Origin of the sequence: Heyndrickxia sporothermodurans (assembly GCF_003055045.1) — a bacterium.
Taxonomy (GTDB): domain Bacteria; phylum Bacillota; class Bacilli; order Bacillales; family Bacillaceae_C; genus Heyndrickxia; species Heyndrickxia sporothermodurans.
In genome coordinates, this window is the sequence record NZ_NAZB01000008.1 from 230,686 (window position 1) to 288,356 (window position 57,671).

59 protein-coding genes and 1 other RNA gene (2 of these 60 only partly in view) are annotated in these 57,671 nt (G+C 35.4%); 55 read left to right on the top strand and 5 right to left on the bottom strand.

All coding sequences use genetic code 11. The annotated features are described in order from the left end of the window. The 33 genes from aspS to B5V89_RS03040 all read left to right on the top strand — a co-directional run. On the top strand, nt 1-1,290 hold the 3' portion of the coding sequence (gene aspS, locus B5V89_RS02875; protein ID WP_107920071.1) for an aspartate--tRNA ligase. It extends 483 nt beyond the left edge of the window; the window shows 1,290 of its 1,773 coding nt (coding positions 484-1,773); its start codon lies off the left edge, out of view; it ends in the stop codon at nt 1,288-1,290. A 92-nt stretch (nt 1,291-1,382) separates the two neighbouring features. Further along, a non-coding RNA gene (gene ssrS / locus B5V89_RS02880) (6S RNA) lies at nt 1,383-1,568 on the top strand. 135 nt (nt 1,569-1,703) lie between these two features. Beyond that, complete coding sequence (locus B5V89_RS02885; protein WP_108070409.1) at nt 1,704-2,468, top strand: tRNA threonylcarbamoyladenosine dehydratase; 765 nt, start codon at nt 1,704-1,706, stop codon at nt 2,466-2,468. Nucleotides 2,469-2,700: 232 nt separating this feature from the next. Next, on the top strand, nt 2,701-3,609 hold the full coding sequence (locus B5V89_RS02890; RefSeq protein ID WP_066227299.1) for an ABC transporter ATP-binding protein: 909 nt from the start codon (nt 2,701-2,703) through the stop codon (nt 3,607-3,609). After that, entirely contained in the window at nt 3,602-4,558 is a 957-nt protein-coding gene (locus B5V89_RS02895) for an ABC transporter permease (protein ID WP_108070411.1), read from the top strand. The genes B5V89_RS02890 and B5V89_RS02895 overlap by 8 nt, the downstream gene beginning before the upstream one ends. A gap of 126 nt (nt 4,559-4,684) precedes the next feature. After that, nucleotides 4,685-5,977 (top strand): replication-associated recombination protein A, encoded by a 1,293-nt coding sequence (locus tag B5V89_RS02900; protein WP_107958301.1) that lies wholly within the window; start codon nt 4,685-4,687, stop codon nt 5,975-5,977. 100 nt (nt 5,978-6,077) lie between these two features. Beyond that, nucleotides 6,078-6,740, top strand: coding sequence for a YczE/YyaS/YitT family protein (locus B5V89_RS02905; protein WP_213087490.1), 663 nt, complete (start codon nt 6,078-6,080; stop codon nt 6,738-6,740). Then, complete coding sequence (cymR, locus tag B5V89_RS02910) at nt 6,737-7,156, top strand: cysteine metabolism transcriptional regulator CymR (protein ID WP_066227309.1); 420 nt, start codon at nt 6,737-6,739, stop codon at nt 7,154-7,156. The genes B5V89_RS02905 and cymR overlap by 4 nt, the downstream gene beginning before the upstream one ends. A gap of 43 nt (nt 7,157-7,199) precedes the next feature. Beyond that, nucleotides 7,200-8,357, top strand: coding sequence for a cysteine desulfurase family protein (locus B5V89_RS02915; RefSeq protein ID WP_108070413.1), 1,158 nt, complete (start codon nt 7,200-7,202; stop codon nt 8,355-8,357). An 8-nt stretch (nt 8,358-8,365) separates the two neighbouring features. Further along, nucleotides 8,366-9,481, top strand: coding sequence for a tRNA 2-thiouridine(34) synthase MnmA (gene mnmA, locus B5V89_RS02920; RefSeq protein ID WP_066227314.1), 1,116 nt, complete (start codon nt 8,366-8,368; stop codon nt 9,479-9,481). A 116-nt stretch (nt 9,482-9,597) separates the two neighbouring features. After that, on the top strand, nt 9,598-10,266 hold the full coding sequence (locus tag B5V89_RS02925) for a tetratricopeptide repeat protein (RefSeq protein ID WP_066227318.1): 669 nt from the start codon (nt 9,598-9,600) through the stop codon (nt 10,264-10,266). Between the two features lie 24 nt (nt 10,267-10,290). Then, a complete protein-coding gene (gene recD2, locus B5V89_RS02930) occupies nt 10,291-12,675 on the top strand; it encodes an SF1B family DNA helicase RecD2 (RefSeq protein ID WP_066227321.1) in 2,385 nt (794 codons plus the stop codon). Nucleotides 12,676-12,717: 42 nt separating this feature from the next. After that, complete coding sequence (locus B5V89_RS02935) at nt 12,718-13,236, top strand: PRC-barrel domain-containing protein (RefSeq protein WP_066227325.1); 519 nt, start codon at nt 12,718-12,720, stop codon at nt 13,234-13,236. Then, entirely contained in the window at nt 13,208-13,396 is a 189-nt protein-coding gene (locus B5V89_RS02940) for a hypothetical protein (RefSeq protein WP_066227329.1), read from the top strand. Before B5V89_RS02935 ends, B5V89_RS02940 begins: the two co-directional genes overlap by 29 nt. A gap of 19 nt (nt 13,397-13,415) precedes the next feature. After that, nucleotides 13,416-13,550, top strand: coding sequence for a YrzQ family protein (locus B5V89_RS02945; protein WP_107920069.1), 135 nt, complete (start codon nt 13,416-13,418; stop codon nt 13,548-13,550). A gap of 83 nt (nt 13,551-13,633) precedes the next feature. Beyond that, nucleotides 13,634-14,710 carry an AI-2E family transporter gene (locus B5V89_RS02950; protein ID WP_181294204.1) on the top strand — a complete coding sequence of 359 codons (1,077 nt, stop codon included), beginning with the start codon at nt 13,634-13,636 and terminating at the stop codon, nt 14,708-14,710. 559 nt (nt 14,711-15,269) lie between these two features. Beyond that, on the top strand, nt 15,270-17,903 hold the full coding sequence (gene alaS, locus B5V89_RS02960) for an alanine--tRNA ligase (RefSeq protein WP_108070417.1): 2,634 nt from the start codon (nt 15,270-15,272) through the stop codon (nt 17,901-17,903). Between the two features lie 266 nt (nt 17,904-18,169). Beyond that, nucleotides 18,170-18,439 carry an IreB family regulatory phosphoprotein gene (locus B5V89_RS02965; protein ID WP_066227338.1) on the top strand — a complete coding sequence of 90 codons (270 nt, stop codon included), beginning with the start codon at nt 18,170-18,172 and terminating at the stop codon, nt 18,437-18,439. A gap of 1 nt (nt 18,440) precedes the next feature. After that, entirely contained in the window at nt 18,441-18,857 is a 417-nt protein-coding gene (ruvX, locus tag B5V89_RS02970; protein ID WP_181294200.1) for a Holliday junction resolvase RuvX, read from the top strand. A 12-nt stretch (nt 18,858-18,869) separates the two neighbouring features. After that, nucleotides 18,870-19,157, top strand: coding sequence for a DUF1292 domain-containing protein (locus B5V89_RS02975; RefSeq protein ID WP_066227342.1), 288 nt, complete (start codon nt 18,870-18,872; stop codon nt 19,155-19,157). A 177-nt stretch (nt 19,158-19,334) separates the two neighbouring features. Continuing rightward, complete coding sequence (gene mltG, locus B5V89_RS02980; RefSeq protein WP_108070419.1) at nt 19,335-20,489, top strand: endolytic transglycosylase MltG; 1,155 nt, start codon at nt 19,335-19,337, stop codon at nt 20,487-20,489. Between the two features lie 150 nt (nt 20,490-20,639). Next, nucleotides 20,640-21,278 (top strand): O-methyltransferase, encoded by a 639-nt coding sequence (locus B5V89_RS02985; protein WP_066227346.1) that lies wholly within the window; start codon nt 20,640-20,642, stop codon nt 21,276-21,278. Nucleotides 21,279-21,334: 56 nt separating this feature from the next. Further along, complete coding sequence (gene udk / locus B5V89_RS02990; RefSeq protein WP_108070421.1) at nt 21,335-21,970, top strand: uridine kinase; 636 nt, start codon at nt 21,335-21,337, stop codon at nt 21,968-21,970. Nucleotides 21,971-22,082: 112 nt separating this feature from the next. After that, on the top strand, nt 22,083-22,559 hold the full coding sequence (gene greA, locus B5V89_RS02995) for a transcription elongation factor GreA (RefSeq protein ID WP_066227351.1): 477 nt from the start codon (nt 22,083-22,085) through the stop codon (nt 22,557-22,559). 125 nt (nt 22,560-22,684) lie between these two features. Further along, entirely contained in the window at nt 22,685-24,448 is a 1,764-nt protein-coding gene (locus B5V89_RS03000; protein ID WP_066227354.1) for a peptidoglycan D,D-transpeptidase FtsI family protein, read from the top strand. 138 nt (nt 24,449-24,586) lie between these two features. Next, on the top strand, nt 24,587-25,264 hold the full coding sequence (locus B5V89_RS03005; RefSeq protein WP_066227357.1) for a YrrS family protein: 678 nt from the start codon (nt 24,587-24,589) through the stop codon (nt 25,262-25,264). Between the two features lie 113 nt (nt 25,265-25,377). After that, nucleotides 25,378-26,073, top strand: a complete 696-nt coding sequence (mtnN, locus tag B5V89_RS03010; RefSeq protein WP_108070423.1) for a 5'-methylthioadenosine/S-adenosylhomocysteine nucleosidase — start codon at nt 25,378-25,380, stop codon at nt 26,071-26,073. A gap of 97 nt (nt 26,074-26,170) precedes the next feature. Beyond that, entirely contained in the window at nt 26,171-26,413 is a 243-nt protein-coding gene (locus B5V89_RS03015) for a YrhC family protein (RefSeq protein WP_066227366.1), read from the top strand. 324 nt (nt 26,414-26,737) lie between these two features. Continuing rightward, nucleotides 26,738-27,382 carry a beta-barrel domain-containing protein gene (locus tag B5V89_RS03020; protein WP_066227369.1) on the top strand — a complete coding sequence of 215 codons (645 nt, stop codon included), beginning with the start codon at nt 26,738-26,740 and terminating at the stop codon, nt 27,380-27,382. An 8-nt stretch (nt 27,383-27,390) separates the two neighbouring features. After that, a complete protein-coding gene (locus B5V89_RS03025; protein WP_108070425.1) occupies nt 27,391-29,301 on the top strand; it encodes a DHA2 family efflux MFS transporter permease subunit in 1,911 nt (636 codons plus the stop codon). 367 nt (nt 29,302-29,668) lie between these two features. Beyond that, nucleotides 29,669-29,812 (top strand): YrzI family small protein, encoded by a 144-nt coding sequence (locus tag B5V89_RS03030; protein WP_108070427.1) that lies wholly within the window; start codon nt 29,669-29,671, stop codon nt 29,810-29,812. Nucleotides 29,813-30,128: 316 nt separating this feature from the next. Next, nucleotides 30,129-30,851 carry an RNA polymerase sporulation sigma factor SigK gene (gene sigK / locus B5V89_RS03035; protein WP_108070429.1) on the top strand — a complete coding sequence of 241 codons (723 nt, stop codon included), beginning with the start codon at nt 30,129-30,131 and terminating at the stop codon, nt 30,849-30,851. Between the two features lie 357 nt (nt 30,852-31,208). Continuing rightward, complete coding sequence (locus tag B5V89_RS03040) at nt 31,209-33,005, top strand: M3 family oligoendopeptidase (RefSeq protein WP_108070431.1); 1,797 nt, start codon at nt 31,209-31,211, stop codon at nt 33,003-33,005. A 41-nt stretch (nt 33,006-33,046) separates the two neighbouring features. Here B5V89_RS03040 and pssA read toward each other — a convergent pair whose 3' ends face one another. After that, nucleotides 33,047-33,586 carry a CDP-diacylglycerol--serine O-phosphatidyltransferase gene (pssA, locus tag B5V89_RS03045; RefSeq protein ID WP_066227381.1) on the bottom strand — a complete coding sequence of 180 codons (540 nt, stop codon included), beginning with the start codon at nt 33,584-33,586 and terminating at the stop codon, nt 33,047-33,049. Between the two features lie 125 nt (nt 33,587-33,711). Between pssA and B5V89_RS03050 the strand changes: the two genes are divergently transcribed. Continuing rightward, nucleotides 33,712-34,494: a phosphatidylserine decarboxylase gene (locus B5V89_RS03050; RefSeq protein WP_108070433.1), complete on the top strand. Its 783-nt coding sequence runs from the start codon at nt 33,712-33,714 to the stop codon at nt 34,492-34,494. Nucleotides 34,495-34,548: 54 nt separating this feature from the next. Here the strand turns inward: B5V89_RS03050 and sda are convergent, their stop codons facing one another. Next, a complete protein-coding gene (gene sda / locus B5V89_RS03055; protein ID WP_066227387.1) occupies nt 34,549-34,689 on the bottom strand; it encodes a sporulation histidine kinase inhibitor Sda in 141 nt (46 codons plus the stop codon). 377 nt (nt 34,690-35,066) lie between these two features. On the opposite strand from sda, the gene B5V89_RS03060 reads away from it, so the two are divergent. Genes B5V89_RS03060 through B5V89_RS03095 form a run of 8 tightly spaced genes read left to right on the top strand, consistent with a single transcriptional unit; the run spans nt 35,067 to nt 40,089 of the window. Continuing rightward, nucleotides 35,067-35,585 (top strand): YqeG family HAD IIIA-type phosphatase, encoded by a 519-nt coding sequence (locus tag B5V89_RS03060; protein WP_066227390.1) that lies wholly within the window; start codon nt 35,067-35,069, stop codon nt 35,583-35,585. Between the two features lie 2 nt (nt 35,586-35,587). Continuing rightward, a complete protein-coding gene (yqeH, locus tag B5V89_RS03065; RefSeq protein ID WP_235598271.1) occupies nt 35,588-36,688 on the top strand; it encodes a ribosome biogenesis GTPase YqeH in 1,101 nt (366 codons plus the stop codon). Nucleotides 36,689-36,719: 31 nt separating this feature from the next. Continuing rightward, nucleotides 36,720-37,571 carry a shikimate dehydrogenase gene (gene aroE, locus B5V89_RS03070; protein WP_066227397.1) on the top strand — a complete coding sequence of 284 codons (852 nt, stop codon included), beginning with the start codon at nt 36,720-36,722 and terminating at the stop codon, nt 37,569-37,571. Then, nucleotides 37,558-37,848, top strand: a complete 291-nt coding sequence (gene yhbY / locus B5V89_RS03075) for a ribosome assembly RNA-binding protein YhbY (protein ID WP_066227400.1) — start codon at nt 37,558-37,560, stop codon at nt 37,846-37,848. The genes aroE and yhbY overlap by 14 nt, the downstream gene beginning before the upstream one ends. Before the next feature lie 8 nt (nt 37,849-37,856). Next, nucleotides 37,857-38,432 (top strand): nicotinate-nucleotide adenylyltransferase, encoded by a 576-nt coding sequence (locus B5V89_RS03080; protein ID WP_108070435.1) that lies wholly within the window; start codon nt 37,857-37,859, stop codon nt 38,430-38,432. Then, nucleotides 38,419-39,003 carry a bis(5'-nucleosyl)-tetraphosphatase (symmetrical) YqeK gene (gene yqeK, locus B5V89_RS03085; protein WP_108070437.1) on the top strand — a complete coding sequence of 195 codons (585 nt, stop codon included), beginning with the start codon at nt 38,419-38,421 and terminating at the stop codon, nt 39,001-39,003. The genes B5V89_RS03080 and yqeK overlap by 14 nt, the downstream gene beginning before the upstream one ends. Next, nucleotides 38,990-39,346 carry a ribosome silencing factor gene (gene rsfS / locus B5V89_RS03090; RefSeq protein WP_108070439.1) on the top strand — a complete coding sequence of 119 codons (357 nt, stop codon included), beginning with the start codon at nt 38,990-38,992 and terminating at the stop codon, nt 39,344-39,346. Before yqeK ends, rsfS begins: the two co-directional genes overlap by 14 nt. Beyond that, a complete protein-coding gene (locus B5V89_RS03095; protein ID WP_108070441.1) occupies nt 39,343-40,089 on the top strand; it encodes a class I SAM-dependent DNA methyltransferase in 747 nt (248 codons plus the stop codon). Before rsfS ends, B5V89_RS03095 begins: the two co-directional genes overlap by 4 nt. 64 nt (nt 40,090-40,153) lie before the next feature. Here the strand turns inward: B5V89_RS03095 and comER are convergent, their stop codons facing one another. Then, on the bottom strand, nt 40,154-40,993 hold the full coding sequence (gene comER, locus B5V89_RS03100) for a late competence protein ComER (protein ID WP_066227417.1): 840 nt from the start codon (nt 40,991-40,993) through the stop codon (nt 40,154-40,156). A 117-nt stretch (nt 40,994-41,110) separates the two neighbouring features. On the opposite strand from comER, the gene B5V89_RS03105 reads away from it, so the two are divergent. From B5V89_RS03105 to B5V89_RS03115, 3 genes are all read left to right on the top strand, one after another. After that, on the top strand, nt 41,111-41,728 hold the full coding sequence (locus B5V89_RS03105; protein WP_066227418.1) for a helix-hairpin-helix domain-containing protein: 618 nt from the start codon (nt 41,111-41,113) through the stop codon (nt 41,726-41,728). Between the two features lie 104 nt (nt 41,729-41,832). Beyond that, complete coding sequence (locus B5V89_RS03110; RefSeq protein ID WP_066227421.1) at nt 41,833-42,291, top strand: ComE operon protein 2; 459 nt, start codon at nt 41,833-41,835, stop codon at nt 42,289-42,291. A gap of 29 nt (nt 42,292-42,320) precedes the next feature. Further along, nucleotides 42,321-44,609, top strand: coding sequence for a DNA internalization-related competence protein ComEC/Rec2 (locus B5V89_RS03115; RefSeq protein WP_181294596.1), 2,289 nt, complete (start codon nt 42,321-42,323; stop codon nt 44,607-44,609). Between the two features lie 98 nt (nt 44,610-44,707). Here the strand turns inward: B5V89_RS03115 and B5V89_RS03120 are convergent, their stop codons facing one another. Further along, nucleotides 44,708-44,842: a YqzM family protein gene (locus B5V89_RS03120; RefSeq protein WP_066227426.1), complete on the bottom strand. Its 135-nt coding sequence runs from the start codon at nt 44,840-44,842 to the stop codon at nt 44,708-44,710. A gap of 486 nt (nt 44,843-45,328) precedes the next feature. Here B5V89_RS03120 and holA point away from each other — a divergent pair, with 486 nt between their 5' ends. Then, nucleotides 45,329-46,348, top strand: a complete 1,020-nt coding sequence (holA, locus tag B5V89_RS03125) for a DNA polymerase III subunit delta (protein WP_066227429.1) — start codon at nt 45,329-45,331, stop codon at nt 46,346-46,348. Nucleotides 46,349-46,398: 50 nt separating this feature from the next. On the opposite strand, the gene rpsT is transcribed toward holA, so the two are convergent. Next, nucleotides 46,399-46,662, bottom strand: coding sequence for a 30S ribosomal protein S20 (rpsT, locus tag B5V89_RS03130; RefSeq protein WP_066227432.1), 264 nt, complete (start codon nt 46,660-46,662; stop codon nt 46,399-46,401). 261 nt (nt 46,663-46,923) lie between these two features. On the opposite strand from rpsT, the gene gpr reads away from it, so the two are divergent. The 9 genes from gpr to dnaJ form a co-directional block, all read left to right on the top strand. Beyond that, on the top strand, nt 46,924-48,045 hold the full coding sequence (gene gpr, locus B5V89_RS03135) for a GPR endopeptidase (RefSeq protein WP_066227435.1): 1,122 nt from the start codon (nt 46,924-46,926) through the stop codon (nt 48,043-48,045). Between the two features lie 109 nt (nt 48,046-48,154). Next, on the top strand, nt 48,155-49,354 hold the full coding sequence (spoIIP, locus tag B5V89_RS03140) for a stage II sporulation protein P (protein WP_108070445.1): 1,200 nt from the start codon (nt 48,155-48,157) through the stop codon (nt 49,352-49,354). Between the two features lie 37 nt (nt 49,355-49,391). Beyond that, nucleotides 49,392-49,727, top strand: a complete 336-nt coding sequence (locus B5V89_RS03145) for a YqxA family protein (RefSeq protein WP_108070447.1) — start codon at nt 49,392-49,394, stop codon at nt 49,725-49,727. A 140-nt stretch (nt 49,728-49,867) separates the two neighbouring features. Further along, a complete protein-coding gene (gene lepA / locus B5V89_RS03150) occupies nt 49,868-51,700 on the top strand; it encodes a translation elongation factor 4 (protein WP_108070449.1) in 1,833 nt (610 codons plus the stop codon). A gap of 86 nt (nt 51,701-51,786) precedes the next feature. Further along, complete coding sequence (gene hemW, locus B5V89_RS03155; RefSeq protein ID WP_108070451.1) at nt 51,787-52,923, top strand: radical SAM family heme chaperone HemW; 1,137 nt, start codon at nt 51,787-51,789, stop codon at nt 52,921-52,923. Nucleotides 52,924-53,100: 177 nt separating this feature from the next. Continuing rightward, complete coding sequence (hrcA, locus tag B5V89_RS03160) at nt 53,101-54,129, top strand: heat-inducible transcriptional repressor HrcA (RefSeq protein ID WP_107920676.1); 1,029 nt, start codon at nt 53,101-53,103, stop codon at nt 54,127-54,129. Nucleotides 54,130-54,298: 169 nt separating this feature from the next. Further along, nucleotides 54,299-54,865 (top strand): nucleotide exchange factor GrpE, encoded by a 567-nt coding sequence (gene grpE, locus B5V89_RS03165; RefSeq protein ID WP_066226032.1) that lies wholly within the window; start codon nt 54,299-54,301, stop codon nt 54,863-54,865. A gap of 70 nt (nt 54,866-54,935) precedes the next feature. Further along, nucleotides 54,936-56,768 carry a molecular chaperone DnaK gene (gene dnaK, locus B5V89_RS03170; protein WP_066226029.1) on the top strand — a complete coding sequence of 611 codons (1,833 nt, stop codon included), beginning with the start codon at nt 54,936-54,938 and terminating at the stop codon, nt 56,766-56,768. Nucleotides 56,769-56,926: 158 nt separating this feature from the next. Next, nucleotides 56,927-57,671, top strand: the 5' portion of a protein-coding gene (dnaJ, locus tag B5V89_RS03175; RefSeq protein ID WP_108070453.1) for a molecular chaperone DnaJ. 386 nt of this gene lie beyond the right edge of the window; only the first 745 of its 1,131 coding nucleotides appear in the window; it begins with the start codon at nt 56,927-56,929; its stop codon lies beyond the right edge, outside the window.

Here is a 57,671-nt window from a genome sequence, read left to right on the forward strand (position 1 = left end):
TTTTTGGATGTTGAAACACCAATTTTAACAAAAAGTACTCCTGAAGGAGCACGTGATTATTTAGTACCTAGTCGCGTACATCCGGGTGAATTTTATGCGTTGCCACAGTCACCGCAAATTTTTAAACAATTATTAATGGTTTCCGGATTTGATAAATACTATCAAATTGCCCGTTGTTTCCGTGACGAGGACTTACGTGCAGATCGTCAACCAGAATTTACACAAATTGATATTGAAACAAGTTTTTATAGTCAAGAAGACATTATGGATATGACGGAAAAAATGATGGTCCGATTAATGAAAGATGTGAAAGGGATTGATATCAGTACACCGCTACCAAGATTGACATATGATGAAGCGATGAGTCGATATGGTTCAGATAAACCTGACACACGTTTTGAAATGGAACTAGTGGACTTATCTGAAATAGTTAAAGAATCGGGATTTAAAGTATTTTCAGCTGCAGTTACAAATGGTGGCCAAGTGAAGGCAATCAATGTGAAAGGCGGAGCTACTAAATATTCTCGAAAAGATATTGATGGTCTAACTGAATTTGTATCACGTTATGGTGCCAAAGGTTTGGCATGGCTAAAGGTGGAAGAAGATGGTTTGAAAGGACCGATTGCAAAATTCTTCTCCGAAGAGGAGCAACAACAGTTCAAATCAATATTAGAATCATCTACGGGTGACTTATTATTATTTGTTGCAGACAAAACCTCAGTTGTTGCAGATGCTTTAGGAGCGCTAAGGTTAAAACTTGGTAAAGAACTAGGGCTAATTGACGAATCCAAATTTAATTTCCTGTGGGTAACAGACTGGCCATTACTTGAGTATGACGAAGAAGAAGGACGTTACTATGCAGCTCATCACCCATTCACGATGCCTTTTAGAGAAGATATCGAAAAACTTGAAAGTGATCCGAAAAATGTAAAAGCTCAAGCATATGACTTAGTTCTAAATGGTTATGAGTTAGGTGGTGGATCATTACGTATTTTTGAAAGAGACATTCAAGAAAAAATGTTTAAAGTCCTTGGATTTACAGAGGAGCAAGCAAGGGAACAATTTGGTTTCCTCTTGGACGCTTTTGAATATGGAACACCTCCACACGGTGGAATTGCTTTAGGGTTGGATCGAATTGTTATGCTATTATCTGGACGTACAAATTTACGCGATACAATTGCCTTTCCAAAAACAGCGAGTGCAAGTTGCTTGTTAACTGAAGCACCAGGCGAGGTAAGTGAGCTACAATTACAAGACTTACATCTTTCTTTGAACCTTAAAGAAAAATAAATAATGAGATTTTTGTCAAATATCGTATGATTTTTCCAACTATAGTAATATTGAAAAAATAAAATTCCTATGATACTATTTAAATAATACGATAAGTCCTGATGTGTTCGTTTTTGTACCTATTCGTTTTGACCGAACATATTACCTACGGGAGTTTGGCGTTTTCATGCCGCATACATGCCTTTTTATAAAGGACGTATAAAGCTGAAACAGAACACCCACCTGCCAAGTGCGGGTTCAAAACACTAGGATTTTGCGACGGCATGATTGGGGCTTATCATTTTAATTGAAACTTAAACTCTCTTTTATAGAGGGTTTTTATTTTGCACTAAATTGGACAAATATTGATTTTAAGCGACAAATTGTTTATCCTTATCCAAGGAAGATAAAGTAGAATTTTGGAGATGATACATGTGCTTCACCAGTTTTCACGAAATGAATTAGCTTTGGGAAAAGAAGGATTAGAAAAATTAAAAAATAGTACGGTTGCCATACTTGGTATAGGTGGAGTTGGATCGTTTGCTGTTGAAGCGTTGGCACGATCCGGCGTCGGGAAATTAATTTTAGTTGATAAAGATTCAGTAGATATTACAAATATAAATCGACAATTGCCTGCATTGCTTTCTACAATTGGACAACCGAAAGCCGACATAATGAAGGAGCGGATCAAGGATATTAATCCAGAATGCGAAGTCATCTCTTTGAACATGTTTTATACAGAAGAAACATATGAGCAGTTTTTCGCAGAACAACCGGATTTTATCGTTGATGCATCCGACACGATTTCTTATAAAATTCATTTAATTAAAGAATGCTTAAAACGTAATATTCCAATTATTTCAAGTATGGGTGCGGCGAATAAAATGGATCCTACAAGACTGAAAATAGCTGATATTTTCAAAACACATACAGATCCAATTGCTAAAGTCATTCGTACGAGGCTTCGTAAGGAAGGAATTCGCAAAGGAATTCCTGTTGTATTTTCAGATGAAAGTCCAATCATTATTCGCGAAGATGTTAGAAAAGTAGTTGGGAATGATGAAGCAGAAATCCGTAAAGCAAAAATGCCGCCTTCATCGAATGCTTTTGTTCCATCAACAGCCGGATTATTCATGGCAAGCTATGTTGTTAAGGAAATAGTAAAAGATATTCCGCTAAAGCGTGTCAAAGATAAATAAAAGATTTTTACTGGGAAAAATTATAAAAAACCGCCAATGGCGGTTTTTTTATTTAGAGAAGGTGAAAAAATTTCCAAAAAAGGTATTGACGGTTATTTTTGCAGTAGTGTACTGTTTTGATAGTACATAATTTTATAGAAACGTTGAAGGCGAACTAAAGGAGGGAGTTATCTGTTTCTAAAATGTTTAAAAAGAAACTGGATAATATTAAGTTGAATGGAGGAAACAAATGATGAAATCAGCGGTTGAATTAAAAAATGTAACGAAAGTAATTAAAGGCAAAAAAATTATTGATAATTTATCGTTTACGATAAACGAAGGTGAAGTATTCGGTTTCTTAGGACCGAATGGTGCAGGTAAAACAACGACGATTCGTATGATTGTAGGACTAATGGGGATTACATCAGGTGATATCGTCATTTGTGGAAAGAATGTAAAAAATGAATATGAGGAAGCATTACGAAATGTCGGCGGGATTGTTGAAAATCCGGAAATGTATAAGTTTTTAACAGGGTATCAAAACTTAATGCAGTATGCGCGGATGATAAAAGGAATTACGAAAGAAAAAATAAATGAAGTTATTGAACTTGTCGGTTTAAAAGATCGTATTAACGACAAAGTCAAAACTTATTCATTAGGTATGAGACAACGATTAGGATTAGCACAAAGTCTACTGCATGATCCGAAAGTAATGATCCTTGATGAACCGACCAATGGCCTTGATCCTGCGGGAATCCGAGAAATTAGGGATCATTTACGGAAATTATCAAAAGAAAAAGGCATGGCGGTTATCGTTTCCAGTCACTTATTATCGGAAATGGAAATGATGTGTGATCGAATTGCGATTATTCAAAAAGGAAAATTAATCGACGTGCAAAACGTCCACGACTTTGTGTATGAAGATCAGAAGCAAAAGTATTTTATAGAAATAGATAGTGGTGCAACACTTGAGTCAATTAGCGGATATTCATTTACCCAAATTGACCATGGAATTGAAGTAGAATTAGAAAAAGAACAAGTTCCGGATTTTATTCAAACACTTGTTTCAACAGGAATACGAATCTATGAAGTAAAACTCATTTCTAAATCATTGGAAGACCGATTCTTAGAAATTACAAAGGAGGAAGTAGCACATGCTTAATCTTGTCTATAATGAATGGATTAAAATATTCAAGCGTGCCGGTTCCTATGTGATGATTGGCTTAATCATCTTAGGTGTCATCGGCAGTGGAGCATTAACAAAATATTATGAAGGAAAATTGGATAAAGGTACGCAAAGAGATTGGAAAGCGGAAGTAACTGCTGAGATTAAAGCAGATGAACAACAGCTTAAAGAAATGCCGGCAACAGCGGCAAGTGCAAAAAAATTTTATGAAAAAAATATTGAAATAAACAAATATCGTCTTGCACATAATATGGCACCATCTGATCAATCAAGCGGTTTTTCATTTATTAATGATAATACGATGTTTATTTCCTTCGTTGGTTTATTCACAATTATTATTGCAGCGGGAATCGTAGCAAGCGAATTTAGTTGGGGGACAATTAAACTATTATTAATCCGCCCGTTAAAAAGATCAAAAATATTACTATCGAAATATATAACAGTAATCGTATTTGGTATTTTCATGTTAGCAATCCTATTTGTCACTTCGGCCATTGTCGGATTTATCTTGTTTGGTTCCGGAAGTGGAGATAATGTTCACCTTGCCTATACTAATGGACATGTCGTTGAACAAAACATGCTATGGTATTTAATCAAAACGTATTTATTATCCTCCATTGATGTAATCATGTTAATTACGATGGCATTTATGATATCAGCCGTATTCCGTAACAGCTCTTTAGCAATTGGGATTTCCGTATTCCTTCTACTCATGGGCGGAAACATTACTCAGCTCCTTGCAGCAAAATTCGAATGGGCAAAATTTATTCTATTTGCCAACACAAATTTAATGCAATACTTTGATGGCATCCCACTTGTAGAAGGAATGACACTCGGTTTCTCCATTATCACGCTGCTCGTATACTTTATTATTTTTATTGTACTGGCATTTGGTGTATTTATGAAAAGGGATGTTGCAGCATAATAGTAAATAAAAAAGGGATGTTAATTACTCGACATCCCTTTTTTTGCTATTATTAGGCGTATAAATTTTCAACCTACAATTTTAAAGTTATAATTGATATTAAATATTTGTTTGGGGGCTGTAAATGTGTACGGAGAACCACTTGCTTTTCGAATGCGACCGACAACAATTGATGAAATTGTTGGGCAAAAGGAAATCATCGGCAAACAAACAAGCCTTTATAAAATGATAAAAAATGGACATGTTCCATCGATGCTCTTGTATGGAGAACCGGGCATAGGGAAGACATCGATTGCACATGCGATTGCGGGAACGACTAAAATTCCTTTTATTGCATTGAACGCCACAACATCCGGGAAAAAAGATGTAGAGATGGTTGTTGATGAAACAAGATTAACGGGAAAAGTGATTTTATTTTTAGATGAAATTCACCGTTTTAATAAAGCGCAGCAAGATTATTTATTGCCACATGTTGAGAATGGTTCGATTATCTTAATTGGAGCGACGACCGAAAATCCGTTTCATGATGTCAATCCAGCGATTCGCAGCCGATGCGGACAAATTAAGCAATTAACACGATTAACTTCAGAGGATATTTATGAGTTATTACAGCGTGCTGTTCACGATGAAAATAAAGGATTGGGGAAAATGTCAATCCAAATAACCGAAGACCAATTAAGAAAAATCGCTTCTGGTTCAGGTGGAGATGCGAGGAAGTCATTAACCCTTCTTGAATCAATTGTGTATTCATCCAATAAAGAAAATGATACATATATTGTTCAAGACCAAACAATCGATGACTTAGTTGGAAACGTAGGTGTGTATGGAGATAAAAAAGGATCTCACTTTTATAATTTACTCTCCAGCTTGCAAAAAAGTATTAGAGGTAGTGATGTGGATGCGTCACTTTATTATTTGGCACATTTATTGGAAACTGGTGATTTAGTTGCAGTTAACCGCCGCTTACTTGTTATCGCATTTGAGGATATCGGCTTAGCTAATACGTCAGTCGGTACAAACGTATTAGCTGCAGTGACAGCAAGTGAGCGATTGGGGCTTCCGGAAGCACGTATTCCATTAGCTGTTGCGGTCGTGGAAATGTGTCTATCTTCAAAATCCAATTCAGCATATGCAGCATTAGATAAAGCAATAACAGATATTCGTAATGGAAAAGTTGGCGATATTCCAAAGCATTTGCGTGATGGACATTACGCCGGTTCAAAAGTTTTAGGTCATGTCGGTTACAAATATCCCCATGATACACCGATTGGAACTTTCGGTGGTTGGGTTCATCAAGAGTATCTGCCGAGTAATTTAAAAGGTACAAAATATTATGAGCCAGTCGAAGCAGGAGAAGAGAAACGTTTAGCTGCGATTTATCGTCGACTCGAGGAATTTAAAAAAGGAAATGAAAGTTAAATAAAAACCGAGTTAATGGGTATGCTTTCATTCATTTCGTCTTCCAAATATGCTATAATGTCAAGAGCCATTTATAAATAAGAAAGTGGAGGAACGTATATTGAATAATAATCATCAATTAGTATTTCGCTTTTTTATTTTTTGTCTAGGTTTGCTCATTATGGCATTTGGTTTGGATTTATTAATTATTGCAGATCTTGGAGTGACTCCTTGGGACGTATTACACATCGGTCTATATAAACAAATCGGACTGACAATTGGTTCTTGGTCAATCATTGTCGGATTTTTTGTTTTAGGCATTTCAGCAGCCATCATGCGTAAAATCCCAAAAATTGGAGCCTATTTAAATATGCTCTTGTTAGGCTCGTTTATGGATATATTTTTACATTTTTTATCAAATGTTGAGTTTACTTCACTACTTGAAAAAATTATTGTCCTTATATTAGGAATTATTATTAATGCAATTGGAATGGGAATTTATATTTCTGCTCAATTAGGTGCAGGTCCCCGAGACAGCTTTATGCTAGCTGTTACTTCGAAAACGGGCTGGAAAATTTCCCACGTACGTCGAGGAATGGAAGCAATCGTCCTAATTATTGGCTGGTTATGTGGGGGACCCGTATTTATCGGTACAATTATTTTTGTACTAACGATCGGAACACTTGTTGGGATTGCATTGCCGCTATGTCAAACGCTCACAGATAAATTCCTTAAAAAATTTGAAAAAAGAAAAGAAGAAATAAATCGAGGTGCAAGTCTATGAAAATTTCAACAAAGGGTCGTTACGGACTAACAATTATGATTGAACTAGGAAAAAGATTTGGGGAAGGACCAACATCTTTGAAAACCATTGCCCAAATGCATGATTTGTCGGAGCATTATTTAGAACAATTAATTGCTCCTTTAAGAAATGCAGGTCTCGTTAAAAGTGTCAGAGGAGCATATGGTGGCTATACACTTGCTTCAGAGCCAGCCAAAATTACAGCAGGTGATATCATTCGAGTTTTAGAAGGACCAATCAGTCCGGTTGAAGGAATTGAAGATGAAGAACCAGTTAAACGTTCACTTTGGATAAAAATTCGTGATGCTGTAAAGGATGTATTAGATAACACAACGATTGAAGACCTTGTAAATTACAAAGACGATGGAGAAACGGATTCTTACATGTTTTATATTTAGAAGAAATTTTTGTAAGAATTGACCATCTTTAGAGGTGAAAAAAATGGAACGAATTTATCTCGATCACTCGGCAACATCTCCCGTTCATCCGAAAGTGATCGATACAATGATTAATGTGCTAAACCAGTCATTTGGAAACCCATCAAGTATTCATTCTTATGGGCGAGAAGCAAGAGCTTTACTTGATGAAGCGAGAACGATTATTGCTGGGAGCATTGGCGCACATTTTAATGAAATCGTGTTTACTAGTGGTGGAACAGAAGCGGATAATTTTGCGATTTTAGGGATTGCTGAGGCAATGAAAGAAAAAGGAAAGCATATTATTACGTCAAATATTGAACATCATGCAGTGCTTCATACATGTGAGTATCTTGAAAAACATGGATATGACGTAACTTACCTAGATGTAAACGAAAATGGGCAAGTTTCTGTCGAAGATGTGAAAGCTGCTCTTCGTGAGGATACGATCCTAGTAACGATCATGTACGGAAACAATGAAGTAGGCACGATCCAGCCTATTCATGAAATCGGTCTTCTATTAAAAGATCATCAAGCTTATTTCCATACAGATGCTGTGCAAGCATACGGAGTAGTAAAGTTAAATGTTCATGAATTGAACGTTGATTTATTATCTGTATCCTCCCATAAAATTAATGGGCCAAAAGGAATTGGTTTTCTTTATATAAAAGCAGGCACAAGAATTGTCAATCGTTTTTACGGTGGGGAACAGGAACTGAAACGTCGTGCAGGTACAGAGAATATTAGCTCCATTGTAGGATTTGCAGAAGCTGTAAAAATAGCTCAAGAACAAATGGAAGAAAAACAGAAACGATATCAAGATTTTAAAATGAAATTTTTAAATATATTAACGGCACAACATGTTGATTTTCATATTAATGGGTTTACTGATCATCACTCACTTCCACATGTATTAAATTTAAGCTTTCCTGGTACTGATGTAGAAGCGATGCTCGTTAATTTAGATATAGCAGGCATAGCCGCTTCAAGCGGTTCTGCATGTACAGCAGGCTCAATTGAACCATCACATGTTCTTGTCGCAATGTTTGGAAAAGAGTCGAAGCGATTAAGAAATTCGATTCGATTTAGTTTTGGTTTAAATAATACGAGTCAAGAAATTGAAAAAGCTGCGAATGAAGTCGCAAAAATTGTTCAACGATTGAACAAGGCAAATAGAAAGTAGGGAAATATATGAAGAAAGCACCTCAAGATACGAGAGTCGTCGTTGGGATGTCGGGTGGTGTGGATTCATCTGTTGCTGCTCTTTTATTAAAAGAGCAAGGCTATGATGTCATCGGTATTTTTATGAAAAATTGGGATGATACAGATGAATTTGGTGTATGCACAGCTACCGAAGACTATAATGATGTCATTCGTGTTTGTAATCAAATTGGAATCCCATATTATGCAGTTAATTTCGAAAAACAATATTGGGATAAAGTATTTACTTATTTTCTTGATGAATATAAAGCAGGACGTACACCAAATCCTGATGTAATGTGTAATAAAGAAATTAAATTTAAAGCCTTTTTGGAGCATGCCATGAATCTTGGGGCAGATTATTTAGCAACAGGTCACTATGCTAGAGTTGCCTTTCAAGATGGAGAATACAAAATGTTGCGTGGGATTGATGAGAATAAGGATCAAACATATTTTTTAAATCAGCTGACCCATGAACAGTTGGAAAAAGTTATGTTCCCAATAGGAGATATAGATAAAAAGCGTGTTAGAGAAATAGCACTTGAAGCTGGACTTGCCACTGCAAAGAAAAAAGACAGTACAGGCATTTGCTTTATTGGCGAAAGAAATTTTAAAGAATTTCTCAGCAATTATTTGCCGGCTCAAAAAGGGATAATGAAAACATTATCAGGTAAAAAGATGGGTGAGCACGATGGCCTTATGTATTATACGATTGGTCAACGACATGGATTAGGGATTGGAGGATCCGGTGAACCTTGGTTTGTCGTTGGTAAAGATTTAAAAGAAAATGTCTTATTTGTTGAACAAGGATTTAATCACGACTCCCTTTACTCTAATTCCATCACTGCTGTGAATACGAGTTGGGTGTCCAATCACGAAATCAAAAGTGAATTTACATGTACGGCTAAATTTCGTTATCGCCAGCCGGATAACAAAGTAACTGTTAGAGTTTTGGACAATAACGAAGTAGAAGTTATTTTTGATGAGCCGATTCGTGCGGTCACACCTGGACAAGCAGTCGTCTTTTACGATGGAGAAGTTTGTTTAGGAGGAGCAACAATCGATAAAGTCTTCAAAAATAATGAGCAACTAATGTATGTTGGCTAAGTAAAGTGCCTCATCCCATATATTTAAGGGATGAGGTTTTTACTTTACAGCTAAAAAGGGAAGAACTTATGTTATAATTTCGATAGAAAATAATTGAGTTTTTGAGGTGTCATACTTTGGATAAAAACAAAAAGGGTATCGAATGTTTACAAGAAGGCAAGTTTGAAGAAGCCATTAAATATTTCTCAGAGGCGATTGAAGAAAATCCGACCGATCCTGTAGCTTATATAAATTTTGGGAATGTTTTAGTTGCAGTCAAGGAAATAGAACGTGCTGTGAAATTTTTTGAAAAAGCCATTGAATTGGATGAACAAGCATCCGCTGCTTATTATTGCTTAGGTAATTTATATTATGAACAAGAACAATATGAATTAGCAGTCAATTACTTCGAAAAGGCAAAGAACAAAGGATTAAATAATAATGATATTTATTTCATGATCGGAATGTGTTTTGTACAGCTGGGAAACCCGAAGTTGGCCTTACCGTACTTACAGAGAAGTGTTGAACTAAATGCAGACGATATCGAAGCGAGATTTCAATATGCACTAGTGCTAGCACAGTCAGAAGTGTATGATGAAGCCATTCATCAATTTACAATAGTGGTGAATCAAGATTCGCAGCATGCAGATGCATATTACAATTTAGGTGTAGCTTATTTAGGGTATAAAGAGGATCCAGTGAAGGCGGAAGAGTTTTTTAATAAAGCAATAAACATACAACCAGATCATGTATTATCAGGATATGGGATAAAAATGATTGAAAAAATGAGGGAAACGGACGAATAATATCCCGCTTTATAAGGGGGGCTCATGTTGGAGCAACAAAATACGCTTAATTTATTTGAAAATGACGAGAAATATGTAAAAGGACGGCATCTTGTTACGATTTTTCACAATGAACAAAATTTATATTCGGTTATACGAATAAGAATTGATGAAACCAATTTAGAAACAGATGAGAAAGAGGCAGTCATTACTGGACATTTCCCTAAAATACATGAGCAGGAAACCTATATTTTTTATGGGGATATGCAAGAACATCCTAAGTTCGGACCTCAATTTCAAGCAAAGCATTTTAAAAAAGAAATCCCGCAAACGAAGCAAGGCATTATCACATACTTATCGAGTGAAATGTTTAGCGGTATCGGAAAAAAAACGGCGGAACGGATTGTTGACGCCTTAGGAGAAAATGCAATAAGCAAAATTTTGGATCAGCCATCCTTGCTTGATACCATTCCTAAATTACCACCTGATAAGGCAAAAACATTATATGACAAATTAATTGAACATCAAGGGCTAGAACGGGTCATGATTGGTTTAAATCAATTGGGATTTGGACCACAAATTTCAATGAAAATTTATCAAGTATATCAGGAACAGGCATTAGATATCATTCAAAAAAATCCGTATCAATTAGTTGAATCAGTAGAAGGCATTGGTTTTGGCCGTGCCGATGAAATAGGGAAGCAATTAGGCATTGTTGGGAATCATCCAGATCGAATAAAAGCGGGTTGTATGTACACGCTAGAGGTAGAATGTTTACAAAATGGACATGTATATATGGAATCAAAAGAACTTTTGCCGAAAGTGAAATTATTGTTAGAGGAATCACAGCCAATTTCCATTGAATACTCGGATATTTCTAATGAGATTATAAAACTTGGTGAAGAAAGCAAAATTGTGGTTGAAAACAATAAAGTTTATATTCCTTCCTTATATTTTTCAGAAAAAGGGATTGTATCAAATATTCAACGTATTTTAGCTCAGGAGGATTATAAGGACCAATTTCCCGAATCGGAATTTTTACTTGCGTTAGGGGAGCTTGAAGATCGAATCGGTGTTCAATATGCCCCTTCTCAAAAAGAGGCGATTCAAACCGCATTAATGTCTCCAATGATGCTCTTAACTGGCGGACCGGGAACCGGGAAAACAACGGTAATCAAAGGAATTGTTGAATTGTATGCAGAGCTGAATGGTTGTTCTTTAGATCCGAAAGATTATAGTAAAGAAAATCCTTTTCCGATTATTTTAACCGCTCCTACGGGTAGGGCGGCGAAAAGAATGTCTGAGTCTACAGGGTTACCGGCAATGACAATCCACCGCCTCCTCGGTATGACTGGACAGGAAGATGTTGATGTCGATGAGGACAAGCAAATTAATGGAAAAATTGTTATCGTCGATGAAATGTCGATGGTCGATACATGGCTCGCTCATCAGTTACTAAAAGCAATGCCGGAACAAATCCAAGTCATCTTCGTTGGAGATGAAGATCAACTTCCATCTGTTGGACCTGGTCAAGTGTTAAAAGATTTATTACGGTCAAAAGTGATCCCAACGGTGCAATTAACAGATATTTATCGTCAGGAAGGCGGTTCATCGATCATCGAATTAGCGCATGACATTAAAAATGGACGTATCCCTCAAGACGTAACAAAACAACAAAAGGATCGGTCATTCATCCGATGCACCACCCAGCAAATTCCGGAAGTAATTGAAAAGATTGTTTCTAGTGCAAAAAGAAAAGGATATACACAGAAGGATGTTCAAGTACTGGCACCTATGTATAGAGGTGCTGCCGGTATCGATCGTTTGAATGTTTTATTGCAGGAAATATTCAACCCAAATAAGACGGGGGAGAGAAAGGAATTAAGTTTCGGCGATATAAAATATCGAATTGGAGATAAAGTATTACAGCTTGTAAATCAACCAGAACAACATGTTTTCAATGGTGATATTGGCGAAATCATATCAATTTTTTACGCGAAAGAAAATACTGAAAAACAAGACTTGATACTCATATCCTTTGACGGAATAGAAGTCACCTATACGAGACAGGATTTTCATCAATTTACCCATGCATATTGTTGTTCAATCCATAAGTCACAAGGAAGTGAATTTCCAATTGTTATTTTACCTGTTGTAAAAAGTTATTACCGAATGCTCCGAAGAAATTTACTATATACGGCGATCACAAGAAGTAAACAATCATTAATTATTTGTGGGGAGCAAGAAGCTTTTCGATTAGGGATAGAACGAGTAGATGACCAATTAAGAAAAACAAATCTCTATGATAAATTAAAAATTTTAGCAGAAGTGACTAATGCGGAAAAAATAGTCGAATTATCAAATGAAACAATCATGGAAATCGATCCAATGATCGGAATGGAAAACGTTACACCTTATGATTTCATGTAAATAACAGACACTATAAATGTTCGAAAAAGGTGGGGGTGCTTTTTGAGAACATTGTCTCTTTTAAAAGGAATACCTGTATATAGCACAGAGGGCCAAAAAAAGGGAGAGGTTTGCGATTTAGGTATTTCCGATAAAGGGAAAATAAACTGTCTGCTAATTAAGTCGAAAAGTTTATTTAACACGCTATATCGCTTGCCTATTTCTAAAGTAGATAATTTTGGGCAGCAAGGGATCATTTTACGAAAAGACACCAAGCTTGAAAAATACAAGGCAATAGATGAAGAATATACATTATGTCATTCAAAACCACTATTAAAAAAATTAGCGATCTCACGTAGTGGTGATCAGCTAGGGTTGCTTGAGGACGTATATTTTTCGGAAGAAATGGGCACTATCATAGGGTACGAACTAACAGATGGCTTCTTTACAGATATACTGGAAGGAAAGAAAGTTGTCCATACAGATGGGCCGCCTAAGGTTGGAAAAGATGCCATCATCGTTTCGATAAATCAAACGCAAGGTGGCGAAACCTATGATGAAATGCCCGAATTGCCAAAGTAAAGATCTTGGTAAAATTGGCATCAACCAATATTATTGCTGGAACTGCTTCATTGAACTTTCAATTGGAAAAGATATGATTTTTACCCATCAAGTAGAGGAAGATGGAACATTAAGTTCATTAGATGATTTATTTGATGAAGAGTCGCGAAGATTAAGTTAAATGGAAGGGGTGCATTGTTTTGAATAAAACATTCGTCTCCTTGCTAGGCTTCGGAGCAGGGATAGCAGCAACAGCAATCTCTCAACGACAAGGATATTTCGATAATAAACAAATGAAAAAAATGACGAAACGTATACGTAAAGCATTTCGTTAAATGAAAGCTATCCCATTGTGGGATAGCTTTTTTTTGGATAAAAACCATCATAACTCGAATACTAGAAAAAGGAGGGATGGATGTTGCGAAAACCCCGTTGGAATTGGATTTTTAATCTTGGCATTATACTATTATTAATGATCATTTTGTATTTTTGTCTTCTTTTAAAACCATTTTGGATGCCCATACTAAAAATTTTTTTATCTGCATTTATCCCTTTACTTATCGCCGCTTTCTTTACGTACTTATTACATCCTCTTGTAGAAAAACTGCATGAGCTTGGTATACATAGGGGATTGGCAACTTTTATTATATATATCGTTTTTTTTGGCGGCACTGGATATTTGATCTATTTAGGCATCCCTATTTTGATTGAACAAATTAAAGATTTATCAGACCATATTCCGGAATTTGCGAATCAATACCGTACGTGGATTGAAAATCTACATGATTCAACATCGAGATGGCCCGACGGAATTCAAGATCAGATTGAGCAGAGAATCGATAAATTTGAATCATGGTTAAGTAGTTTTCTTTCAAAAGCAATAAACGCGTTAATGAAAATTGTCAACTTCATATTTATATTGGCAATTATTCCATTCATCTCATTTTATTTACTGAAAGATATAGAGAAAGTTAAACAGACAGCGTGGTATTTTACTCCAAAGAGATGGCGCAACCAGGCGAAACTAATGGTGAAAGATGTTGATGAATCAATCGGTGGATATATAAGGGGTCAACTTCTCGTTTGCTTATTAGTTGGAACCATTTCTACCATTGCATTTTGGTTAATCGGAGTAAAATATCCCATACTACTAGGTTTAATTGTTGGAATTACGGATATTATCCCTTACTTTGGCCCAATTATTGGTGCAGTTCCTGTAGCTATAATCGCAGCCACCATGTCAGTAAAATATTTAATTTATGTTCTTATCGTAATTGTAGTATTACAATTTCTTGAAGGAAATATATTATCCCCTTTGATCGTTGGCAAGTCCTTGCATATGCATCCGTTATTTATTATTCTTGCACTGACAATCGGAGGTGAAATAGGGGGAGTTATCGGACTAATTATTGCTGTCCCTTTCTTAGCCATACTAAAAGTTATTTTAATACAAGTAAAAAACTATATTTCAGTAAATATTCATTCACAAGATTGACAAAGCATAATAAAGTTTTTTATAATTCGACTATAAAGGATAAACAATGAAAATGTTGAAGGATCAAGTATGTTATAGTCCATCTGAGAGTTGAATTACTCAAAAGAGAGGAATTTCCGCGGCTGAAAGAAATTCTAGATGAAGGATAACAGAAAGCTAATCTGGAGTGCAGGTAAAAACTGCCGTCTTGCCCCGTTATAGGCACCCAAGAGAAAGATAACATACATTCGTTATCTTTAATCAGGGTGGTACCGCGAGTAAGTCTCTCGTCCCTGTCCAGGGATGGAGGCTTTTTTTATTTCTCAAGATTCATTTCTATAATATTGTAGCTTTTAACAATATTAAACGCACAGAGTGGATTGGAGCGGAAGGTACGAGACTCCTGCGGGTTCAGCTGGACAGATGAGACCCCGCAGGAAGCGAAGCGACGAGGAGGCTCATCGCCAGCCCCGCGGAAAGCGAGTACCTGTAGCGGAAAGGAACGGTTCATTGTAGATTCCCAAAAACAACAAACTTTACTAAAACTGCCTTTCTCAAAAATACATATGGAGGTTTTAATATGAAAAAATTAACAGGCGCACAAATTCGCCAAATGTTTTTAGACTTTTTCCAAGAAAAAGGACATAAAGTCGAACCTAGCGCATCACTTGTACCACACGATGACCCATCACTACTATGGATCAATAGTGGGGTAGCAACATTAAAAAAATATTTTGATGGACGGGTCATTCCGGAAAATCCACGTATAACGAATGCTCAAAAGGCAATTCGCACAAATGATATCGAAAACGTAGGAAAAACAGCAAGACACCATACATTCTTTGAAATGCTCGGAAACTTTTCAATTGGAGATTATTTTAAAGAAGAAGCAATAGAATGGGCTTGGGAATTTCTTACTAGCCCAAAATGGATTGGCTTTGAACCGGAAAAGCTTTCCGTTACGATTCATCCCGAGGATGACGAAGCACATGAATTATGGAATAAAAAAATTGGACTGCCAGAAGAAAGAATTATTCGCTTAGAAGAAAACTTTTGGGATATCGGAGAAGGGCCAAGTGGACCAAATACAGAGATTTTCTATGACCGTGGACCAGAGTTTGGTGACGATGAAAATGACCCTGAATTATATCCCGGTGGCGAAAATGAAAGATATTTAGAAGTATGGAACCTTGTTTTCTCTCAGTTTAATCATAACCCTGACGGAACATATACTCCATTACCAAAGAAAAATATTGATACAGGTATGGGATTAGAACGAATGGCGTCTGTTATTCAAGAAGTGCCAACAAATTTTGATACAGATTTGTTTATGCCAATAATTCATGAAACAGAAAAGCTTTCAGGAGAAAAATACCGCGTTGATACTGAAAAGGACGTAGCCTTTAAAGTGATTGCAGACCATATCCGAACCGTTTCATTTGCTGTAAGCGATGGGGCATTGCCATCAAACGAAGGGCGTGGCTATGTTTTACGTAGACTACTGCGCAGGGCAGTAAGATATGCAAAAACGATCAATATTAACGAACCATTTATGTATAAATTAGTTCCTGTCGTAGCAGGAATTATGGTAGATTTTTACCCTCAAGTAAAAGAAAATACAGAATTCATTCAAAAAGTAGTGAAAAATGAAGAAGAACGTTTCCATGAAACATTGCACGAAGGTTTAGCTATTCTTTCATCGGTTATGGAGAAAGCAAAAGCAGAAGGAACAGGTAAAATCTCCGGTGAAGATGTTTTCCGTTTATATGATACGTATGGTTTCCCAGTAGAACTTACCGAAGAATATGCTGAGGACCAAGGTTTGAAAATTGATCTCGAAGGCTTTGAAAGAGAAATGGAAAACCAACGGGAGCGTGCACGTAATGCAAGACAAGATGTCGGATCAATGCAGGTTCAAGGCGGTATATTAGGAGATATTAAAGAAAAAAGTGAATTTGTTGGCTATGATACGTTAACAAAAACAACGAAAGTATCGGTTATCATTAAGGATGGCGCATTAATTGATCAAGCAGCTACGGGAGATGAAATTCAATTTATCCTTGAAGAAACCCCTTTCTACGCAGAAAGCGGCGGTCAAATAGCTGATGAAGGGAAATTGGAAGCTGATGGGCTTCTAGTAATTGTTTCCGATGTTCAAAAAGCACCGAATGGCCAACACTTACAACGAGGAATTATTAAAGAAGGTACTTTAACTACAGGTCAAGAAGTGGAAGCAATCGTTAATGCAGCAAGCAGAAATAAAACCATTAAAAATCACTCAGCTACGCATCTGCTTCATCAAGCATTAAAGGATGTATTAGGGACACATGTCAATCAGGCTGGTTCATTAGTTGAACCGAATAGACTTCGTTTCGACTTCTCACATTTCGGTCAAATTACTTCTGAGGAGCTAGAGAAGATCGAAGAAATTGTAAACGAAAAAATTTGGGCTAGTATTCCAGTAGTAATTCAAAATAAAAATTTAGAAGAAGCAAAAGCGATGGGTGCTATGGCGTTATTCGGTGAAAAATATGGTCAAGTCGTTCGTGTCGTTTCAATGGGCGATTATAGTTTAGAGCTATGTGGAGGTTGCCACGTTCAAAATACATCATCGATTGGAATTTTTAAAATCGTTTCAGAAAGTGGAATTGGCGCAGGTACTAGACGAATTGAAGCAGTGACTGGGGAAGCAGCATATCATTTAATGAATGAACAAATCCATCGTTTAAATGAGGCTGCAGCTAAACTAAAAGCAAATCCAAAGGATCTAGTAACTAGAATCGACAATTTATTACAGGAGCTTAAAGATTTACAAAGAGAAAACGAATCACTATCTGCTAAATTATCGAATATTGAAGCAGGGAGCTTAATCGATAACAAGTTTAGTGTGAATGGGGTAAACGTACTCGCAAGCAAAGTTCAAGGTGTAGATATGAATAATCTACGGAATATGGTCGATGATTTGAAACAAAAAATAGAATCAGGTATTGTTGTTCTAGGTTCTGTGCAAGATGATAAAGTAAATATTATCGCTGGTGTCACAAAAGATTTAATTGAAAAAGGATATCATGCGGGAAAACTAGTAAAAGAAGTCGCATCACGTTGCGGTGGCGGTGGTGGTGGCCGTCCGGATATGGCTCAAGCTGGTGGGAAAGATCCTGACAAACTAGATTCTGCGCTTGAATTTGTAGGTGATTGGGTAAAATCCATTTGATTCAAGCAAAAAGTGTTGTACAATAAAGATAGGAAATAGTGCCTTGAAGGAAAAAATGATAGAACTATCCTTTTTTCCTTCCTCCTATGATCGACAACATTTTATTTATACTGCCGATTTTTTCTTGTTTAAAGAAGATTTGCGTATAAATATTTATATGGAGGTTTTTTGAGCGAGAATGCTATTGGGTGAGCTTTTGAATAGGTACTAAGTAAAATAATGCTTGTTTTTATTTAGGACAAGCGGTTAAAGAGAGGTGCTGTATAATGAGCTCTTTTGACAAAACGATGCGATTTAATTTTTCGGAAGAACCTTTAGAGCATGATGTGAAAGAAGTATTGTTACAAGTATTTGAAGCATTACAAGAAAAAGGTTATAATCCGATTAATCAAATCGTCGGTTACCTTCTATCTGGTGATCCTGCATATATTCCTCGCCATCAGGATGCACGTAACATCATCCGAAAGTTAGAACGCGATGAAATCATTGAAGTGTTGGTGAAATCTTATTTGAAACAGCATCGTGGGGGATATTAATTTGCGAGTTATGGGTCTTGATGTTGGATCTAAAACAGTCGGAGTGGCCGTTAGTGATGAGCTTGGATGGACAGCACAAGGAATTGAAACCATTTCGATTGATGAGGAAAAAGAAAAATTTGGATTCGAACGTGTAGCGGAAATTGTTAAACTTTATGATGTGCAAAAAATCGTCGTCGGCTTTCCTAAAAATATGAATAATACTATTGGTCCGCGAGGAGAAGCTTCAAAAGCATATGCGGAGAAGTTAAAGGTACTTCTAAATCTGCCTGTTATTATGTGGGACGAGCGATTAAGTACAATGGCGGCCGAAAGGGTTCTATTAGAAGCTGATGTAAGCCGAAAAAAACGTAAAAAAGTTATTGATAAAATGGCTGCCAGTATGATCTTACAAGGTTATCTTGATAGTCAAAATTAATGAGGTGAAAAGATGGAACATGGTGAAAAACATATTACAGTAATTGATGAAGATGGAAATGAACAGCTTTTTGAAGTATTATTTACATTTGAATCAGAAGAATTTGGAAAATCTTATGTCCTATACTTCCCGGTAGGTGCAGAAGAAGATGAAAATGAAGAAATTGAAATTCACGCATCTTCATTTATCCAAAAAGAAGATGGAGAAGAAGGCGACCTTCAACCAATTGAAACGGATGAAGAATGGGACATGATTGAGGAAATGTTAAATACATTCCTTGACGAACAAGAAGAAGAATAAACTAGACTCCCTATACTATATATAATTACCTTTCCTGGTAACCGGGAAAGGTTTTTTTCTTACTCCAGCCATTCATCATTCGAAGAAAAATAAGTAATAATAGAGGAAATATAGTATAATGTACTGGATAAAAGGGACTACTCCATTATGTTATTGGATTGATTGTTTGAAAGGGTGATGGATCAATTGACTGATCAAAAAGATAAGAAGATAAATAAAGACGATATTTATAAAAAGCTGTTAGTTAAAAGTGATGAAGCAAAAACCATTCGTAAAATAGTTGGAATCATTTGTTTAACGATTATATTAATTATTACTGGAGGTATATTAGCCACATATATATACATTCAATCAGCATTAAAGCCAGTTGAACCAAAAAATACTAAAACGAAAAATGTAGAAATCCCTATAGGCTCTACTGTATCCACGATTGGAACAATTCTAGAAGAAGACGGAATGATTAAAAATAAATTAATCTTCAAATACTATGTAAAATTAAATAATGAAACTGGCTTTCAAGCGGGTACATACAAATTATCACCTTCCATGAATTTAAAACAAATCATAACACAATTGAAAACGGGAACGGTGTTAAAGAAAGCAACAGTAAAGTTTACGATACCAGAAGGTTTGCAACTGAGCCAAATTACAGCGATCATTGCAAAACATTCGGGTATTGATAAAAAAGAAATTGATAAAAAACTCGACGATCCTAAGTATATAAAAAAACTTATTAAAAAATACCCATTACTAATCTCAAAAAAAGTCCTTAAAAAAGATGTTCTACATCCATTAGAAGGGTATTTATTTCCGGCAACATATTCATTCTACGATAAAAAACCGTCTTTAGATCAAATAGTCAACAAAATGTTAATAAAAACAAACTCAGTTATGGAAAAATATAAAGAACAAATTCAGAAGTCTAATCTTGATCAATATGAAATTTTAACAATGGCTTCTTTAATTGAAGAAGAGGCAACAGAAAAGGCAGACCGCCATAAAATCTCAAGTGTATTTTATAATCGTATGAAAGTAAATATGCCATTACAAACAGACCCGACCGTTCTTTACTCTTTAGGAAAACATAAAAAACAAGTAACATATGACGATCTTAAAGTAAATTCGCCATATAACACCTATAAAATTCAAGGACTGCCCCCGAGCCCAATAGCAAGTGCTGGGGAGATGTCTATCGAAGCGGCTATTAATCCGGCGAAAACAGATTATCTATATTTTCTTGCAGCTACGAAAACAGGAACAGTTTATTATTCCAAGACGTTAGCTGAACATAATCGCTTAAAAGAAAAATATATTACAAGTTCTCAAAAGTAATTAACACTAAAATTAGCGTTTCAAGAAAAATTATGTTAAAATAACAACGTGTTTTTACATTAACGAATCGATAACAACATAAAAAGTAGAAAGCTGTATATGAAAGCTTTCTACTTTTCATGTTAGCTCCTTTTCGCTAGGAGGAAAAAAATGAAAGATGAAATCCATTCTTATATTGAATCTTTAATAAAAGAAAGGGATCCGTTATTTAAAGAGATGGAGCAATTCGCTATTCAACATAATGTGCCGATCATGGAATTGGCAGGTATTGAAGTTTTGTTACAGCTCCTAAACATGCAACGTCCCGCGAGAATATTAGAAATCGGTACGGCTATTGGGTATTCGGCTATGAGGATGGCAGCTGCTCTTCCGGAGGCGGAAATTGTCACTATTGAAAGAGATAATGAAAGATATGAGCAAGCTGTTTTAAATATTTCCAAATCTGAATACCAACATCAAATAAATATTCTAAAAGGCGATGCACTTGAAATAGTGAATGAAGTAAAAGATTTTGGTTCATTTGATGCAATATTCATTGATGCAGCAAAGGGTCAATATATGAGGTTTTTCGAATTATATACTCCCTTCCTTTCAAAAAATGGTTATGTTTATACAGATAATGTCCTATTTAAAGGTTTGGTTGTTAATGATCATATTGAAAATAAAAGAATTCGAAATCTTGTTAAGAAAATCAAGAGTTACAATGAATGGCTAATGAATCATGAACAATATTCAACAACCATCATACCAGTCGGTGATGGTTTAGCCATCAGTAGAAAACAAAATTAATAATTAATCTTTTTTCTCATTTTTGTAAACAGATTCGAAAGGGGAACAGCTAGTCAATGAGAAGTAAGCCGGCAGTCATTGGTGTCGCAGGTGGATCAGGATCAGGAAAAACGAGTGTCACCAATGCAATATACGACCATTTTAAAGGGCATTCCATTCTTGTATTGGAACAAGATTATTACTATAAAGATCAAAGCAGTTTACCATTTGAAGAAAGATTAAAAACTAATTATGACCATCCGCTTGCGTTTGATAATGATTTATTAATTGAGCATATCGAGAAGCTTTTAAATTATCAATCAATTGAGAAACCTGTGTATGACTATACACTACATACACGTTCCAATAAAACCATTATTGTAGAACCGAAGGATGTAATCATTTTAGAAGGAATATTAGTATTAGAAGATGAAAGATTGCGCAATTTAATGGATATCAAACTTTATGTTGATACGGATGCCGATTTAAGAATTATGCGTAGGATGTTAAGGGACATTGAAGATCGTGGGAGAACAATGCATTCAGTGATTGAACAATATACTAATGTTGTAAGACCGATGCATAATCAATTCATCGAACCAACAAAACGCTACGCAGATGTAATTATTCCTGAAGGTGGCCAAAACCATGTGGCAATCGATTTAGTGGTTACTAAAATTCAAACAATTCTTGAACAAAAGTCATTTTTGTAATACGATAGTCTAGATAATAATATATTTATAAACGCGCGCCCTATTTATAGGACGCGCTATGATGTATTTTCTAACACCTTTTATACAAATAGAAAATTAGGAGTGAAGGGAATTGGCAGTAGAAAAAGTATTTCCTATGACGCAAGCAGGAAAAGAAAAATTAGAACAAGAACTTGAATATTTGAAAACGGTTAAACGTAAAGAAGTCGTTGAACGTATAAAAATTGCTCGTAGTTTCGGGGACTTATCCGAGAACTCTGAATATGACTCAGCGAAAGAGGAACAGGCTTTTGTTGAAGGACGTATAACTACAATAGAGAACATGATTCGAAATGCGAAAATCATTGAAGATGATGGTTCAAATTCCGATACTGTAACACTTGGTAAATCAGTAACATTTATTGAATTACCGGATGGAGACGAAGAGACTTATGCCATTGTTGGAAGTGCTGAAGCAGATCCGTTTGAAGGGAAAATTTCTAACGACTCTCCAATTGCCAAAAGCCTGTTAGGCAAGAAAATAAATGAAGAGGTAACTGTGCAAACTCCAGGTGGAGAAATGAAAGTGAGAATTATTTCAATTAAATAATAGATATCATCGAAAAAAGTCGAATTCTTAAAGAATTCGGCTTTTTTTGTTTCATAGTAGATGGTTATGAACTGAAAATTCTGTCAAGAATGAAAGGGTGTACGTGTTAGAATCGAGGTGAGTATATGCGTAGAAAAAGGTATTTTGTTTTAGCCAGTAGTATTCTTTTGATTTTTAGCTTGCTTTTAGCAAGACTTGTTCAACTTCAATTAGTAGATACAGAATCTTTTTCAAAACATCATATTAATCTTCTCGAAGAAAGTGTATCCCAAAGGACACAAGAAATTATTATTGATGACGGACGAGGGCAATTTACTGATCGGAATGGCAAACCGCTAACCTACAAGGAAAAATCGGTATTGGTGCTTTTTCCTTTTTTAAAAACAATACAATGGGATTCAGAAAAAGTAGCTAGCATATTAAATATTTCGGAAGATCAACTTTTCGCAGAATTAGAAACTGCGAAGGCTCCATTCATATTTCATGGAAAAACACCATATATATTATCGGACAAACAGTTAAACGAGATAAATATGTTGAAAATACCCGGCGTGTTTGCCGTGAGAAAAAAATATACCGAATCTGACATATCTGCCGCCCAATTAATTGGAATAATTGGAGAAGATGCTAATACCTTTTTAAAAAGATATCCCGATAAAAAAGGTATGCAAAATCAAAAAATTGGGATTACAGGTTTGCAAAAGCAATTTGATGAATTTTTATTACCTGAAGGAGAGTCGAAACTAGTTTTTCATGTAGATGCCATGGGGGGCCCTCTTTTTGGAATTAACGTTAAATATACAGGTTCCGGTAATTCTAACTATCCCGTTACTATACAAACAACCTTAAATAAAACGTTACAAGAACAAATTGACAAAAAAGTTGACGAGTATGAGATTCAAAAAGGCGGGGTCTTATTATTAGATATCGAAACTAATGAAATTTTAGCTAATGTGTCACGCCCGAAAATGGATGTAAAGGATCCATATAAAAATAATAGTGTGGAAAATGTTATGTTATCACAGCAGATACCAGGATCAATTTTCAAAACTGTTGTCGCAGCTGCATCTATTGAAACGTCTGCTGTGAATGAAACAGAAAAATTTCCGTGTAACGAAGATTTATACGGAAAGCCGGCTGAGAGACAGCTTGGTGATCTAACTTTTGACGAAAGCTTCGCCCAAAGTTGTAATCGAACATTTAGTGAACTAGCAAAAAGATTAAAAAAAGAAAACCCAAATTTGTTAGAAGAATATGCTAGTAAATTAGGCCTAATCGGAGAAATTGGTTGGCAAGGCGACGTCTTTCATTTTAAAAACTTTAAACAGCTAAAAGAGGATCAAGGGCAAATTTTTGCTAAATTAGAAAGTAGGAAAGATGATAATTTAGTGGCGCAAACGGGAATAGGTCAACAGGAAGTACGACTTACCCCTTTAGCGATTGCAAATATGATGGCTACCATCGCAAGGGGCGGGGAATTACAATCGGTCCAAGCTGTTTCCGCAATTAAATATCATGATGATACGCCGATGATACATTTTTCAAGTCATGATTTGCCTTACAAACCAATTTCAAAAATTACTGCAATGAAACTTCAAAAAATGTTAAGACATGTCGTAACGAATGAAAATGGTACGGGAAGATGGTTTAAAGATCTACCTTATGAAGTAGCCGGAAAATCAGGAACGGCAGAAACAGGCATATATGAAAATAAGGTACAGTTACACAATAAATGGTTTGCCGGATATTTTCCATTTAAAAACCCTAAATATGCATTAGTTGTTGTGAACTTAGGAGTCCCGGAAGATAAAGGGGGGATCAATCAACTATTTAGTGATATCGTTCAATTAATTCACGAAAATGACACAAATCAAAATAGTAAAGACTAACAAATTATTTGCTTCATCTTTTCCTATGTATAAAGTCATGTTATGATAGAGTCAATGTCTAAAAAGAGAAATCATTAGCATGGACGAAAAGTTCGCACTAATGATTAAACCTTTTGTTTTAATAAGGGGGATTTGAACATGGCAAATAATTTTGACAATCAATATCGTTCCCGATCAGATCAAAGATCAAAACGCCGAAAAACAAACTTAATTTTAAATTCATTAATCGTCATCGTGGTTGTATTGATAATCGTTGTTGCTAGCACGATCTTTTATGGTGGTCGAAACGATGAGAAAAATGCTTCTGCAGCAAAAAACAAAGTATCTCAACATACAAAAAATAATGATAAATCGACAGTAACAAATAATGATAATCAAGATAACACAGTAACAGATGAATCGACAACTGATGATAATAAAGAAAGTAATGAAGAAGCTGATGATGAAAGTCAGCAAGGCCTTGAAAGTAAAGATATTGTTGCTGAAGATAGTAATGAACCTAATGTGAAAAAATCTTACACGAATCCTAATTGGAAAAGTGTTGGAACAGAACAAACAAACGGTCATCAATATTCTTCTGACTCAAACTCTATTGATTGGAAAGAAAAAGAAAAAGCCCTTTCCTATGCAACAGGTATTCCTGTAGACAATATGACTATTTGGTATTTAAGCCGAAATGGTTCTGATAATGAGGTAGTTGGAACGATTACTCCAAAAGACCAATCAAAAGTTTATCGTGTGTATTTAAGTTGGGTAGATGGTCAAGGATGGAAACCGACAAAAGTTTTAGAACTAAAAGAAAATGATATGCGTTAAAGAAGTAGCTATCCGTTCATTGAACGGATAGCTTTATTTATGGTGTATATGATTTTTTTAGTACTTTGTTTTATAATAGGTTAGAACTTATTAATGAAAGAGGTATTGATTGAATGAAGATTGCTATCATCGGGGCTATGGAAGAAGAAGTAGCCATATTAAGAGAAAATATAATCGAAAGAAACGTCGAAACAATTGCTGGATATGAATTTACAACAGGGAAAATGAATGACAAAGATGTCGTACTACTTCGCTCGGGAATAGGTAAAGTGAATGCGGCAATGTCCACTTCCATACTCTTACACCATTTTAAACCGAGTGCAATTATTAATACCGGTTCTGCAGGTGGCTTTAATCCCGATTTGACGGTTGGTGATGTTGTTATTTCTTCCGAGGTTCGTCATCACGATGTAGATGCGACGATTTTTGGATATGAATACGGCCAAGTACCGCAAATGCCCCCTGCATTTATGGCAAATAAGGATTTAATTAACGTGGCGGAGGAATGTGCAAAAAATATTAAAGAGATTCAAGTGATAAAAGGTTTGATAGCAACAGGTGATTCATTTATGAATGACCCGGCAAGAGTCGAATCTGTTCGAGAGAAATTCCCGCAACTTCAAGCAGCAGAAATGGAAGCAGCGGCAATTGCACAAGTTGCTTATCAATTTAACATACCATTTGTAATTATTCGCTCTTTATCAGATATTGCCGGGAAAGAATCGAATATATCGTTTGATCAATTTTTAGAAACTGCGGCATTACATTCGGCATCACTCGTTATGGATATTGTTAAACATATCAATTGATTAACTCCCCTCCATATTTTCCTTTTATTACATGACGAAACATCTAAAAATCTATGATAAAGTATTTATATATTCATAGAGAAAGTTAGGTGTTAGCATGGATAAAGCGAAATCTCTTTTTGATAAAATGAATGATTATAAAAGATTTGGATTATCACTAATTGCATTATCTGCTTTCTTATATTTAGGTGTGGTCATGCCTATTGATGGAAAAACAGTTTTGAAAACATATATATTAATGGGTGGAACGATTAGCTTATTACTAATAGCTACTGTTTTCTTTTTAATATCCATACAATGTAAAAAGATTCTTCTCGAAATCGAGGAAAAGGAAGAATAATACATGTTTAAAAATAACGCAAAAAATGCGTTATTTTTTTGTTGACAAAATCATGTGTAAGTATGATATTATATTTTACGTTCATTTATTTCGTATACGAAATATTAAGTGCCGTAAATATTCCTTTAGTTAAAGATTGGATAAAAATTTGAAAGGGGAGGAAAATAATTGAGGAAAGTTTTATCAGTGCAGTGCTAAAATCATTTTCTCAAATCCACACTCCGTTTAAATGAGTAAAAAAAGGTTAAAGTATTTAAATAAAACGACATTTAAAAAGCTATAATTCACAAGTAAATTAACTAGTTAGGGAGGAACAAGTCATCTATGAATGCAAAACGAATGATTTTAGTTAACGTGATTTTACTAATAATTTTAGTTGGTGGGGGATTTACTGGTTATTATTTTTATAATCGTTCAGTTACTTATTTAAGTACAGATAACGCGCAAATTGCTGGACAACAAGTAAGTATTGCTTCACCAGCAAGTGGAAAATTAGTTGATTGGAATGCAAAAACTGGCGATACATTCTCAAAAAACGATAAAATTGGAACCGTACAAACAATGGGAGATAATGGTCCCGTTAATATGGACATTAAAGCTCCGGCTAACGGAACGATTGTACAAACAAGCGGAGTAAAAAATACAGTCGTTGCTGCAGGTTCACCGCTTGCCATTTCTTATGATTTAACAAAATTATGGGTAACAGCAAATATTGAGGAAACAAAAATTGATGATGTTGAAATTGGCCAAGATGTAGATATTTATGTTGATGCATTTCCAAATACGACAATAAAAGGTAAAGTTGAAGAAATCGGTTTAGCAACAGCAGGAACTTTCTCATTATTACCAAGTAATAATGCTTCAGGGAATTATACGAAGGAAGTACAAGTAATTCCTGTCAAAATATCAATTGATAGCAATCTTGATTTAGTTCCTGGTATGAATGTGACTGTGCGAATTCATAAGTAGGTGATGACATGTCAATATATATCGCAGGTTATATTCTGATTTCAGTGATTGTATTGTTTATAGCGAATTTCTTATTACGTAAGAATAAAGCAAGACCACAATTACAAAATCCACAAACCGTACAAACTGAAAAGGCGGAAAACCACCAACTACAAGAAGAAATTAAAAGTAATGAAATAACCGAAACTGATGAAATAATTAATGAAACCCTTCAAACATCTGCTAATACAGAACCGGCATTAGAATATGTAACAGATCCAGAAGGTTTAGTAAATGACGAAGAAAATAAAGCAATACCGGAAGAAAAAGCAGAAGAAGAACCGGAAGAAGAACCGGAAGAAAAACCAGTTGATAAGCCGGTACAGCGTCCTAGTCAAGGAAGCCCCGATGCAAATCAATTTGAAGGTACTAGAGGAAAAATCATTGTAGCAGTTATGCTAGGTGCATTTGTGGCCATTCTCAATCAAACCCTTTTAAATGTGGCTATTCCGCATATAATGAATGATTTGAATGTTTCTGCAAATACAGTTCAATGGCTATCAACCGGCTACATGCTAACTAACGGAATTTTTATTCCGATAACCGCTTTCTTAATTGCAAAATTAGGAACAAGGAAATTATTACTTTTTGCCATGTTGGCATTTACCATTGGATCGTTTGTTTGCTCGATCTCCACAAGTTTTTCATTACTAATGGTTGGTCGTGTAATACAAGCAGCCGGAGCAGGTGTCATTATGCCGTTATTAATGACCGTTATGTTAACCATTTTTCCACCGGAAAAGCGAGGAGCGGCAATGGGAATTATGGGGGTAGCGATGATTTTTGCACCTGCCATTGGACCGACACTTTCAGGTTGGTTAATTGGACACTACTCTTGGCGCGTGTTATTTGATATTGTTGTTCCATTTGGTATTTTGGATTTAATTATTGCAGCTGTATGGATGAAGGATGTTACGAAAGTAACGAATCCTAAATTTGATACAGCAGGTTTTATCTTTTCAGCAATTGGATTAGGTTTCCTTTTATATGGATTTAGTGAAGCAGGTAATAATGGGTGGAGCAGTGTTACTGTAATTGTGTCGTTGCTCATCGGTATCATTGGCCTAATCTTGTTTGTATGGAGCGAATTGACTACGGATAAACCAATGTTAGATATTCGGGTGTTCAAATATGATATTTTTGCTTTAACAACAGTAATTAGTATGGTCATCAATATGGCCATGTTCGCAGCAATGATTTTATTACCGATTTACTTACAAAACATTCGAGGTTTCACAGCGTTAGAATCTGGAATCCTCATGTTGCCCGGTGCAATCGTCATGGGAATCATGTCTCCAATATCCGGCATGCTGTTTGACCGTGTCGGCTCAAGACCATTGGCCATTATTGGTTTAATTATTACGGTGCTTACTACATGGCAATTTACCCAATTAACAATGCAAACTACGTATGGGCATATTATGTTACTTTACGTTTTACGATCTTTCGGGATGTCGTTCTTAATGACAACGGTTATGACAGAAGGGATGAATCAAATACCACTGCACTTAGCAAGTCACGGAACAGCTGCTTCCAACACTGCTAGAACGGTTGCAGGTAGTATTGGAACAGCCTTTTTAGTCACAGTAATGTCCACCCGTTCTTCTTATCATGAAGCTAATTTTGGAAATGTTATTACGAGTTCCAATGGATATTTAGCTAATAAGTTGAATGAGCTTGGTCAAGGCTTAGCAGGTATGACTGGGCTGCCTTCGCAAGTAGGTCACAGCTTAGCGACCAGCACCATTTACGGAAAGGTAATGCAGCAATCGACTATAAGTGGAATTAATGATGCGTTTGTTGTAGCAACAGGAATTGCTGCTGTTGCATTAATACTAGCATTCTTTATTAAACGATCGAAAACATCTACAAGTAAATAATTTGGAAAAACCAAAGAAGAACTTGCATCTTCTTTGGTTTTTTTATTTATTTTAAAAAATTTTTAAAATAATGTTTACAAAACCATTCATTTTGGATATACTTACCTACATAAGCAAAATATTCTTGAAAAGGGAGGTCGATTACTGTGAAAAAATTAGTTGCCTTATTTGTTAGCAAAAACTTAATACGTATTATCCATTCGACCTTGCCGAAATTAGTTGTGTATTAATTTAACTGATATTTTGTGCCGCAGGGAGAATGATTCCTGCGGCTTTTTGCTGCCATTTATTAGCTATTACCGCAGGGGAATCATGTTTTCCTGCGGTTTTTTATTTCATTAAAAATTCTTTAAAGGAGGTGAATACCATGACATTGAATCTTATATTTATTACCGTAACCATTAAAAAGAGAACGAAAACAATTGAAGAATGTATGAATGAAGAAAGAATTAATAAAATTATTGAACAATACAAAATGAAGCATAATGAAATTTTTACAAGAGTTCTGTAATTTTAATAAATAAAATAAGAAGGGAGAGTATGACGATGAACATTTTTCAAAATAAACGATTAAATTCTTTCTGGGTGGAGAAAGATTCCACCTAGTTATAATGAATAGGAGTGAATCAATTGTTTCTACAAATCATGCTATTAACGATATCATTTCATAAACGCAAAGAGAAAGTTGGTCCATAATACGGATCAACTTTTTTTATAATAAGAACAGGAATATATTTCCTAATAATTTTCTAAATAGGACAGACACGAACAACTAATGACTTACATAAGCATTAGTAATAGGCAGAAGCCTAACGGAGGTGAGAAAAATGTCCGGAATCTTAACAGCAATAGGTTATCTTTTTAAAGAGCTCGTATTTCTTGTGTCATATGTGAAAAATAATGCTTTTCCTCAGCCGCTCTCAGCCAGCGATGAACGGAAATATTTAAAACAAATGGCTGGTGGCGATGAAGAAGCCCGGAACATTTTGATTGAGCACAATCTTCGACTTGTCGCCCATATAGTGAAGAAATTTGAAAATACAGGTGAGGATGTCGAGGATTTAATATCAATTGGGACGATTGGGCTTATTAAAGCGATTGAAAGCTATTCAGAAGGGAAAGGAACCAAACTAGCCACATATGCCGCAAGATGTATTGAAAACGAAATACTCATGCATTTACGAGCCCTAAAGAAAACAAAAAAAGATGTGTCCCTTCATGATCCAATAGGCCAGGACAAAGAAGGAAATGAGATTTCATTAATTGATGTCTTGAAATCAGATACGGAAGATGTTTTTGATACGATTCAATTAAGTATGGAATTAGAAAAGGTAAAGGAATATATTGATGTTCTTGATATAAGGGAAAAGGAAGTAATTATCGGCAGATTTGGCCTCGACTTACAAAAAGAAAAAACACAACGTGAAATAGCGAAAGAATTAGGGATATCTAGAAGCTATGTATCAAGAATCGAAAAAAGAGCACTCATGAAAATGTTTCATGAATTCTATCGTGCGGAGAAAGAAAAGAAAAAGAAACAACAAGAGTGAAGCAGGCTGTCTTAGGGCAGCCTTGCTTCACTCTTGTTGTTTCTATGGGGATAATCGTTATCCCTCCATTTCAACGGTAACTTCAGCACTAATAACTAAGGCAACGGCAGTACAAAGAACAAGTCCGATAACGACAGCAAACATGTTTTTCACTCCTTTTTAAGTGATCCTTCTTTACCTTAAATGTATCATACACGCATATTTTTGGATGAGACAAAATTGAACAGATCTTTTCGAATCGGTGGCAAAATTGTGAATATTACATTTCGGTTTCTATTTCATTTCAAATATTAGAAAAATTCGGGTAGTTCCTTTATAATAGGAAGGTACGAATATACATACGAGGGAGGAAATACTTTGACTACTGCCGCATATACATTAACTTGGGATTTAGATGTTTTCTTTAAGGATGGAAGTCACTCAGTGGAATTTGAAAGTTTTTTAAAAGAAATAAATGAGGCAATGACAGGATTTGAAGTTGAGGTAAAAAAATGGGATGCTTCAAACGTTTTACGAGAAAAAAATGATTTTCTTATGCTTTTACATTCATTACAAACAAATTCTCAAATGTTAAGGCAAGCAGGAGCTTTTGTTAATTGTTTGCAAGCCCAAAATATGCATGATACGAAGGCGAACGAACTTCGAGGGAAAGTTTCAAATCATCTCGCTCGGCTAAACACAATATTAACGATTTTCGATGATAAATTAAAAACGATTAGTGAGAAAAATTGGCATCAGCTTCTTCAAATGGATGAATTAAAAGAATTATATTTTGTTTTAAATGAGCGAAGAGAAAAGGCTAAAGAAATGCTTCCAAAAGAACAGGAGGCGTTAATTAATGCTCTAAGTGTTGATGGGTACCACGGGTGGGGCGAAATGTACGATACATTAGTGAGCCAAGTAAAAATACCATATGAGGAAAATGGTGAAGTTGTTGAGTTATCCGTAGGTCAAGCACATAATAAATTTTCCCATCCAGATCGAAATGTTCGTGCAAAAATATTTGAAAACTGGGAGAAAGCATGGGATGAAAAGGCTGAACTTTTTGCTGCAACTTTGAATCATTTAGCTGGTTTCCGTCTTTCTATATACGAAAATAGAAAATGGAATGAAGTATTGAAAGAACCATTAAGCTATAACAGAATGCAGAAAGAAACGTTAGAAAGTATGTGGGAAGTCATTAGTGAATTTAAAAAGCCACTGACAGAGTATTTAAAAAGAAAGGCGGAGTTATTAGGTGTTGAAAAGCTCAGCTGGTACGATTTAGATGCTCCAATCGGAGAAGTAAATAGTCATTTTAGTTATCAAGAAGGAGCAGAGTTTATTATTCAGCATTTCAGTGAATTTGGAGACCAATTGGCTCGGTTTACGAAAAAAGCTTTTGAAGATAGCTGGATTGAAGCGGAGGATCGCCCAGGAAAACGTCCCGGAGGCTTTTGTACGTCGTTCCCTGTAAGCGGTCAGTCAAGAATATTTATGACCTATTCCGGTACCCCTTCAAATGTTTCCACCCTTGCACATGAGCTTGGACATGCGTTTCATTCGTATGCATTAAAGGATGTCCATCCGTTAAATAGAAATTATGCAATGAACGTCGCTGAAACAGCATCTACTTTTGCTGAAATGATCGTCGCGGACGCTTCCGTGAAAAACGCGAAAAACGATGAAGAAAGATTGGCACTTTTAGAAGATAAAATTCAGCGTACGGTTGCTTTACTTATGAATATTCATGCTCGTTTCCTATTCGAAACTAAATTTTACGAAGAACGGAAAAAAGGGATTGTTGGAAAAGATCGGCTAAACGAGCTAATGTTGGAAGCACAAAAAGAAGCATATGGTGACTGCCTTGAAGAGTATCATCCATTATTCTGGGCTTCAAAACTTCATTTCTTTATCACTGGTGTTCCTTTTTATAATTTCCCATATACGTTTGGTTATTTATTTTCATTAGGTATTTATGCGCAAGCACAAAAAGAAGGAAAGGGATATGAGGATAAGTATATGGCTTTGTTAAGAGATACAGGTTCGATGAAAGTTGAAGACCTCGCTAAAAAACATTTGAATGTTGACCTTTCTAAACGCGATTTTTGGGAAGAAGGCGTAAAGCTTTGTATAAAAGATATTGACGAATTTTTAGAAGCGACAAAGAACTAACAAAAAGCCGGCTTTCGAAGCCGGCTTTTCATTTGTCATTCTTAAAACTTTTTTAATCTGAATGAAGCAATCATAAAAAGTGCTAAAATAAGAATAATAAATAGATATAAATGCGATGGAAGGATTGGTAATGCAAGATAGCTTAATGTAGCAAGACAGCCTGCAGCAGTAATTGGTAGACCAGTAAAAAATCCATTGCTTTCTGTAATGTTAAAGCGAGCTAATCGGAATGCACCACAGCCAATATAAAAGACAGTGAAAAATAAACCAGGATAACCAAATGAATGCAATACTCCTTGATATAATAAAATGGCCGGTGCTACACCAAATGAAACAATATCACTCATGGAGTCTAATTGTTTACCCAAATCGGATTCTATATTTAGTTTTCTTGCGATTAAGCCGTCAAAACGATCGGCAAGTGCAGCAATAAATATTAAAATAACACTTAAATTTAATTGTCCATTTATTGCAACCAATGTAGCAAATCCGCCTAATCCTAAATTTAATAGAGTTAGTAAGTTTGCGGTTTGAGATCTTAGTTTTTTGATTGTTTGATCGATAACATTAGAATGAAACAACTGTTTTCACCTCCTGTAAAAATTAAAGGATTAACATTTTTCTATTTTATTATATAATAATATTTTATTATATAGTGAAAAAACCTTAAAGTTAAGAGGATATTTTAAAAAGTGGAGGAAAAGTCTTGAAAAAATGGATTTATCGTTTCTTGATTGAATTAACCAATCACCAATTTTTATCAAAGCTGCTAAAGAGTTTTACACAATCGAAAATAAGTAAGCCGTTTATTAAATCATATGCTAAATTATATGAATTAAATCAAGATGAAATGATGAATGAATTACATACATATTCAACATTACATGATTTGTTTACTCGAAAGTTAAAATTACATGCACGTGAAATTACACAAGATCAGAATGCTGTTACGAGCCCGGTAGACGGAGTCATCGAGGATTATGGTACGATAACCGCCAGCAAAGAAATCATCGTTAAAGGCAAATCGTACTCCATACAAGAAATGATCGGTGACAAGACAAAGATTGATAAATATATTGGTGGTGATTTTATCATCCTATATTTAAGTCCTAAACATTATCATCGGATCCATAGTCCCGTCACAGGAAAGCTTATTAAGCAGTACGCTTTAGGGACGAAATCATATCCAGTAAATCGGCTTGGGTTAAAATATGGACGGTCACCACTAGCTAAAAATTATCGAGTGGTATCCGAGGTGGATCATAATAAGGGATCCTTGCTTATCGTAAAAGTTGGAGCTATGTTTATTAATTCTGTAGAATGCACAGCCTTGTCCGATACATGGGTAAAAGGAGAGGAAATTGCCTATTTTTCGTTTGGTTCAACAGTTGTCCTTTTATTCGAAAAGAACACTTTTTCATTAAATAAAGACATCCAGACACCGAAAGATGTAAAAATGGGTGAGCTGTTAGGATATTTAATTGATTAAGGAAGCATGACTTTCACACATAAAAATATCCCTACATATTAGTAGGGATCATATTTACGAAGACAGCTTCATGCGGTTTGATAAAGAGCGTCGATGAATTTCCGATTCTAAGAGGCGTATAAAATCCTGGCTTAACTTTAATTCTTTTGCTTTAAAGTAGGATTCAATTAATAATTCATCTGATAATTTTCTCATTATAAGCCATCACCTCCAAAAAAAGTGTTCTAAAGTTAATTCATTATAAATAAACTAGTATGTTAATCATGTTGTACCCTAACTCTATCAGAGATAAACGTAGAGAACAAGCGTTCTTTTTATCCACAAAGAGAAGTGGATAACTTGTGATTAATTTGTACATAAATCTTTTTAAGGTAGATAAGACAATGTGAATTTTGTGTATAAAGTTATCCACAGTGTTGGGATTTGATGGATTTTGTCGAAATTTTTTAGTGTTAAGTTTTAATATTGTATTTTTATTTTGAATAAGGAATTAAAATTGGTATGATAAAGTGTAATAAAAATTTCTTTTTGTAGGCCATATGTTCGTTGAATTTAGATTGGAGTGTCTATGATTGTTGTTGAAAAAATTTTTGCCAAATGAACATGTAAAAAATGTCTTCTTCATTAAACCAGAATCACTAAAAGAAAAAGGGATTAAAGCGATTATTACCGATTTAGATAATACATTAGTGGAATGGGATAGACCAAATGCAACACCTCAGCTCATTCAATGGTTTGAAGAAATGAAAAAACATAATATCCAAGTAACGATTGTATCGAATAATAATGAAAAAAGAGTAAAGGAATTTGCCGATCCTTTAGGTATTCCCTTTATTTTTTTGGCGAGGAAACCATTAACAAAGGCTTTTAATCGTGCAGTTAAATTGATGGGGGTTAGGAAGGAAGAAACCGTTGTAATTGGTGACCAATTACTTACGGACGTACTTGGTGGAAACCGTAGTGGTTTTTATACGATCCTTGTAATTCCTGTGGCACAATCTGATGGATTCATGACTCGTTTTAATCGGAAAATAGAAAGACGAATCATGTCATCGTTTAAGCGAAAAGGATTAATTAATTGGGAGGATTAACATTGACAGAATATACGTGTATTGGTTGTGGAGTAGCCGTACAAACAGAAAATCCGAATGAACTTGGTTACGCTCCACCGTCTAGTTTAAATAAGGAAACATTAATTTGCCAGCGTTGTTTCCGTTTAAAACATTATAATGAGGTACAGGATGTATCGCTTACTGACGACGATTTTTTAAAAATACTAAATGGTCTTGGAACCATGGATGGGTTAATTGTTAAAATCGTTGATATCTTCGATTTTAATGGAAGCTGGTTACCTGGTCTTCATCGTTTTGTCGGAAAGAATCCAATCCTTCTTATCGGTAATAAAGAAGATTTATTGCCTAAATCTGTTAAGCGTGCTAAGCTTACAAACTGGATGAAACAACAGGCGAAACAGTTAGGACTTCAGCCAGTGGATGTTCTGCTCGTCAGCGCGACAAAAGGTCATTCCATTGATGAAGCAATGGAGGCAATAGATCATTATCGGGAAGGTAAGGATGTCTATGTAGTTGGATGTACAAACGTCGGGAAATCTACGTTTATCAATCGAATTATAAAAAATGTTACTGGGGAAAATGATGTGATTACAACCTCTCACTTTCCGGGTACAACATTGGATATGATTGAAATTCCACTAAGTGACGGCAGTGCATTAATTGATACACCGGGAATTATTAATCATCATCAAATGGCCCATTTCGTTCATAAGAAAGACTTAAAGGTCATTACACCGAAAAAAGAAATTAAGCCAACCATTTTTCAATTAAATGAAGGACAAACATTATTTTTTGGTGGGCTGGCACGTTTAGATTACCTAACTGGTGGAAGAAGATCACTTGTTTGTTACGTATCTAATGAATTGAAAATTCATCGGACGAAAGTAGATAATGCTGATCAACTATATGAGAAACATGTTGGGGACATGCTGCAACCTCCAAGAAAAAATGATTTGGACGAATTTCCTCAGTTAGTCCGTCATGAATTTATGATTAAAGAGGGGAAAACGGATATTGTCTTTTCCGGACTTGGGTGGGTAACCATCAATGAGCCGGGGGCAAAGATTGCTGCATACGTACCAAAAGGCGTTAACGTGATGATTAGGCCATCACTTATATAGACAATAAATATCATTAAAAGGGGTAATGGCTATGGGAAACTTATATGGGGTTATCGGAGATCCAATTGCACATTCTTTGTCACCGCTAATGCATAATGATGCATTTCGATCTTTACAGTTAGATCATGTTTATTATCCTTTTCATGTTACTCCTAGTCATTTAACAGATGCAGTAAAAGGAATGAAGGCACTTGGAATAAATGGTTTTAATGTGACCATTCCCCATAAAGTTACTATTCTTCCTTTACTAGACAAAATTGATCCATTAGCAAAAGCAATTGGTGCAGTGAATACCGTTGTCCGCGAAAAGAATGAATTAGTTGGCTATAATTCTGATGGATTAGGATTTATTCGTGCATTAAAAGAAGAATGGAAAACGGATCTTGAAAATGAAAAGGTATTAATTATTGGAGCAGGCGGTGCAGCAAAGGCAATTTTCTATTCGCTTGTTTATGATGGCGTACGAACGATTGATATTTGTAACCGTACACCTGAACGTGCGACACAACTTGTTCAGTCCTGCCCTTTTCCTTCGCGGACAAATGTATTGTTGATGGAGGAAGCAGAAGAAAAGTTAGGGGAATACACTTTACTAATCCAGACGACATCTATCGGGATGAGTCCGAATATTACTGTCTCACCGATTTCAATACATAATATAAAACCGGGTACACATGTAGTGGATATTATTTATAATCCTTTTGAAACGATGATTTTAAAAGAAGCAAAGCTAAAAGGTGCTACAACTAGTAATGGACTTGGAATGTTTATTTACCAAGGGGCGATCGCCTTTGAGAAATGGACCAGTCAAACTCCAAATATTAATCGAATGAAAAAAATAGTAACAAATCATTTAGGAGGAAATATTCATGTTAACAGGTAAACAAAAGCGATTTTTACGTTCAAAGGCCCATCATTTAAATCCTATTTTTCAAGTTGGAAAAGGCGGAGTGAATGATAATATGATTAAACAAATTTCAGAGGCACTAGAAGCTCGTGAATTAATCAAAGTAAGTATTTTGCAAAATTGTGATGAAGATCGCGATACTGTAGCAAAAAGTCTATCAGAAGGATCAAAAGCCGAGTTAGTTCAAATTATCGGAAACATGATTGTCCTTTATAAAGAATCAAATGAAAATAAGCAAATCACGCTTCCCTAGGTAGTATTATGAAGAAACGAGTCGGAATTTTAGGTGGCACATTTGATCCGCCGCATCTTGGGCATTTAATTGTGGCAAATGAAGTTTGGCAGGCTTTAAAGTTAGATGAAGTACGTTTCATGCCAAATCAAGAACCACCCCATAAAGAACGGAAAAGTAATGTGACAAATGAGGATCGAAAAAAAATGCTTTCGATGTCAATTGCAGATCACCCTCATTTTTCCATTGAACTCATTGAATATGAAAGGGATGGACGTTCATATACATATGACACGATGAAGTTGTTAAAGTCGCGAGAACCAGATGTGGATTTTTTCTTTATTATTGGTGCGGATATGATTGAATATTTACCGAAGTGGTACAATATTGAAAAGCTTAGCGAGCTAGTCCAATTTGTAGGAGTAAATAGGCCCGGCCATTCAGAACAAACCCAATATCCAATAATAAATATTAAAATTCCCGAAATTAATTTATCCTCGACGATTATTCGAAATAAGATTCAGATGAACCAATCCATCAAATATTTAGTAAAAGATGAAGTCGTGGAATATATAAAGGAGCACGAATTATATGGAAAGGAATAAAGCCTTACAATTAGTAGCCGAACAACTTACTGAAAAGCGCTATATCCATACATTAGGAGTGGCGGAAACGGCTGTTCACTTAGCTGAAAAATATCGAGTGGATGTAAAAAAGGCTGAATTGGCGGCAATTTTTCATGATTATGCAAAATTTCGTCCACTAGATGAAATGAAACAGATTATCGTACAGCAAAAGTTTGATGAACAACTACTCCGCTATAATCCTGAATTATGGCATGCACCTGTTGGAGCTTATTTAGTTCAACAAGAAGCTGGAATTCAAGATTTAGATATATTGGATGCCATTCGTTATCATACCTCCGGCAGAAAGAATATGACTGATCTGGAAAAGGTCATTTATATTGCCGATTATATTGAACCTGGCCGGAGTTTTCCCGGAGTGGAGGAAGCAAGAAAAATAGCTGATAAAGATTTGGATGAAGCATTATTGTTTTCAGTACGAAATACGATTCAATTTTTGATAAGTAAACATCAAGCTGTGTACCCGGATACTTTTGAATTATATAATGATATCGTCATGAAAAAGGAGAGATACATGCATGGAGAAAAATGAACTATTATTGACGGCAGTTAAAGCAGCAGATGATAAACGAGCAGAGGACATCGTCGTTTTAAATATGAAAGGAATCTCACTAATTGCTGATTATTTTTTAATTTGTCATGGGAACTCAGACAAGCAAGTACAAGCAATTGCTAATGAGCTAAAAGATAAGGCCGAGGAAACGGGCTATCATGTAAGAAGAATGGAAGGTTATGATGAAGGGAAATGGGTGTTAATCGATCTTGGAGATGTTGTCGCCCACGTATTCCATCGTGATGAACGTACATATTATAATTTAGAACGCCTTTGGGGTGATGCACCAACTATAGATGTTCAAAGTGAGCTAACACCATGAATTATGGGGACTTTGCTTATGTATATGATTTCCTTATGCAAGATGTCCCATATGACAAATGGTTAGAATTCTTCCAAAAAAAGGCGGACACATATAATGCTCCGGGAAAGAAAGTAATGGATTTGGCATGTGGCACCGGCGAATTGTCAATAAGATTAGCCAAATTAGGCTATCAAGTTACAGGTGTTGATTTGTCTGAAGATATGTTAATGGTTACCAGTCAAAAAGCAAGTAAGGAGTCTGTTCAACTAAGCTTATTTCAACAAAATATGTGTCAGTTAGAGGGACTTGGAGTATATGATGTTATTACTGTTTTTTGCGATTCTTTAAACTACTTGTCTTCTCCTCATGAAGTGCAAGAAACATTTAAGAGAATTCATGATCATTTACAGGTGAATGGTTTGCTTTTCTTCGACGTTCATTCGATTTATAAGATGGAGCATATTTTTTCCAATCAAACGTTTACGGAAATTGAGGACGAAGTTTCATACATATGGAATTGTTTTGAAGGGGAAAATCCGTATTCGGTTGAACATGAATTAACTTTTTTCGTATTGGATGAAAAAACAGATCAATATTCAAGATTTGATGAACTACATAAACAAAGAACATATACTGAAGATGATTACCATTTATGGTTGAATAAAGCGGGTTTTGACGTTCTTGAAGCCTCAGCTGATTTTGCAAATGAAAAACCAAAAGAGGATTCGGAAAGAATCTTTTTTGTATGTAGGAAAAAATAAACATGACTAAAAGTCGGTTTTCAAAAATATTTTTTGAAAACCGACTTTTTTTTGAAGGAATTTCTCAATGATTGTCGAAAGTATTATTAGTAAATTGCTTGTTCACTAACTCTAAATCCTCTTTGAATTTTTCGTGTGTCGCTTCAAAAAGTTTTTCAAATACATCGCCAAGCTCTGCCTCAAGAACCTTAATACCTTCTCCGGTAATTCCGCCTTTAACACATACTTTTTCTTGTAAGGTTGGCAATGAATAGTACCCAATTTTAAGTAATTCACCTAGACCTACTAACATTTCACCGGTTAAGATTGTTGCCGTTGTTTGATCAATATCTGTTTTTGCCACTGCCCCATCAATAAATCGTTGCGAAATATAACTAAAAAAAGCTGGTCCGCAACTGACGATATCTGAGGACACCCTTGTAATCTTTTGGTCAATTTCTATCGGTTTAGAAATGTAGGAAAATAACTCTTGTATTTTTCTTTTCCAATGTTCATCGCATTTTTCACTAAAAGAAAGTAAGGAAACTCCCGACAATGCTCGATTCGTAATACTCGGTATTGCTCTTGCACAAGCTGTATCTAAAACCGAATCTAATTGTTCGACAGATATTGGACTCGTAATTGAAACAACACATTTATCAGTAGTAAATAAAGGTTGGTTTTGTTTTATTAATGGGTATATGTCATGTGGTTTAACACAAATAAAGATTAACTCCGAATGTTTAATGACATCAGCCGAATTTTCGCAAACATGTATCGTTGGATACTTATCTTGAAGGATTTCCGCTTTCGTCCGAGTTCGGTTAGTTATATAGAAATCGGAAGGTGAAATTGCCTTACCATGTATAAATGATTCAACAAGTATACTCCCCATGTTTCCAGTTCCAATGATACCTACTTTCATTTTCAACACTCCTTGAATTCTATATCCTACATCCATCCAAATTTAGTTATCTACTCATAAAACTCTATGTTTCCATATCTGTCAGTATTCATGAAATTAAAAATAGAGGTGATTAGTTTGAGGAAAATTGTTGAACAATATAAGTTTCCACTTATCGTAATTGGAATTTTAGCTGTTGCATTTTATCTTTTTGTTAATAATTCTCATGATGAGATAAACGACAGCAATGAATTTTCAAATACTTTTATTGAAAAAGAAACCGGAAAACCTCAAGAAGAAAAAGAAAGCAGCAATGAGTTGTCCAGAATCGTTGTTGATGTTAAAGGAGAGGTGATGAACCCGGGTATATATGAAGCAAGACCTGATGAACGGATTCAAGATCTTATAACGAGAGCAGGCGGATTTAAGAAAAAGGCCGATCAATCGAAAGTGAACTTAGCACAAAAAATAAAAGATGAGATGGTGATTTACGTTCCGAAAATCGGTGAAAAAACACCGGATATTTCCCTAAATAGTCCAACAGATTCTGTTGATGGTACAGAAAAAGTGAATATAAATAATGCGACGAGTGAACAACTCCAAACTATATCGGGAATTGGTCCAGCTAAAGCTGCAGCTATTATCGAGTATAGGGAGAAGCAAGGTTTATTTAAAAGAATAGAGGACATTAAAAATGTGACCGGCATAGGGGATAAAACATTTGAAAAGTTAAAGGATGCTATTACAGTGGATTAGTCAATCCTAAGCCATAATTTATTGTTTGACGAATAAAGATAGTTGACGCTACACTATATGCAATAGGGGAATTTGTCGAATACTTGCTTGAAAGGAAGAAAAATATGGAAAGAATTTCATGGCATCAATATTTTATGGCGCAAAGTCATCTATTATCCTATCGAAGTACTTGCACTAGATTGACGGTAGGTGCGACGATTGTACGTGATAAACGAATTATTGCAGGCGGTTATAATGGTTCAATTGCAGGTGGAGAGCATTGCATTGATGAGGGGTGTTATGTGATTGATAATCATTGTGTAAGAACGATTCATGCCGAAATAAATGCGATCTTGCAATGTGCAAAATTCGGTGTTCCTACTAAAGATGCTGAACTTTATGTGACTCATTACCCATGCTTGCAGTGTTGCAAATCGATTATTCAAGCTGGGATTAAATCAGTCTATTATGCAGAGGATTACAAAAATCATCCATATGCAAGTGAATTATATGATAAAGCGGGTGTACATGTCGAACAAGTTCCATTTGATAAAACTATCTTCGCTAATATTGTGGAAAAATGAATCACTCCATCCTAATTAAAGGAGGTACTATGAGAGGTTATTGGGTGTTCTTGGCGATTGTGGCTCTTTCTGGTTGTTCTATTTCATTGGACATCCATTGGGGGCTTGTTATCCTTTTTCATTTAATTTGGATTCGAATTATCTTCTTTAAAAAACGTTATTTAATTTATTCCTCGATTATTGTTTATGTTCTATTTATTTTGATCAGCTTTTGGATGTACGAGCATCGATCCACAGTTCTAAATCCCTCCCAAACAACGTTTACTGTTTTTTTTAACGAAACTCCACAAATTGACGGAAATCAATTAAAATCAATCGTCAAAACTAAACAAAATGAAAAGATTGTATTAAAATATAAAATTCAAACAAAAGAAGAAAAAGAAAGACTCAAAAATACGATAAAAAATGGACAATATTGTACAATAACCGGCGAGTTAATTCAACCAGAGCCTAACAGAAATGAAAACCTATTTAATTATAAACAATATTTATTTAGAAATAATATTCACTGGATATTAAATGGGTCAACATTAATAGGATGTAAAGATACGAATAAAAATATAATAACGAAGATAAAGCAACTTCGAGAACAAGGGATGAAAAATATAGATCATTCATTCTCTAAAGAAACTGCTCCATATGCGAAAGCACTAATATTTGGTGATAGCAGCAGTTTTAATGATGAAATTTATTCTTTATATCAACGATTAGGGATTGTTCATTTATTAGCTATTTCCGGTCTTCACGTAAGTATAATCACTGCAGCGATTTTTTATCTTCTTATTCGAATTGGATTTTCAAGAGAGTTTGCAAGCTATGCGCTACTTGCTCTTCTCCCCATTTATACATTACTTACCGGGGCGAATCCTCCGGTAGTACGTGCAGCAAGCATGTCAATGTTAGTAATTATTTCAATGCAAAAGAAATCTCCGTTCTCCTCATTAGATGCACTCTCGATAAGTTTTATACTATTTCTCGTAAAGGATCCCTTTATCCTTTTTAATATTGGCTTTCAGTTATCCTTTACCGTTTGTTTTTCAATTATTTTAGCTTCTAAATCTATCCTTCCAATGTATAAACATTATTTAACAAAATCAATGATGGTTTCTTTCGTTTCTCAAGTAGCGGCTATTCCGATTTTGGCTGTCCACTTTTTTGAATTTTCTATTATAAGTGTTATTAGCAATGTTATGTATGTTCCTTTTTATACATTTATCGTCTTGCCATTATTAATTATTACGTATATTTCTGCATTTATTTATTTTCCTATTTTCACTATTTTCGAGAAGGTTTCCGGCTGGATGATTTTCCTATCCGAGAAGATAGGTCAATTAATTGATGTAAAAGGGTCAGTTTTAATTATTGGAAAGCCGGGTATAATCGTATTATTATTACTGATCGTGACATCACAATGGATGTTTTTTATGTTAGAAAAAGGCTATTCGGTAGTAAAATCATTAGTCCCTCTTGTTTTTGTAATTACGCTGATTAAAACATGCCAAATATACTCTCCAATTGGTGAAGTAACATTTATTGATGTTGGGCAAGGTGATAGCATTTTAATTCGTCTTCCATTTCATCGAGGTACCTATTTAATTGATACGGGTGGTCAAATGGATTTTCAACAAGATGAATGGAAGAATAGGACAAAGAAATTTGAAATTGGCAATGATATTATTATACCTTTATTAAAAAGTAAAGGAATAACAACAATTGATAAAATGGTATTAACACATAGTGATGCAGATCATATTGGTGCTGCAAAAGAAATAATTGAGAATCTTTCAGTTAAGCAAATTTTTTTGTCGCCCGACTCTTGGGAGAAACCATTAATGAACAATACACTAGATGCAGCGAAAAAACATCATATCCCGATAAAGGTCGTAAAAGCCGGAGCAAAATGGTCGAATGCGTCGGGAGTTTTTCAGTTTGTCTCTCCGTTTGATGATTCATACGAAGGGAATAATGATTCATTGGTGCTGTACGCACAAGTAGGGGGAAAACGATGGTTATTTACTGGAGATTTAGAAGAACAAGGGGAAATGGAACTTTTAAACAACTACAAATTTGAAATTGATGTACTAAAAGTTGGGCATCATGGAAGTATAAGCTCAACTTCGGAAGCGTTTATTAACGCATTAAAACCTAAATTTGCCATCATCTCTGCCGGCAAAAATAATCGATATGGCCATCCCCGGCCAGAAGTTCTTGCCTTGCTGGCTAATCACCATATCCAAATTTTTCGTACAGATCAGCAAGGGGCAATTCAATATAAATTTTATCAAAATAAAGGAACCTTTCATACTGTTCTTCCATAGAATAAAGTAGTTAAACTTATCGGATTAATGATACATGAAAGGATTCATTAAATGAAAGAGGGAGTTTGCATAAGAGCAAACTCCCTCACAAATTCATCTTATTCGCCGACAAATTTGATGACAGTTGCGATGATGAACATAACAGCAAAAAGTGCAAATGAAACACCAAAGCCAACTCCCGAATCGATAGCATCGTTGCGCTTTGACTGTACATCTTTTTCAAATTGGTTCACAACTACCCCTCCTATTACCACTTTAGTATAGACTATTTGATTAAAAAAATCTATATATCAATCAAATGCCTACATTGACAAGAGTTTACACATATACTTTTAAGTAATTCGGTGAAAATATATTTAGTGGCTACCGTTGATAAAGAAGTTTCCTAGGCCTTTTTTATCAACGTTAACTATAGATTTGGGGATTTGTCTTCTTGAGCGGAGCGAGTCCCCTTTAATTTGTTCACTGTCCAGCTCCAGCGCCTAGCCCCTCGAGGTCAAATAACCTTCGGCAAAAAAAGTCAAAGAGCGGACTTTTTTTGTAGGGAAGTTTTAAAGCCAACTTTCCTTTTTGGAAAATCAAAAGGCAGATTTTCGTTGAAGAACATTTGCTTGTCGGGGCTGACCAGGCGCTTCCGCTTTTCTAGACATAATACTTGTCAAAAACCATTTCCTTTTTTACGATAGTATATATAATTCCTTTAGAAAGAAGGATTCCAGATGATTGACTTATGGAAACAGATTGAGAAAAAGCAATTTTCACCGATATATCTATTATATGGAATAGAAAGCTATTTAATCAATGAGACAAAACAAAAATTAGTGAATAATGTGTTAACAGATGAGGAAATGGACTTTAATTTAGCTAATTACGACCTTGAGGAGACCTCTATTGAGGTAGCACTAGAGGATGCTGAAACGTTTCCATTTATGGGTGAAAAAAGATTAATTTTCTTACATAATGCTTTTTTTCTTACCGCTGAAAAGGGAAAACAACGTGTCGAACACAATATTCAAAAACTGGAAGAATATATACAAAATCCGCCTCCCTATACCGTTTTAGTTATAATTGCTCCTTATGAAAAACTTGATGAACGAAAAAAAATAACGAAACAATTAAAGAAACAAGCAGCCCTGTTAGAAGCTAAGAAATTAAATGAAATGGATCTAAAAAAATGGGTGTTCCAAAAAGTGGCGGAAAATGGAGTTCAAATAGATGATAATGCTGTAGATTTATTAATAACTTTAGCGGGTACAAATTTGATGATGCTTTCAGCTGAAATTGATAAGCTCTCACTATTTGTAGGTGTTTCAAATGCTATTAGTAGTGAAACAGTAGAAAATCTTACATCAAGATCATTAGAACAAAATATTTTTTCCTTAGTAGATAAAGTAGTCCATCGAAAAATAAATGAAGCGCTAAGAATTTACTATGATCTTTTAAAACAAAATGAAGAACCGATTAAAATATTATCAATACTAGCCAATCAATTTCGCCTGCTTTACCAAACGAAGGAACTGCAAAGAAGGGGATATGGACAGCAGCAAATGGCTTCTTATTTAAAAGTTCATCCTTTTCGAATAAAACTTGCTGCAGGACAAGCTAAATTATTTTCAGAAGAAGAGTTGAAAAGAATCATGTTATTATGTGCGGACAGTGATTACCAAATGAAGACAAGCGGCATGAACAAGGTAATGATTATCGAAATGCTTCTTTTTAAACTGAGTAAAAGTGCATAAAAAAACGATCCTCGTTTAGGATCGTTTTTTTTCAGTTACAGACCAATTTATTATGCATTTACAGTGTTTAATTTTTTCATTAAACGTGCTTTTTGTCTGTCCGCAGTGTTTTTATGGATAAGACCTTTTGATGCTGCTTTATCAAGTTGACTAACAGCGGTAATTAATAGGTCTTTTGCGTTTTCATCTTTATTTACAACAGCAGCTTCGAATTTCTTCACAGCAGTACGCATAGTTGATTTCATAGCAGAGTTGTGTGCATTGCTTTCAGTGCTAGTTTTTACACGTTTGATTGCAGATTTGATATTTGGCATTTCTTTCACCTCCTACGAGTAACAACATTATTACTCGACTTTCACAATCCTTAACAATAAGAACAAGTGATATTTTATCAAACGAACCTTGATAATGCAATACTTACAGCTGAAAAAACAAATTCTCTCATGAATTGTAGTGAGGTTTAATAGCGATTACATCCATAATAAATGAATGAATTTATATAAAATAGGAAAAGATAAACAGTATGTAGAAAATATTCCACCAATGTTTATGTTTACATAAGGAGGTTATTTCCGATGACAAAAGATAATCAACTTGATTTAAGCTTATATTCAGTACGAACCGATTTAGCTGTTGAAGCGAAAGATATGGCAGTAGAAGAGAAATCAAAGAAGAATGAAAAAGGGACGGATATAGAAGGAGTAATAGTTAAGGAAAGGGAAGAAGGAGGAATTAAAATCTCCAGTGTTGAGATTACACAGCAGGCGGAACAAACAATCGGCAAAAAGGCAGGGAATTATTTAACAATTGAAGTGCAAGGAATCCGCCAACAAGATGCCGACTTACAACAACAAGTGGAAGAGGTATTTGCAAAGGAATTTAGTCGATTTTTACAATCCTCCAATATTCCAAGTGATGCAAGCTGTTTAATCGTTGGTTTAGGAAATTGGAATGTTACACCCGACTCATTAGGTCCTCTTGTTTGTGAAAATGTCATCGTCACTCGTCATTTATTTTCGTTACAGCCTGAGAATGTCGAGGAGGGCTACCGTTCAGTTAGCGCGATAGCACCCGGGGTCATGGGTCTAACAGGGATAGAAACTAGCGATATTATTTTTGGAGTAGTTGAAAAATCCAAGCCCGATTTCATTATTGCTATTGATGCGCTTGCATCGCGTTCTATCGAAAGGGTAAACGCAACAATTCAAATCTCTGACACCGGAATTCATCCCGGGTCAGGTGTAGGAAATAAAAGAAAAGAGCTAAGTAAAGAAACATTGGGAGTACCTGTTATTGCTATTGGTGTTCCAACCGTTGTAGATGCTGTCTCTATTACAAGTGATACGATTGATTATTTGTTAAAACATTTTGGTAGAGAAATGAAAGAAGGAAATCGGCCATCCAGTTCATTAGCGCCATCGGGAATGACATTTGGAGAAAAGCGGGAATTAACAGAGGATGATCTACCAGGGGAACAGCATCGAAAAATGTTTATGGGGATTATTGGCACACTTGATGAGGATGAAAAGCGAACATTAATTCATGAGGTGTTAGCCCCCCTTGGCCATAACCTAATGGTAACTCCGAAGGAAGTAGATGTTTTTATAGAAGATATGGCGAATCTATTAGCTACAGGCTTAAATTCCAGCCTCCATCATGCAGTGAATCAGGAAAATGTTGGCTATAAAACGAGATAGGAGTATAGTACGATCTTATATTAATAAATGTAAATCGTTCTTCTAATTTGTTCTACTTTTTCTAGTAAAAACATACATTACTTATAAAATTACTAGAAAGGGTGGAACAATGAAATCCTTCAAAAATCGTAGCTATGTTCTTACTGTTAATATTTCTACTGTTATTAAAGCAGGGTTTATTTGTATATTAACATTCATTATCATGTTTTCTCTATCTGGGATTATATCCTCGCTAAAGCCGGGATATCAGGTGAATTCAACGATTATTCACAAAGCAACGAAAAACATATCGAGTAAACTATTATTTCAGTTTTTGGCAGCAGATACTCAAATGATTAATGCGTCAATTTCTTCAAGAGAGAAGCCTCCAAGCATTTTTACTATTTTATTAAATTCAGCTACAAATATAAGCTTTAAAGATCCAAGAAGTTTTTTGGGTAGAGAACTTCCGGGCTTTACTTTTTTTGATAGTGAAATATTAGTTGCAGGTGAAGGGACTAATTTCACCAATCTGCCAATAGAATCGGTACCTTCAGATAAAGTTTTTAAATCAAAAAAAGATCCAAAATTAAAAAACAATGTACATTTAGATGAAAAAGATAATAAAAAGGACAAAAAGGTTTTATCTAAAAGTGATAAACCTTCTGTATTTATTTATTTTACACATACTCGTGAATCCTTCTTACCTTATTTAGATGGAGTAGACGATCCAAACGCTGCACAGCATTCCAAAGTAAACGTGACAAAGTTAGGAATAAAGTTAAAAGAACAATTAGAAGATCGAGGAATTGGAACATTGGTGGACAGTACGGATGTTCAAAGTGAATTGTTGGCAAAAGGATGGAAATATCCTCAATCGTATCAAGAATCACGTGAATTAGTACAAACAGCAATGGCTAGGAACAGAAATCTTCAATATTTTATCGATATTCATCGGGATTCTCGAAGAAAAAAGGATACGACGATCTCAATTAATGGTAAATCATATGCGAAAATCGCATTTGTAATTGGTGGGAATAATCCAAACTATGAAAAAAATGCACACTTAGCGAAACAATTAGACAATCGATTAAAGAAAAATTATAAAGGTTTGTCTAGAGGGGTTATTAAAAAAGAAGGAGCGCTAACGAATGGAAAGTTTAATCAAGATTTATCTGGCAATGCTTTCCTAATAGAGGTTGGTGGGGTGGATAACACTTTTGATGAAATGTACCGTACTACTGCTGCACTTGCAGATGTATTTAGTGAATATTATTGGCAAGCTGAAAAAGTTAATGGAAATCAGTCTGATCCTCCTGCAGCGAAATAGCGAGGGAATGAAGACGTATTAAAGGGGTGATTTGCTTATGAAGCGTTTTATGCTGAAATGTGTGCTATTGTGCGCAGCTTTATTCATCGGTGTGTTAATGGGGATGCAAAAAGCAAATGTAAGTATGGTAGAAATGAAAGGTTATCATGATGAGCGCTTCAAATCACCTCTAACGTTTGAAGAAAGGGAGAACGGTGAAGTAGAAGCATCTGTATTAGGGAAAAACGTTTCTTCTCATGACCTAGAAAAGAAACATGAAAAATTAAAAGAAATACATGCTTTTAATTTTTTCTCATCTCTAGGAAAAACGATAGCAAATATCATTTCTAGTCTCACTGAAAAGGTGATTCAACTTATTTCTTCCTTCATATAGCTATTTAAGTGTATTCGAAAAAGGAGTACACTTTTTTATTTTCTTGATTCTCCAACATATAATTCAATTGAATCTTATATTTCCTACTGATATAATCAAAAATAGTTTACATGTGGCGTTTAACAGGAGTGAAGATAAAAATGAATAATGAAGATAGATTAAAAAGGCAAGAACGGATTCGCAATTTTTCTATTATAGCCCATATCGACCATGGGAAATCAACCTTGGCTGATCGTATATTAGAAAAAACGAATGCTCTTACTGCCCGCGAAATGAAGGCACAGTTATTAGATTCCATGGATTTAGAACGTGAACGCGGGATTACGATAAAATTAAATGCAGTGCAATTAAAATATAGAGCAAAAGATGGAAATGAATATATATTACACTTAATCGATACACCCGGACATGTCGATTTTACGTACGAAGTTTCTCGAAGCCTTGCTGCTTGTGAAGGGGCAATCCTAGTTGTTGACGCTGCGCAAGGAATTGAAGCACAAACATTAGCGAATGTTTATCTTGCATTAGACAATAATTTGGAAATATTACCAGTAATTAATAAAATCGATTTACCTGCTGCAGATCCTGAACGGGTACGTCAGGAGGTTGAGGATGTCATTGGTCTAGATGCCTCTGAAGCGGTCTTAGCATCGGCTAAGGCGGGAATCGGGATTGAAGAAATACTAGAACAAATAGTAGAAAAAGTCCCGGCTCCAACAGGTGATCCTGAAGCGCCATTAAAAGCATTAATATTTGATTCTTTGTACGATGCCTATCGGGGGGTAGTTGCTTATATACGTGTTGTAGAAGGCACGGTTAAAGTCGGAGATAAAATAAAAATGATGGCAACAGGTAAGGAATTTGAGGTAACGGAAGTTGGGGTACATGATCCGAAACAAGTTCAATGTGATGAACTAACTGTTGGTGATGTCGGATATTTAACAGCTTCAATTAAAAATGTTGGAGATACCCGTGTCGGTGATACGATAACAAGTGCGAAGAATCCGGCAACAGACGCATTACCGGGATATCGCAAACTTAATCCGATGGTATATTGTGGACTATATCCGATCGATTCAGCTAAATTTAATGATTTAAGAGATGCATTGGAAAAGCTGGAATTAAATGATTCGTCCTTACAATTTGAACCGGAAACATCACAAGCTTTAGGGTTTGGCTTCCGATGTGGTTTCCTTGGTCTCCTTCACATGGAAATTATCCAAGAACGAATTGAACGTGAATTTAAAATCGATTTAATCACAACAGCACCGAGTGTTATTTATAAAGTTTCATTAACCGACGGCGAAGAATTAAATGTAGATAATCCATCCAATATGCCTGATCCTCAAAAAATTGAGAAAGTGGAAGAACCATATGTACGAGCTTCAATTATGGTCCCTAATGATTATGTTGGTGCAGTGATGGAGTTATCACAAGCAAAGCGCGGTACCTTTATTGATATGAAATACTTAGATGATATTCGAGTTAATGTAATCTATGAGATACCGCTTTCGGAAATTGTGTATGACTTTTTTGATCAATTGAAGTCTAGTACGAAGGGATATGCATCCTTTGATTATGAACTTATCGGTTATAAACCTTCAAAATTGGTGAAAATGGATATTTTATTAAATGCTGAGAAGGTAGATGCTTTAAGCTTTATCGTTCACCGTGATTTTGCCTATGAACGTGGAAAGGTAATCGTTGAAAAATTAAAGGAAATTATTCCAAGACAACAATTTGAAGTTCCAGTACAAGCTGCTATCGGGCAAAAAATCGTTGCACGTTCTACGATAAAGGCGATGCGAAAAAATGTCCTTGCTAAATGTTATGGCGGAGATATTTCTCGAAAAAGAAAACTTCTTGAAAAACAAAAAGAAGGTAAAAAACGCATGAAGCAAGTTGGGTCTGTCGAAGTTCCACAAGAAGCATTCATGGCCGTTCTTAAAATGGATGATACAAACACGAAATAGAGATAATTCGAGGGAGTAAGCCTGATTAAGGTCATGCGTAGCTCCCTCTTTTTCTTTCATTCTTAATTAATCAGGAGATGATTTCAATGCAAGTAGAGTCTGCCTATATTCATATTCCTTTTTGCGATCATATTTGTTATTACTGCGACTTTAACAAAGTATTCTTAAAAGGACAGCCAGTCGATGATTACGTGGATAAGCTGGTGGAAGAAATGAAATATACGATTGCCAACAATCCAACGAATCAACTTAAGACTATTTTTGTAGGCGGTGGAACCCCTACTGTACTAAATGAAAATCAATTAAAAAAATTATGTGAAGGTATTCGTACAAATCTTCCATTTGAAGATGGTGAATTTACCTTTGAAGCAAATCCGGGTGATCTTTCTGAGGATAAGCTGCGAATCTTAAAAGAATACGGTGTGAATCGATTAAGTTTTGGTGTCCAGTCTTTTAATGATGAGTTATTGAAAAAAATCGGCAGAACCCATACATCTAAAGAGGTGTATCAAACTGTTCATAAAGCTCAAAGCGCTGGATTTACAAATATAAGCATCGATTTAATCTATAGTTTACCTGGTCAAACAGAAGAAGATTTTAAAGATACGTTAAGTAAAGCTTTTCAATTAGAGCTTCCGCATTATTCTAGTTATTCATTAATCGTTGAGCCAAAGACGATTTTTTATAACTTGATGAAAAAAGGTAAATTACATCTACCGTCTGAAGAGTCAGAAGCAAATATGTATAGTTTATTAATGGATGAAATGGGTAAACACGGATACGAGCAATATGAAATCAGTAATTTTTCAAAACCGGGCTATGAAAGCAGGCATAATCTTGTTTATTGGAATAATGAGGAATATTATGGCTTCGGTGCAGGAGCCCATGGTTATGTAGATGGAACGAGACAATCAAACATCGGTCCAATAAAAAAATATATTGAGAAAATCCAGGATAAACAATTACCTATATTTGAAACAAACGTTTTGACACCTGCTGAAATGATGGAAGAGCATATGTTTTTAGGACTAAGAAAAAATGAAGGAATAAGCATTAGTCAGTTCAATAATCGATTTGATAAGCCATTGTTAACGGTCTTTGAAAAACCAATAAAAGAAATGATTGAAAAAGGTTGGTTAGAAATTGTTGAAGGATATGTTCGCCTGACAAAAGCGGGACGATTTTTTGGAAATGAAGTTTTTCAGTCCTTTTTAGTATTGTGACTTTTATTCTATGTCGTAACTAAAAATAATTTTAGGATAATAGAAACTTGATATAGGGTAAAAATAATTGACACCGAAGTGTAGTTTTGATAATTTATTATTAGAATTAGCACTCAGGGTTGATGAGTGCTAACAATTAGCACTCGGGGGTATGAGTGCTAACAGAGGTGATAAAAGTTGCTATCGGATCGTCAGCTTCTTATTTTACAAGTTATAATCGATGACTTTATTCGATCTGCACAACCTGTCGGCTCAAGAACTCTTTCTAAAAAAGATGAGATTTCCTTAAGCTCAGCGACGATACGTAATGAAATGGCAGACTTAGAAGAAATGGGCTATATTGAAAAAACCCATACATCTTCAGGCAGAATTCCTTCTGAAAAAGGGTACAGATATTATGTTGACCATATTTTAGCTCCACAAAAGCTAAATTCAATCGAAATATCACGTATCCATTCCATTTTTGCAGAAAGAATTTATGAACTGGAGAAAGTTGTACAAAAGTCAGCAAAGATTCTTTCTGAGTTAACGAATTACACGTCCATTCTACTAGGACCGCGGGTAAAGGAAACAAAGCTTAAACGACTGCAAATTGTACCATTAAATAACGATACAGCCGTAGCAATAATGATAACCGATACAGGTCATGTTGAGAATCGAATATTTTCCATTCCATCGGGATTTAATCTTACTGATTTGGAAAAAATGGTGAATATTTTGAATGAAAGATTGACGAATGTTCCTATTTCGGATTTGAAAGGCAAGATATATAAGGAAGTTGCCGTGTTGTTAAAGCAGCATATTCAAAATTATGATGCCATGCTGCATACGCTGTTAGAAACAATCAGTGTAAATGATCATGAAAAATTATTTTTTGGTGGAAAAGCCAATATCTTAAATCAACCGGAATTCCGCGATATTCAAAAAATCCATTCTTTGATGGAAATGATTGAGCGTGAAAGTGGATTTTATGATTTAGTTAAACAAATCCCGCATGGAATTCATGTGAAAATCGGAAAAGAAAATGAAAGATCTGAAATGGAAGACTGCAGTTTAATTACTGCGACATACTCTATTGGTGATGAGCCTGTAGGAACTATTGCCATTTTAGGCCCAACGAGAATGGAATATTCCAGAGTCATTAGTTTATTGGATTTTTTAAGTACAGATATGTCAAAAGCATTGACCAATTTGTATCATAGTTAATGGAAGTGGATATATTGTTAATGGAGAACAACTGGAAATTAGCAATAAACTCTGCTGATTTCTAGTCTTTTTTCGTTGGCTATGTTAATATTCATTGTTGATTTTTTCTTTTTTCCACGCGGAACGGAAAAAATCAGCAAGCTCGTTTATTTTAAGGGAGGTGAAAGCAATGGCAGAAGAGATCAAACAGGAAAATCAACAGGAACAAATTTTTGCTGAAGAAGAAACAAATTCTGATGAGCAAGTTGATTCAGTTGAAACAGAAAAAAATGAAAAAAATCCTGAAGATGAAATAATAAAGGAACTCCAAGCAAAACTTGAGGAATCAGAAAATCGTTACTTACGTTTACGTGCTGATTTTGATAATTTCCGCAGAAGGGTTCAAATCGATAAAGAAGCAAATGAAAAATATAGAGCGCAAAATCTTGCGACCAATTTATTACCGGCCATTGATAATTTAGAACGCGCAATGCAAATAACACCTGAAAATGAACAAACAAAACAATTGCTACAAGGTGTTGAGATGGTATACCGTAATATTATCGATGCATTGAAGCAAGAAGGAATTGAAATGATTGAGGCGGTAGGAAAAGAATTTGATCCGAATTTCCATCAAGCTATTATGCAAGGTGAAGATGAGAGCTTCGGTTCTAATATTGTTATCGAAGAGTTCCAAAAAGGTTATATTTTGAAGGATCGTGTTATTCGTCCTTCAATGGTGAAAGTGAATCAATAATGATATTTTTACATTTTTTCCATGTGAAAAATAGAATGTAGTTACATATGATAGTAGGAGGTTAATAAGTATGAGTAAAATCATAGGTATCGATTTAGGGACAACAAACTCATGTGTCGCTGTCCTTGAAGGTGGGGAACCAAAAGTAATTCCAAATCCGGAAGGTAACCGAACAACACCTTCAGTAGTATCATTTAAAAATGGAGAAAGACAAGTTGGGGAAGTAGCAAAACGGCAAGCAATTACAAACCCTAATACAATCATTTCAATTAAACGCCATATGGGTACTAACCATAAAGAAACGATTGAAGGTAAGGAATATACTCCGCAAGAAGTATCAGCGATGATTCTGCAATACATTAAATCATATGCGGAAGAATATTTAGGTGAAACTGTTGATAAAGCGGTTATCACTGTGCCTGCATATTTTAACGATGCAGAACGTCAAGCAACAAAAGATGCTGGTAAAATTGCAGGATTAGAAGTTGAACGTATTATTAATGAGCCGACTGCAGCTGCGTTAGCATACGGGCTTGATAAAATGGATGAAGATCAAACAATTTTAGTATATGACCTTGGTGGCGGAACATTTGACGTGTCAATCCTTGAATTAGGTGACGGTGTGTTTGAAGTTCGTGCTACTGCTGGGGATAATAAACTTGGTGGGGACGACTTTGACCAAGTGATTATTGACTACTTAGTTGCTGAATTTAAAAAAGAAAATGGCATTGATTTATCTAAAGATAAAATGGCAATGCAACGTCTTAAAGATGCAGCTGAAAAAGCGAAGAAAGATCTTTCAGGTGTGACTTCAACACAAATTTCATTGCCATTCATCACAGCAGGTGAAGCTGGTCCATTACATTTAGAAGTAAACTTAACTCGTGCGAAATTTGAAGAAATTTCAGCAGACCTTGTTGAAAGAACAATGGGACCTACACGTCGCGCATTACAAGATGCTGGATTATCACCAAATGAAATCGATAAAGTAATTCTTGTTGGTGGTTCAACTCGTATCCCAGCTGTACAAGAAGCGATTCGCAAAGAAACAGGAAAAGACCCACATAAAGGGGTAAACCCGGATGAAGTTGTTGCAATGGGTGCTGCAATCCAAGGTGGAGTACTAACTGGTGACGTAAAAGATGTAGTATTATTAGACGTTACACCACTTTCATTAGGGATTGAAACAATGGGTGGCGTATTTACAAAACTTATCGAACGTAATACAACCATTCCAACTTCGAAGTCGCAAGTATTCTCTACTGCTGCAGATAACCAAACAGCTGTAGATATTCACGTACTTCAAGGGGAACGTCCAATGGCTGCAGATAACAAAACATTAGGTCGTTTCCAATTATCTGATATTCCGCCTGCACCACGTGGAATTCCACAAATTGAAGTAACCTTTGATATTGATAAAAACGGTATCGTAAATGTTAGTGCAAAAGACTTAGGAACTGGAAAACAACAAAATATCACAATTAAATCTTCTTCAGGATTATCTGATGATGAAATTGAACGTATGGTAAAAGAAGCAGAAGAAAATGCGGATGCAGATAAAAAACGTAAAGAAGAAGTTGAATTACGCAATGAAGCGGATCAGCTAGTTTTCACTACTGAAAAAACGTTAAAAGATCTCGAAGGTAAAGTTGACGAAACAGAAGTGAAAAAAGCGGAAGAAGCAAAAGAGGCATTAAAGGCAGCAATTGAGAAAAACGAATTATCTGAAATCCGTGAAAAGAAAGAAGCACTACAAGAAATCGTACAAAACCTTTCAATGAAACTTTATGAAGAAGCTGCAAAGCAAGCACAAGCAGGGCAGCAAAACGCTGAAGGTCAAGACGGCAAAAAAGACGATGATGTAGTAGATGCAGAATTCGAAGAAGTAAAAGACGATAAATAATATGATTTCAGTTAAGATTTAATTCGAAAAGTCAAAGTCAGGTACATTCTTGACTTTGGCTTTTTGTATTTAAACTTGTTTCATCGTCTTTTTATTGATTGTTCCTGATGTCAATGTTAAAATAACCTTTATGCGAAAGGATTCGGGAGTGTGGATGAATGAGTAAAAGGGACTATTATGAAGTATTAGGTCTAGATAAAAATGCTTCAAAAGAAGAGATTAAAAAAGCATATCGAAAACTATCTAAAAAATACCATCCGGACATTAATAAAGAAGCGGATGCAGCTGATAAATTTAAAGAAGTAAAAGAAGCCTACGAAGTACTATCAGACGACCAAAAACGTGATCAATATGATCGATTTGGCCACACTGATCCAAATCAAGGATTTGGTGGATTTGGTGGGGACGGAGATTTCGGTGGATTTGGCGGATTTGAAGATATCTTTAGTACATTCTTTGGTGGTGGATCATCAAGAAGACGTGATCCAAATGCTCCTCGGCAAGGTGCAGACCTTCAGTATACGATGACATTAACATTTAAAGAAGCGGTGTTTGGAAAAGAAACGGAAATTGAAATTCCAAGAGAAGAAACATGTGACACTTGTCATGGTTCAGGAGCGAAACCTGGTACACAGCCAGAAACATGTTCGCATTGTCATGGTTCTGGACAAATAAACACTGAACAAAATACGCCATTTGGTAAAATTGTTAATCGCCGTGTTTGTCATTATTGTAACGGTACAGGTAAGATGATCAAAAATAAGTGTAAAACATGTGGCGGTACTGGAAAAGTGAAAAAACGTCGTCGAATCAATGTGAAAATACCAGCTGGAGTAGATGATGGACAACAGTTACGTGTTTCCGGTCAAGGTGAGCCGGGGGTAAATGGTGGACCTGCTGGTG

Bases quoted from the DNA above. Each gene is read 5' to 3' on its own strand.
- B5V89_RS02890 (WP_066227299.1), top strand. From the start codon at position 2,701: ATGAAATCAGCGGTTGAATTAAAAAATGTAACGAAAGTAATTAAAGGC.
- B5V89_RS02895 (WP_108070411.1), top strand. From the start codon at position 3,602: ATGCTTAATCTTGTCTATAATGAATGGATTAAAATATTCAAGCGTGCC.
- cymR (WP_066227309.1), top strand. From the start codon at position 6,737: ATGAAAATTTCAACAAAGGGTCGTTACGGACTAACAATTATGATTGAA.
- B5V89_RS02915 (WP_108070413.1), top strand. From the start codon at position 7,200: ATGGAACGAATTTATCTCGATCACTCGGCAACATCTCCCGTTCATCCG.
- mnmA (WP_066227314.1), top strand. From the start codon at position 8,366: ATGAAGAAAGCACCTCAAGATACGAGAGTCGTCGTTGGGATGTCGGGT.
- recD2 (WP_066227321.1), top strand. From the start codon at position 10,291: ATGTTGGAGCAACAAAATACGCTTAATTTATTTGAAAATGACGAGAAA.
- B5V89_RS02940 (WP_066227329.1), top strand. From the start codon at position 13,208: ATGATGAAATGCCCGAATTGCCAAAGTAAAGATCTTGGTAAAATTGGC.
- alaS (WP_108070417.1), top strand. From the start codon at position 15,270: ATGAAAAAATTAACAGGCGCACAAATTCGCCAAATGTTTTTAGACTTT.
- B5V89_RS02965 (WP_066227338.1), top strand. From the start codon at position 18,170: ATGAGCTCTTTTGACAAAACGATGCGATTTAATTTTTCGGAAGAACCT.
- B5V89_RS02975 (WP_066227342.1), top strand. From the start codon at position 18,870: ATGGAACATGGTGAAAAACATATTACAGTAATTGATGAAGATGGAAAT.
- mltG (WP_108070419.1), top strand. From the start codon at position 19,335: ATGGATCAATTGACTGATCAAAAAGATAAGAAGATAAATAAAGACGAT.
- B5V89_RS02985 (WP_066227346.1), top strand. From the start codon at position 20,640: ATGAAAGATGAAATCCATTCTTATATTGAATCTTTAATAAAAGAAAGG.
- udk (WP_108070421.1), top strand. From the start codon at position 21,335: ATGAGAAGTAAGCCGGCAGTCATTGGTGTCGCAGGTGGATCAGGATCA.
- B5V89_RS03000 (WP_066227354.1), top strand. From the start codon at position 22,685: ATGCGTAGAAAAAGGTATTTTGTTTTAGCCAGTAGTATTCTTTTGATT.
- B5V89_RS03005 (WP_066227357.1), top strand. From the start codon at position 24,587: ATGGCAAATAATTTTGACAATCAATATCGTTCCCGATCAGATCAAAGA.
- mtnN (WP_108070423.1), top strand. From the start codon at position 25,378: ATGAAGATTGCTATCATCGGGGCTATGGAAGAAGAAGTAGCCATATTA.
- B5V89_RS03015 (WP_066227366.1), top strand. From the start codon at position 26,171: ATGGATAAAGCGAAATCTCTTTTTGATAAAATGAATGATTATAAAAGA.
- B5V89_RS03020 (WP_066227369.1), top strand. From the start codon at position 26,738: ATGAATGCAAAACGAATGATTTTAGTTAACGTGATTTTACTAATAATT.
- B5V89_RS03025 (WP_108070425.1), top strand. From the start codon at position 27,391: ATGTCAATATATATCGCAGGTTATATTCTGATTTCAGTGATTGTATTG.
- B5V89_RS03030 (WP_108070427.1), top strand. From the start codon at position 29,669: ATGACATTGAATCTTATATTTATTACCGTAACCATTAAAAAGAGAACG.
- sigK (WP_108070429.1), top strand. From the start codon at position 30,129: ATGTCCGGAATCTTAACAGCAATAGGTTATCTTTTTAAAGAGCTCGTA.
- sda (WP_066227387.1), bottom strand. From the start codon at position 34,689: ATGAGAAAATTATCAGATGAATTATTAATTGAATCCTACTTTAAAGCA.
- aroE (WP_066227397.1), top strand. From the start codon at position 36,720: ATGGGAAACTTATATGGGGTTATCGGAGATCCAATTGCACATTCTTTG.
- yhbY (WP_066227400.1), top strand. From the start codon at position 37,558: ATGTTAACAGGTAAACAAAAGCGATTTTTACGTTCAAAGGCCCATCAT.
- B5V89_RS03080 (WP_108070435.1), top strand. From the start codon at position 37,857: ATGAAGAAACGAGTCGGAATTTTAGGTGGCACATTTGATCCGCCGCAT.
- yqeK (WP_108070437.1), top strand. From the start codon at position 38,419: ATGGAAAGGAATAAAGCCTTACAATTAGTAGCCGAACAACTTACTGAA.
- rsfS (WP_108070439.1), top strand. From the start codon at position 38,990: ATGGAGAAAAATGAACTATTATTGACGGCAGTTAAAGCAGCAGATGAT.
- B5V89_RS03095 (WP_108070441.1), top strand. From the start codon at position 39,343: ATGAATTATGGGGACTTTGCTTATGTATATGATTTCCTTATGCAAGAT.
- comER (WP_066227417.1), bottom strand. From the start codon at position 40,993: ATGAAAGTAGGTATCATTGGAACTGGAAACATGGGGAGTATACTTGTT.
- B5V89_RS03110 (WP_066227421.1), top strand. From the start codon at position 41,833: ATGGAAAGAATTTCATGGCATCAATATTTTATGGCGCAAAGTCATCTA.
- B5V89_RS03115 (WP_181294596.1), top strand. From the start codon at position 42,321: ATGAGAGGTTATTGGGTGTTCTTGGCGATTGTGGCTCTTTCTGGTTGT.
- holA (WP_066227429.1), top strand. From the start codon at position 45,329: ATGATTGACTTATGGAAACAGATTGAGAAAAAGCAATTTTCACCGATA.
- rpsT (WP_066227432.1), bottom strand. From the start codon at position 46,662: ATGCCAAATATCAAATCTGCAATCAAACGTGTAAAAACTAGCACTGAA.
- gpr (WP_066227435.1), top strand. From the start codon at position 46,924: ATGACAAAAGATAATCAACTTGATTTAAGCTTATATTCAGTACGAACC.
- spoIIP (WP_108070445.1), top strand. From the start codon at position 48,155: ATGAAATCCTTCAAAAATCGTAGCTATGTTCTTACTGTTAATATTTCT.
- B5V89_RS03145 (WP_108070447.1), top strand. From the start codon at position 49,392: ATGAAGCGTTTTATGCTGAAATGTGTGCTATTGTGCGCAGCTTTATTC.
- lepA (WP_108070449.1), top strand. From the start codon at position 49,868: ATGAATAATGAAGATAGATTAAAAAGGCAAGAACGGATTCGCAATTTT.
- hemW (WP_108070451.1), top strand. From the start codon at position 51,787: ATGCAAGTAGAGTCTGCCTATATTCATATTCCTTTTTGCGATCATATT.
- grpE (WP_066226032.1), top strand. From the start codon at position 54,299: ATGGCAGAAGAGATCAAACAGGAAAATCAACAGGAACAAATTTTTGCT.
- dnaK (WP_066226029.1), top strand. From the start codon at position 54,936: ATGAGTAAAATCATAGGTATCGATTTAGGGACAACAAACTCATGTGTC.